50 protein-coding genes and 2 riboswitches (2 of these 52 only partly in view) are annotated in these 55,897 nt (G+C 72.4%); of the genes, 30 read left to right on the top strand and 20 right to left on the bottom strand.

Going from position 1 to position 55,897, the window contains the following annotated elements:
* Positions 1–328: the beginning of a TetR/AcrR family transcriptional regulator gene (locus tag BX283_RS34315; RefSeq protein WP_101391295.1), read on the bottom strand. Its footprint begins 386 nt before the window's first position; 328 of the gene's 714 nt are visible here — the first part of the coding sequence; the start codon lies at positions 326–328; its stop codon lies off the left edge, out of view.
* 237 nt (positions 329–565) lie between these two features.
* Here BX283_RS34315 and BX283_RS34320 point away from each other — a divergent pair, with 237 nt between their 5' ends.
* Entirely contained in the window at positions 566–2,035 is a 1,470-nt protein-coding gene (locus BX283_RS34320; protein ID WP_373979323.1) for an MFS transporter, read from the top strand.
* Positions 2,036–2,047: 12 nt separating this feature from the next.
* Here BX283_RS34320 and BX283_RS34325 read toward each other — a convergent pair whose 3' ends face one another.
* Positions 2,048–3,049, bottom strand: coding sequence for a hypothetical protein (locus BX283_RS34325; protein ID WP_101391296.1), 1,002 nt, complete (start codon positions 3,047–3,049; stop codon positions 2,048–2,050).
* A gap of 110 nt (positions 3,050–3,159) precedes the next feature.
* Here BX283_RS34325 and BX283_RS34330 point away from each other — a divergent pair, with 110 nt between their 5' ends.
* Together BX283_RS34330 and BX283_RS34335 are read left to right on the top strand one after the other, a co-directional pair.
* Positions 3,160–3,915, top strand: a complete 756-nt coding sequence (locus BX283_RS34330; protein WP_101392751.1) for a tyrosine-protein phosphatase — start codon at positions 3,160–3,162, stop codon at positions 3,913–3,915.
* A 95-nt stretch (positions 3,916–4,010) separates the two neighbouring features.
* A complete protein-coding gene (locus BX283_RS34335; protein ID WP_180357338.1) occupies positions 4,011–5,027 on the top strand; it encodes a serine protease in 1,017 nt (338 codons plus the stop codon).
* A gap of 21 nt (positions 5,028–5,048) precedes the next feature.
* Here the strand turns inward: BX283_RS34335 and BX283_RS34340 are convergent, their stop codons facing one another.
* Positions 5,049–5,342, bottom strand: a complete 294-nt coding sequence (locus BX283_RS34340) for a hypothetical protein (RefSeq protein WP_180357339.1) — start codon at positions 5,340–5,342, stop codon at positions 5,049–5,051.
* A 289-nt stretch (positions 5,343–5,631) separates the two neighbouring features.
* On the opposite strand from BX283_RS34340, the gene BX283_RS34345 reads away from it, so the two are divergent.
* Positions 5,632–7,092 (top strand): sigma-70 family RNA polymerase sigma factor, encoded by a 1,461-nt coding sequence (locus BX283_RS34345; protein WP_257584065.1) that lies wholly within the window; start codon positions 5,632–5,634, stop codon positions 7,090–7,092.
* Positions 7,093–7,119: 27 nt separating this feature from the next.
* On the opposite strand, the gene BX283_RS34350 is transcribed toward BX283_RS34345, so the two are convergent.
* From BX283_RS34350 to BX283_RS34360, 3 genes are all read right to left on the bottom strand, one after another.
* Positions 7,120–7,971: a CAP domain-containing protein gene (locus tag BX283_RS34350; RefSeq protein ID WP_101391299.1), complete on the bottom strand. Its 852-nt coding sequence runs from the start codon at positions 7,969–7,971 to the stop codon at positions 7,120–7,122.
* Between the two features lie 109 nt (positions 7,972–8,080).
* Complete coding sequence (locus BX283_RS34355; RefSeq protein WP_101392752.1) at positions 8,081–9,124, bottom strand: winged helix-turn-helix domain-containing protein; 1,044 nt, start codon at positions 9,122–9,124, stop codon at positions 8,081–8,083.
* A gap of 175 nt (positions 9,125–9,299) precedes the next feature.
* The gene (locus tag BX283_RS34360) at positions 9,300–10,754 is read right to left on the bottom strand and encodes a PLP-dependent aminotransferase family protein (RefSeq protein ID WP_101391300.1); all 1,455 of its coding nucleotides are present in this window, start codon (positions 10,752–10,754) and stop codon (positions 9,300–9,302) included.
* Positions 10,755–10,801: 47 nt separating this feature from the next.
* On the opposite strand from BX283_RS34360, the gene BX283_RS34365 reads away from it, so the two are divergent.
* A complete protein-coding gene (locus BX283_RS34365; protein WP_101391301.1) occupies positions 10,802–11,995 on the top strand; it encodes an MFS transporter in 1,194 nt (397 codons plus the stop codon).
* Here BX283_RS34365 and BX283_RS34370 read toward each other — a convergent pair.
* The gene (locus tag BX283_RS34370) at positions 11,979–12,872 is read right to left on the bottom strand and encodes a LysR family transcriptional regulator (protein WP_101391302.1); all 894 of its coding nucleotides are present in this window, start codon (positions 12,870–12,872) and stop codon (positions 11,979–11,981) included. The genes BX283_RS34365 and BX283_RS34370 overlap by 17 nt on opposite strands.
* 289 nt (positions 12,873–13,161) lie before the next feature.
* On the opposite strand from BX283_RS34370, the gene BX283_RS34375 reads away from it, so the two are divergent.
* The 9 genes from BX283_RS34375 to BX283_RS34415 all read left to right on the top strand — a co-directional run bounded on the left by BX283_RS34375 (position 13,162) and on the right by BX283_RS34415 (position 26,708).
* Positions 13,162–15,498 (top strand): molybdopterin cofactor-binding domain-containing protein, encoded by a 2,337-nt coding sequence (locus BX283_RS34375; RefSeq protein WP_101391303.1) that lies wholly within the window; start codon positions 13,162–13,164, stop codon positions 15,496–15,498.
* Between the two features lie 8 nt (positions 15,499–15,506).
* On the top strand, positions 15,507–15,983 hold the full coding sequence (locus BX283_RS34380; RefSeq protein WP_101391304.1) for a (2Fe-2S)-binding protein: 477 nt from the start codon (positions 15,507–15,509) through the stop codon (positions 15,981–15,983).
* A 100-nt stretch (positions 15,984–16,083) separates the two neighbouring features.
* A complete protein-coding gene (locus tag BX283_RS34385; protein WP_180357340.1) occupies positions 16,084–19,344 on the top strand; it encodes a tetratricopeptide repeat protein in 3,261 nt (1,086 codons plus the stop codon).
* Positions 19,345–19,580: 236 nt separating this feature from the next.
* Positions 19,581–20,690, top strand: coding sequence for an esterase family protein (locus BX283_RS34390; protein WP_101391306.1), 1,110 nt, complete (start codon positions 19,581–19,583; stop codon positions 20,688–20,690).
* A gap of 146 nt (positions 20,691–20,836) precedes the next feature.
* The gene (locus BX283_RS34395; RefSeq protein WP_143676531.1) at positions 20,837–21,295 is read left to right on the top strand and encodes a hypothetical protein; all 459 of its coding nucleotides are present in this window, start codon (positions 20,837–20,839) and stop codon (positions 21,293–21,295) included.
* A gap of 258 nt (positions 21,296–21,553) precedes the next feature.
* On the top strand, positions 21,554–22,108 hold the full coding sequence (locus BX283_RS34400; RefSeq protein WP_101391308.1) for a potassium channel family protein: 555 nt from the start codon (positions 21,554–21,556) through the stop codon (positions 22,106–22,108).
* Positions 22,109–22,386: 278 nt separating this feature from the next.
* A complete protein-coding gene (locus tag BX283_RS34405) occupies positions 22,387–22,740 on the top strand; it encodes a peptidoglycan-binding protein (protein ID WP_101391309.1) in 354 nt (117 codons plus the stop codon).
* 221 nt (positions 22,741–22,961) lie between these two features.
* The gene (locus tag BX283_RS34410; RefSeq protein WP_101391310.1) at positions 22,962–25,451 is read left to right on the top strand and encodes a penicillin acylase family protein; all 2,490 of its coding nucleotides are present in this window, start codon (positions 22,962–22,964) and stop codon (positions 25,449–25,451) included.
* Positions 25,452–25,643: 192 nt separating this feature from the next.
* Positions 25,644–26,708 (top strand): radical SAM protein, encoded by a 1,065-nt coding sequence (locus BX283_RS34415; protein WP_101391311.1) that lies wholly within the window; start codon positions 25,644–25,646, stop codon positions 26,706–26,708.
* Between the two features lie 62 nt (positions 26,709–26,770).
* On the opposite strand, the gene BX283_RS34420 is transcribed toward BX283_RS34415, so the two are convergent.
* Positions 26,771–27,037 (bottom strand): hypothetical protein, encoded by a 267-nt coding sequence (locus BX283_RS34420; RefSeq protein ID WP_143676532.1) that lies wholly within the window; start codon positions 27,035–27,037, stop codon positions 26,771–26,773.
* A gap of 404 nt (positions 27,038–27,441) precedes the next feature.
* A riboswitch (cobalamin riboswitch) is annotated at positions 27,442–27,649 on the top strand.
* On the opposite strand from BX283_RS34420, the gene BX283_RS34430 reads away from it, so the two are divergent.
* Positions 27,647–28,816 carry a HoxN/HupN/NixA family nickel/cobalt transporter gene (locus BX283_RS34430; protein WP_101391314.1) on the top strand — a complete coding sequence of 390 codons (1,170 nt, stop codon included), beginning with the start codon at positions 27,647–27,649 and terminating at the stop codon, positions 28,814–28,816. Its footprint overlaps the riboswitch before it by 3 nt.
* 24 nt (positions 28,817–28,840) lie before the next feature.
* On the opposite strand, the gene BX283_RS34435 is transcribed toward BX283_RS34430, so the two are convergent.
* Positions 28,841–29,680 (bottom strand): NAD(P)H-binding protein, encoded by an 840-nt coding sequence (locus BX283_RS34435; RefSeq protein WP_101391315.1) that lies wholly within the window; start codon positions 29,678–29,680, stop codon positions 28,841–28,843.
* Between the two features lie 117 nt (positions 29,681–29,797).
* Between BX283_RS34435 and BX283_RS34440 the strand changes: the two genes are divergently transcribed.
* Positions 29,798–30,784: a YafY family protein gene (locus tag BX283_RS34440; protein WP_101392753.1), complete on the top strand. Its 987-nt coding sequence runs from the start codon at positions 29,798–29,800 to the stop codon at positions 30,782–30,784.
* A 52-nt stretch (positions 30,785–30,836) separates the two neighbouring features.
* Here BX283_RS34440 and BX283_RS34445 read toward each other — a convergent pair whose 3' ends face one another.
* Positions 30,837–32,147 (bottom strand): aldehyde dehydrogenase family protein, encoded by a 1,311-nt coding sequence (locus tag BX283_RS34445; RefSeq protein ID WP_101391316.1) that lies wholly within the window; start codon positions 32,145–32,147, stop codon positions 30,837–30,839.
* Positions 32,148–32,568: 421 nt separating this feature from the next.
* Here BX283_RS34445 and BX283_RS34450 point away from each other — a divergent pair, with 421 nt between their 5' ends.
* On the top strand, positions 32,569–33,228 hold the full coding sequence (locus BX283_RS34450) for an HAD family acid phosphatase (RefSeq protein WP_101391317.1): 660 nt from the start codon (positions 32,569–32,571) through the stop codon (positions 33,226–33,228).
* Positions 33,229–33,296: 68 nt separating this feature from the next.
* On the opposite strand, the gene BX283_RS34455 is transcribed toward BX283_RS34450, so the two are convergent.
* From BX283_RS34455 to BX283_RS34470, 3 genes are all read right to left on the bottom strand, one after another.
* Positions 33,297–34,613 (bottom strand): FAD-binding oxidoreductase, encoded by a 1,317-nt coding sequence (locus BX283_RS34455; RefSeq protein ID WP_101391318.1) that lies wholly within the window; start codon positions 34,611–34,613, stop codon positions 33,297–33,299.
* A gap of 344 nt (positions 34,614–34,957) precedes the next feature.
* The gene (locus BX283_RS34465; RefSeq protein WP_101391320.1) at positions 34,958–35,254 is read right to left on the bottom strand and encodes a hypothetical protein; all 297 of its coding nucleotides are present in this window, start codon (positions 35,252–35,254) and stop codon (positions 34,958–34,960) included.
* A gap of 15 nt (positions 35,255–35,269) precedes the next feature.
* Positions 35,270–36,940, bottom strand: coding sequence for a sodium:solute symporter family protein (locus BX283_RS34470; protein ID WP_101391321.1), 1,671 nt, complete (start codon positions 36,938–36,940; stop codon positions 35,270–35,272).
* A 377-nt stretch (positions 36,941–37,317) separates the two neighbouring features.
* On the opposite strand from BX283_RS34470, the gene BX283_RS34475 reads away from it, so the two are divergent.
* Entirely contained in the window at positions 37,318–38,442 is a 1,125-nt protein-coding gene (locus BX283_RS34475; protein WP_101391322.1) for a hypothetical protein, read from the top strand.
* A gap of 6 nt (positions 38,443–38,448) precedes the next feature.
* Here the strand turns inward: BX283_RS34475 and BX283_RS34480 are convergent, their stop codons facing one another.
* Together BX283_RS34480 and BX283_RS34485 are read right to left on the bottom strand one after the other, a co-directional pair.
* Positions 38,449–39,129, bottom strand: coding sequence for an NUDIX domain-containing protein (locus BX283_RS34480; RefSeq protein ID WP_101391323.1), 681 nt, complete (start codon positions 39,127–39,129; stop codon positions 38,449–38,451).
* On the bottom strand, positions 39,126–39,914 hold the full coding sequence (locus BX283_RS34485) for a DeoR/GlpR family DNA-binding transcription regulator (RefSeq protein WP_101391324.1): 789 nt from the start codon (positions 39,912–39,914) through the stop codon (positions 39,126–39,128). Before BX283_RS34485 ends, BX283_RS34480 begins: the two co-directional genes overlap by 4 nt.
* 202 nt (positions 39,915–40,116) lie before the next feature.
* Between BX283_RS34485 and BX283_RS34490 the strand changes: the two genes are divergently transcribed.
* The 8 genes from BX283_RS34490 (at position 40,117) to BX283_RS34525 (ending at position 47,280) form a co-directional block, all read left to right on the top strand.
* Positions 40,117–40,491: a hypothetical protein gene (locus BX283_RS34490; protein WP_101391325.1), complete on the top strand. Its 375-nt coding sequence runs from the start codon at positions 40,117–40,119 to the stop codon at positions 40,489–40,491.
* Positions 40,492–40,683: 192 nt separating this feature from the next.
* Positions 40,684–41,571, top strand: a complete 888-nt coding sequence (locus BX283_RS34495; protein WP_373979324.1) for an AraC family transcriptional regulator — start codon at positions 40,684–40,686, stop codon at positions 41,569–41,571.
* 48 nt (positions 41,572–41,619) lie between these two features.
* Positions 41,620–42,459: a carbohydrate-binding protein gene (locus BX283_RS34500; RefSeq protein ID WP_101391326.1), complete on the top strand. Its 840-nt coding sequence runs from the start codon at positions 41,620–41,622 to the stop codon at positions 42,457–42,459.
* 296 nt (positions 42,460–42,755) lie between these two features.
* Positions 42,756–43,655, top strand: a complete 900-nt coding sequence (locus BX283_RS34505) for an oxidoreductase (RefSeq protein WP_180357341.1) — start codon at positions 42,756–42,758, stop codon at positions 43,653–43,655.
* Between the two features lie 317 nt (positions 43,656–43,972).
* Positions 43,973–44,157: riboswitch (cyclic di-AMP (ydaO/yuaA leader) on the top strand.
* Positions 44,158–44,161: 4 nt separating this feature from the next.
* A complete protein-coding gene (locus BX283_RS34510) occupies positions 44,162–44,986 on the top strand; it encodes a transglycosylase SLT domain-containing protein (RefSeq protein WP_101391328.1) in 825 nt (274 codons plus the stop codon).
* Between the two features lie 137 nt (positions 44,987–45,123).
* Complete coding sequence (locus BX283_RS41085) at positions 45,124–45,717, top strand: TetR/AcrR family transcriptional regulator (protein WP_218976538.1); 594 nt, start codon at positions 45,124–45,126, stop codon at positions 45,715–45,717.
* Positions 45,711–46,445: a DUF2993 domain-containing protein gene (locus BX283_RS34520; protein ID WP_101391329.1), complete on the top strand. Its 735-nt coding sequence runs from the start codon at positions 45,711–45,713 to the stop codon at positions 46,443–46,445. The genes BX283_RS41085 and BX283_RS34520 overlap by 7 nt, the downstream gene beginning before the upstream one ends.
* A 151-nt stretch (positions 46,446–46,596) precedes the next feature.
* A complete protein-coding gene (locus BX283_RS34525) occupies positions 46,597–47,280 on the top strand; it encodes an epimerase (RefSeq protein WP_101391330.1) in 684 nt (227 codons plus the stop codon).
* Positions 47,281–47,287: 7 nt separating this feature from the next.
* On the opposite strand, the gene BX283_RS34530 is transcribed toward BX283_RS34525, so the two are convergent.
* The gene (locus tag BX283_RS34530) at positions 47,288–47,959 is read right to left on the bottom strand and encodes a beta-glucanase (RefSeq protein ID WP_101392755.1); all 672 of its coding nucleotides are present in this window, start codon (positions 47,957–47,959) and stop codon (positions 47,288–47,290) included.
* Positions 47,960–48,345: 386 nt separating this feature from the next.
* On the opposite strand from BX283_RS34530, the gene BX283_RS34535 reads away from it, so the two are divergent.
* Positions 48,346–48,549, top strand: a complete 204-nt coding sequence (locus BX283_RS34535) for a cold-shock protein (protein WP_101391331.1) — start codon at positions 48,346–48,348, stop codon at positions 48,547–48,549.
* Between the two features lie 348 nt (positions 48,550–48,897).
* A complete protein-coding gene (locus BX283_RS34540; RefSeq protein WP_101391332.1) occupies positions 48,898–50,421 on the top strand; it encodes a DEAD/DEAH box helicase in 1,524 nt (507 codons plus the stop codon).
* 55 nt (positions 50,422–50,476) lie between these two features.
* Here the strand turns inward: BX283_RS34540 and BX283_RS34545 are convergent, their stop codons facing one another.
* The 4 genes from BX283_RS34545 to BX283_RS34560 all read right to left on the bottom strand — a co-directional run bounded on the left by BX283_RS34545 (position 50,477) and on the right by BX283_RS34560 (position 54,087).
* Entirely contained in the window at positions 50,477–50,887 is a 411-nt protein-coding gene (locus BX283_RS34545; RefSeq protein WP_101391333.1) for a GntR family transcriptional regulator, read from the bottom strand.
* A 131-nt stretch (positions 50,888–51,018) separates the two neighbouring features.
* Positions 51,019–52,005 carry an ABC transporter permease gene (locus BX283_RS34550; RefSeq protein ID WP_101391334.1) on the bottom strand — a complete coding sequence of 329 codons (987 nt, stop codon included), beginning with the start codon at positions 52,003–52,005 and terminating at the stop codon, positions 51,019–51,021.
* Positions 52,002–52,937, bottom strand: a complete 936-nt coding sequence (locus tag BX283_RS34555) for an ABC transporter ATP-binding protein (protein ID WP_101392756.1) — start codon at positions 52,935–52,937, stop codon at positions 52,002–52,004. Before BX283_RS34555 ends, BX283_RS34550 begins: the two co-directional genes overlap by 4 nt.
* Before the next feature lie 103 nt (positions 52,938–53,040).
* A complete protein-coding gene (locus BX283_RS34560; RefSeq protein WP_101391335.1) occupies positions 53,041–54,087 on the bottom strand; it encodes a nitronate monooxygenase family protein in 1,047 nt (348 codons plus the stop codon).
* Positions 54,088–54,482: 395 nt separating this feature from the next.
* Here BX283_RS34560 and BX283_RS34565 point away from each other — a divergent pair, with 395 nt between their 5' ends.
* Both BX283_RS34565 and BX283_RS34570 read left to right on the top strand, forming a co-directional pair.
* Positions 54,483–55,382 carry a hypothetical protein gene (locus tag BX283_RS34565; protein ID WP_257584068.1) on the top strand — a complete coding sequence of 300 codons (900 nt, stop codon included), beginning with the start codon at positions 54,483–54,485 and terminating at the stop codon, positions 55,380–55,382.
* A gap of 101 nt (positions 55,383–55,483) precedes the next feature.
* On the top strand, positions 55,484–55,897 hold the 5' portion of the coding sequence (locus tag BX283_RS34570) for a DUF4232 domain-containing protein (RefSeq protein ID WP_101391336.1). It continues 249 nt past the right edge of the window; the window shows 414 of its 663 coding nt (coding positions 1–414); its start codon is at positions 55,484–55,486; the stop codon falls past the right edge of the window.

A 55,897-nucleotide genomic window follows, 5' to 3' on the forward strand; every position in this document is an offset into this window, starting at 1 on the left:
GGTGCGGCTGCGCGGTGGCCCAGTCCAGGAAGGCGTCGGCCAGCGCGTGCAGCGCGGTACGGGCGTCGGTGGCGCCGCTGCCCCCGGCGTGCGCGACGGCGTGCGCCAGATCGTCGTAGGCGTCGCGCATCAGATCGCCGAGCAGCTCGTCGCGGCTGGCGAAGTAGCGGTAGAGCGCGGGTCCGGAGAGCCCCATGTCCTTGGCGATCCGGGTCAGCGCCACAGCCTGGGCGCCTCCCTCGGCGAGCTGTTCCAGCGCCGCCGCCTTGATGTCGGCGCGGGTCTGCTCCCGGTAGCGGGCCCGGGGACTCTTCACGTCGGCGGTCATGGGTCCTCCTGCGTGCACCGGTGTTCCCGTGCGGCGCGGCGGCCGGACGCGGTGCCCTTGCGGCGGTCCCCTCCTCCCATGATCACTCCCGTGAGTGCGGATCGCAATGGCTACGGGCCGTAACAAGGCCCAACCATGGCGGCGCGGGAGGGCGCGGGCGGTGTGCGCGCTGGGCCATCATTCGGATGCGTACCGTCCGTATGAGCGAGCGCGCGAGCGTGAGAAAGAAGGCCGCCGGTGGCTCCGCATTCCGAAAGCGGTCGCGACAGCGCGCCGGGCCGCGCCGCCGCGACCGCCGCCGAGCCCCTGTCCGACCGCGGCCGCTGGCGGGCGCTCGCGGTGTGTCTGGTGGCGGGCTTCATGACGCTGCTCGACGTGTCGATCGTCAATGTGGCCCTGCCGTCGATCCGCGTGGCGCTGGACGCCCCGGAGGCCGATCTGCAGTGGGTGCTCTCCGGGTACGCGCTCGCCTTCGGTCTGTTCCTGGTCCCGGCCGGGCGGATCGGCGACGCCCGGGGCCGACGCGCGGTGTTCATGACCGGGCTCGCCCTGTTCGTCGTCGCCTCGGCGGCCTGCGGGGCGGCGCAGTCCAGCCTGTGGCTGGTGGCGGCCCGCGCCGTCCAGGGCCTGGCCGGAGGGCTGATCTCGCCCCAGATCTCGGCCCTGATCCAGCAGATGTTCTCCGGCGCCGAACGCGGCCGCGCCTTCGGGATGCTCGGCAGCGTCATCGGCATCTCCACGGCCGTGGGCCCGCTCCTCGGCGGGCTGCTCATCCACGCGGCGGGCCCGCACGAGGGCTGGCGCTGGGTGTTCTACGTCAACGTGCCCATCGGCATCGCCTGTCTGGTGCTGGCCCGGCGCCTCCTCCCCGACACCCCGTCCGCCCGCCGCATCCCGCTGCGCGCCCTCGATCCGGTCGGTGTGCTGCTGCTCGGCGCCGGGGTCCTGGCGCTGCTCCTGCCGTTCGTCCAGGCACAGCAGTGGCACGGCCCGGAGAAGTGGCTGCTCCTGGTCGTCTCCGCCGCGCTGCTCACGGCGTTCGTGGCGTGGGAGCGGCGTCAGCGCGCGCGTGGTGCGTCCCCGGTCGTCGACCTGGCCCTGTTCCGTGAGCGCAGCTACTGGCTGGGCTGCGCCCTGATCCTGCTCTACTTCGGCGGATTCACCTCGATCTTCTTCATCACCGCGCTCTACCTCCAGGCCGGGCTGCACCTGAGCGCGCTGCTCGCGGGCCTCGCCATCACCCCGTTCGCGGTGGGCTCCGGCGTCGCCGCCACCATCGGCGGCCGCCTGGTCGCCCGCTTCGGCCGCCGGCTGGTCGCGGTGGGCCTGGTCATGGTCGCCACCGGCCTCGGCGCCACGGCGCTCGCCGTCCATCTGGCACCGGGCAGGTCGGCGGCGTGGGCGATGACGGCCCCGCTGCTGCTCGCCGGACTCGGCAGCGGCCTGGTCATCGCCCCCAACCAGACGCTGACGCTCTCCCAGGTCCCGGTCCGCTCGGCGGGCAGCGCGGGCGGCACCCTCCAGACCGGCCAGCGCGTCGGCTCGGCCGTCGGGATCGCGGCCGTCGGCGCGGTCTTCTTCGCCCAACTGGGGCGCGACGGCTGGGCCACGGCGTACGACCACGGGCTGCTGGTGTCGATCGCGTTCGTGCTCGGCGCGCTGCTGCTCGCGCTCGGTGACCTGAAGGCCGGTATCGGGGAGAGGTGACCGGCCCCCCGCTCAGGCCGTCCCCTTCGCCACCCGAACGGCCCGGCGCCAGGCCGAGTCGACCGAGAGCAGGGCCGCCGGGGCGAGATCGGCCGGTACGTCGGGCAGGAATCCGGTGCCGAGGAGGGCGCCGGAGCCGTCCGCCGCGACGGGCCGCGCGAGGCCGCGCGCCGCCGCACCCCGTCGGCCCGTCCAGTGCTCGCGGGCCTCGTCCCGTACGTCGACCAGGGCCTGGAGGCGGTCGACCGGGGGCGGGGCGAAGAGGCCGCCCGCCGCACGTGTCTGCTCCTGCCACCGGTCCTGCCAGAACTCGACCGTCCAGCCCGGCCAGCGCGACGCCATCTCGTACGCCCCGGCCTGCGCGTCGAGCAGCCACCAGCCCACCCGGCGCCGCGCCGGGTCGACATGCAGCCCGGACAGCACGGCGAGCTCGCAACGGCCGTGTTCCGGCGCCGAGTCGAGGCGCTCCAGCAGGGCGGGGCCCTCGGCGACGGGGTGGTCCCCGGTGGCGGCCAGGAGGTGGCAGCGGCCGGTGCCCACGGTGACGACCGTGGCGAGCGGATCGTCCTCGGCCAGCTCCTCGTCGCCCGGCGCGAGCGTCACGCCCGTGTGCACCTCGCCCAGCGGATCGCGTACCACGCCCGGGTCCAGGCCCAGGTAGGCGCGGGGTTCCGCCGGGCCGTCGTAGGTCCAGCGCACCTGCCAGCCGGGCCAGGCGTGGCGCAACAGGTCCAGGGCCGCGGCCCGGTGGCGCAGACAGGTGGTCGGCCCGTCCGAGACGAAGACGAGCAGCACCCGGCGGTGCGGATCGACCAGGACCGCGCCCTCGCAGTGGACGTCGTCGCGCCAGCCGTGCCGCGCCGGGTCGTGGGCGCGCAGGAACGGCAGGACGACGTCGGGGCCCGCCAGCAGGTCGAGATCGAGCCCGGCCGCGCCGAGCCGGGACTCGTACAGCTCGTACCGTTCGTGGTCGCCGTCCTCGGGAACGACGGCGAAGGTTGCCCAGTCGGCCATGGCGAGAGGATCTCAACCCGGTGCGGCCCCCCACCAGTCCATACTTGGCTGTGCGCGCAGTGATCCACACCACGGCCCGCACCGCCGCGACGGCCGTAGGGTGCGGTCCCGTGAACAGACACATCGAGTTCGAGCGGCTGCACAACTTCCGTGACCTGGGCGGCTATCGCACCGAGGACGGCCTGGCGGTGCGATGGGGGCGGCTGTACCGCTCCGACTCGCTCGGCAAGCTCGCGGGCGAGGACTGGGAACGGTTCCTGGGCCTGGGCGTCCGCACCGTCATCGACCTGCGCTACCCGTGGGAGATCGAGGGCAAGGGCCGCGTCCCCGAGCACGCCTCGCTGGCGTACCGCAACCTCAGCATCGAGCATCGCCCGTACGACCAGGCGAGCCTCGGCGCGGACGTGGAGACCGGCCGGTTCCTCGCCGACCGCTTCCTGGAAGTCGCCCACGACGGGGTCGAGGAGCTGCGCGAGGCGCTGCGGACGATCGCGGCGCCCGACAGCGGGCCGCTCGTCTTCCACTGCGCCTCCGGCAAGGACCGCACGGGTCTGCTGGCGGCGCTCGTGCTGGCGCTGCTCGGGGTCCCCGAGGGCGTCATCGTCGAGGACTTCACCCTCACCGAGCTCGCCACGGACCGCCTGATCGCCGACTGGCGGGCCGCCAACCCCGGCCGCGAGATCACCTGGCCGGGCTACGGCCGCGCCCCCGCCGCCATCATGCGGCTCTTCCTCGCCGACCTGAGTGCGCGGCACGGGTCGGTGCGCGGGTACGCGACCGAACTGCTCGGAGTGGACGAGGAGTTGGTGGCCGCCCTGCGTGCCGGACTGCTGGAACCGGCGGTCGAGCCCGCCCCCGCCCCGTAACCGAGGCGCGGGGACGCGGCCACGGGGAGCACTTCTGTCCGCAACGCGCCACGCCTATGGTGGGTCGTCACCCGTGTCCGGCCAGAGGGGAACTGATGGTGCGTAGGACCAGGATCATCCGGCACACCGCCGCGTTCGCGGCCGCCCTGCTGTTCGGCGCGGGGTTCGCCCCGGCCGCCGCCGCTGCCGAGGGCGGCCCGGCCGGGGCGAACCCGGCCGCCGCCCTCGACGCCTACTGGAGCCCCGCCCGGATGGCGGCCGCGCTCCCCGGTGACGCGGGCAAGGGCGCCGGGGCCGGGCCGTCGGCGCGGGCCGTGTCGCCCAGGCAGTCCACGGAGTCCACGCAGTCCACGGATCCCACCGAGGACGGGCCCCGGCCCGGCGAGTACATCCCGCCCAGCAGGAGCTTCGACGGCATCCCGCAGGCGGGCACCTTCTTCTGGACCGACGCCAACGGCACCGGGCGCACCTGCAGCGGCTCGGTGGTCCGCAGCCCCGGCCACGACCTGGTGCTGAGCGCCGGGCACTGCCTGAAGGGCTACGCGGGGCCCTCGCCCCGGCGCCATCTCGCCTTCGTGCCGCAGTACCACGACGGGCTCAAGCCGTTCGGTGTCTTCCCCGTGGCGGCCGACGGGGTCTACGTGCCACAGGAGTACTACGACCTGGGCGAGCACGCCGGAGCCGCGTACGACTTCGGCTTCGCGGTCACCCAGCCCAACCAGGACGGCACCCGGCTCCAGGACGCGGTGGGCGGCGTGCGCCTGCTCACCGGCACGGGCTACTACCACCTTCCGGTGCGCATGATCGGCTATCCGGGCAACGCGCAGAAGCCGCTGGAGTGCTGGAGCTGGACCACCAAGTGGGTCAGCGACGACCCGGCCGACCCGGGCACCTTCCCGCGCATCGCCTGCGACGCCTTCGTCGGCGGGACCAGCGGCGGCCCGATGCTGGTGCCGCGGCCGGACGGCTGGGCGGTGATCGGGGTCATCGGCGGCTACCACACCGGCGGCAACACCCCCCAGGTCTCCTACAGCGCCTACTTCGGCGCCGCCACCCGGGACCTCTACCGCGCCGCGGTCACCGGCGCCCCGCCGACGGGTCCGGCAGCCTGATCCCCGTCGGACACCCGACGGTCAGCGTCCGAGAGCCGACAGGCCCTTGCGCAGATCGTCCCGGTCCATGACCGGTGTGTAGGAGACCTTGGCGCCGAGTTCCAGGAAGAACGGCTCCGAGAACTTCGGCATGCTCGACGAATCCGTCATGTCGAACACGATGAACGCCGTACGGCAGCCGTTCTGGGAGGTGAAGTAGGCAGCTTCGGGGTGGAGCGCCTCCAGCGCGGATTCCATGGTCTTCTGGAGCGTGCCGTTCCTGATGGCCTCGTTGGCCTTCTCCGTGTCCATTTCGACCTTCAACAGTGTGCGCACGAAACTCACCCCTTCCCGACCGGGTGGGTGCTCGCTCTTCGGCGCACCGGTCACTCCCGGCCGCATCCACCTCAAGCGTCTCGCTTAACCGCCGGTACCACAACGCGAGGGATCCCGCACGGCGGCCGGAAGGCTCATTCGGACGGGTGCATTCCGGGGTGCGCGGGCCGTCGTACAAAATGAGGGCCGAGTTCCCGTTATCCCCGTGTCCGCCAGGGGTCTCCGAACGACGGGAGCGTACGGACGACGCCAGCGGGTGAGGGAGCAGATGCACAGGGACAGTACGTCCATGCCGGAGCTGGTGGGCGCCGCGCGGACCGGCGACGCACGGGCCCAGGAGCGGCTGGTCTCCGACTACCTCCCGCTCGTCTACAACGTGGTCGGCCGCGCCATGGACGGGCACGCCGACGTCGACGACGTCGTGCAGGAGACCATGTTCCACGCCCTGGAGGGGCTCGACGGGCTGCGCGAGCCGTCCCGGTTCCGGTCCTGGCTGATCGCCATCGCGATGAACCAGATACGCCACCGCTGGCGGGCCCAGCAGTACACGACCGCGACGCCCCCCGAGCAGCTGGCCGAGGCGGCCGAGCCGGAACCGGACTTCGTGGACCTCACCATCCTGCGCCTGGGACTGTCCGGGCAGCGCCGCGAGGTGGCCGAGGCGACCCGCTGGCTCGACGAGAGCGACCGCGAACTGCTCGCCCTGTGGTGGCAGGAGGCGGCGGGCGAGCTCACCCGCGCCGAGCTCGCCGAGGCGATGGCCCTCACCCCGCAGCACGCCGCCGTACGCGTCCAGCGCATGAAGGCCCAGCTGGAGGTCGGCCGGATCGTGGTGCGGGCGCTCGCCGCCCGGCCGCTCTGCGACGAGCTGGCCCGGACCGTCGCCGGGTGGGACGGCCGCCCCGCCCCCGTGTGGCGCAAGCGGATCGCCCGCCACACCCGCGACTGCCGTACCTGCTCGGGCCGGGGCGCGGGCCTGGTGCCCGCCGAGGGCCTGCTCGCCGGTCTCGCCCTGCTCGTGCCGTTGTACGGGGCCGCCCGCTTCGTCCCAGGCGCCCGCCTCGCCCCGGTCGCGTCCACGGCGCCGCTGCCGGGGAGCCCCGCCCCGGGCCCGGCCACCCCGGCGAAGCCGCGCGCGTACGTGGTCGGGGGCGCCCTCGCCGTCGCCGTCGTCCTCGGGATCCTGGCCGTCCTGCTGTGGCCCGACCCGCGTCCCGAGGCGAAGCCCGCCGCACCCGTGGTGCCGCGGGCCACCGTGACGTCCGCCGCGCCGACCCCCTCCGCCACTCCCGTACCGCAGCCGACGAAGGCGAGCCCGTCGCCCAAGGCGACCCCCAAGCCCGTCCGGCCCACGCCGACCGCCGCCACCCCCGAGCAGCGGCTGCTGCGGCTGGTCAACAGCCGCCGTGGCGCGGCCGGTTGCGCACCGCTGCGCATGGACCCCCGGCTGACGACGGCGGCGGTCCGGCACGCCCGGGACATGGTGGCCCGCCACTACTACGACCACGCGAGCCCCGAGGGGCAGCACGCCGACGCCCGGATGCGGGCCACCGGGTACGCCGTGGGGGCCTGGGCGGAGAACCTGGACCGGGGGACGGCCGACCCGGCCGCGATCGTCGACGACTGGACGGACGGCGCGATCCACCAGCAGAACATGCTCGACTGCTCATACCGGGACACGGGCGTGGCCGCGGTGCCCGGCCCCGACGGCACGGTGTGGGTGCAGGACTTCGCGGGTTCGCCGTCCTGAGTCGGCCCACACCGCGCCGGGCTCGGCTCAGCTGCCGAAGTTCTGCACCCACCACGGGCCGTTGCCGCTCAGGTTCACGCCCACGCCGATGTCCTTGAAGCCGCAGTCCAGGAGGTTGGCGCGGTGGCCCGGGCTCTTCATCCAGTCGCGCATCGCGTCGGCCGGGCTCTTCGGACCCCGGTGGATGTTCTCGCCCCACTTGTGCCAGTCGTATCCGGCGGCGCTCATACGGTCGCCCGCGTTGCGCCCCTCCGGGCTGTTGTGCTCGTAGTAGTTGCGCGCCGCCATGTCGTCGGCGTGCGCCTGGGCCGACGCGTTGAGGCGGCGGTCGGCCTTGAAGGGCGAGCAACCCGCCTTGGCGCGCTCGGCGTTGGCGAGATCCACGACCTGCTGGACGTACGCGGCGGCGGTGCCGGTCGGGGCGTTGTCGGTACGCGGCGGCGCGGTCCTGCGGGGCGCCTGGCCACCACCCGCGTGCCCCTTGGTCGTCGTGGTGCCCGTGCCCGTCCCCGCGCCGGTGCCCGGGTGCGTGGAGCCGGACGCGGGGGCGGTCCGGGTGGGCTTCGGCTTGGGGGACGCGGTCTTCGTGGGGGCGTCGGAGCGTATCGGCGAGGGCGAGGCGGACGGGGTGGCGGCGGCCGGGCCGGCGCCGGTGTCCAGGGGGTGCCCGGCGGGCGGGGCCGCCTGGGTGCGGACGGCCTCGGCGGGGTCGTCGGAGTGCGGCCACAGAAGCGCTCCGGCGACGGCGGCGACCGCCACGGTCCCGGCCACCGCGGTGCCGACGGCCTGCCGGGACCGCTGCCGGTGAGCGCGTCGGCGCCCGGCCCGGCCCTCGCTCGCCGCGGGCCGTACGTGGGGGTGGTCGTCGTGGTGCTGCATGGTGCTCCGCTCTCTGTCCGGTGCTGCCGGGGTGTCCGGCACCTGGGAGAGCCGGGGGCGGCGGAGCCATAACAGTTTCTCCGGGCGTGACCTGGGCCACAAGCAACCGTCAGGCGCGCAGGACCGCGGGTTCCGGCCCGGCGGTGTCGGCGGTCGACGCGTTGAGCAGGCCGATCCCGGCCGCGGTGGGGGTGTGCAGGACGGCGTTGCGGTCCCGGGCCGTGCTCACCAGTCCCGCCGACCGCAGCACCGTGGCGTGTTCGCTCGCGCTCGCCGGCGAGATGCCCGCGCGGGAGGCGAGCTGACTGGTCGTCAGGCCGGGGTGCTCGGCGATCGCGCACAGCACGGTCGCCCGGGTACGGCCGAGAAGTGCCGCCAGGGAGCGCGGTGTCCCGGTCAGGGCGCCCGCGGTCACCGTCGCGGGCAGGGGGAACCACGGTGTGCGGTCGTGGCCGATGGGGAAGCTGATCCAGGGCTGCGGCCCGGCGTCTTCGAAGACGGGGAACGCCGAGCCGAAGAGCGTGGGGATGAGCAGCAGGCCCCGCCCTTCGAGATACAGATCGCCCTCGTGGCCGGAGGCCATGGTCAGTTCGAGCACCGGTGGGTTCCAGCGCACCCGGCGCGGGTTGAGCCCCTGGAGCAGCCGCTCCACCCCGCCCTCGGCGAGCTGGCGCATCCGCATCGCCCGGTCGGTGTCCGCGAGTTGTCCGATCCGGGGCCAGTACGGCGCGACGAGCTGCTCGTAGGTGTCCTCGAAGACGTCGACCAGCTCCCGTACGAAGAGCGGGTCCTCGGCGAGGCGGCCCGCCCACGGGGGAATCCGCCGGACCCGGCCCGCCCACTGGTCGACCTGTTCGCGTATCCGCGGCGCCGGGGTGGCGCGCACCCTCTCCCACAACTCCTGGGCGCTGCCGGGCTCCGCCGGCAGGAGGAACTCCAGCGACCAGCCCTTGACGGGCACCGCCTCGAAGGCGAGCCGGGCCCGGGGCGCCAGCCGGGCGAACGACTCGCGCCGCCACGCGTCGAAGCGCACCGGGTGCGCGGACTCCCGCAACACCCGCAGGGCGACGTCCAGTTCGAGCAGCGGACGCGGTCCCTCCGCCAGCCGGGTGCGGGCGAGGTCGTCGGCCGTGAAGTGTATGCGCAGCGTCACGCGCCCGAGCATCGCCCTCCGCCGTGTTTCGGACCAGCCCGAAACACGTCACCTCCGCGCCGAGGGGGCTGTCACGGTGGAGGTGCGCAACAACGGGGGAGTGCCGGCTGGTCCACACCGGAAGTACGGGGGGCGGTGGACCGGCCGGCACTTGCGTGACCGCGCGGCATCCTCGTCATACCGAACGGCTCGGCGGCGCCGCGCCCCTGGACAGGTGCGCCGCCTCACCGTCCCACCAGCAGTCCCCCACCGCCGCCACCCCCGCCCGGATCGCCCGCTCGCCCACGTTGCCGAACCCCAGCACCAGCCGGGGCGGGGCCGTCGCGCCCGTCGAGCGGCACGGGCTCATGCCGTACAGGCCGACGGACCGCTCGCGCGCGGCGGCGATCACGGCGCCCTCCTCGGCCGCGCCGTCGAGGTGCGCGACCGCGTGGAAGCCCGCCGCGAGGCCGCTCACCTCGACCCCGGGCGCGTGCTCGGCGAGGGCGTCGAGCAGGGCGGTGCGACGCGCCGCGTACGTGGTGCGCATCCGGCGCAGATGCCGGTCGAAGCGGCCGGACTCGATCAGCCGCGCGAGGGCGAGCTGGTCCAGGGTGGGGGAGCCGCGGTCGCTCAGCCGCTTGTGCTCGACGATGTCCTCGGCGAGCGCGGGCGGGCAGAGCAGCCAGCCGATGCGCAGCGCGGGCGCCAGGGACTTGCTGACCGTGCCGATGGAGACCACCCGGTCCGCGGCGAGCCCCTGCACCGCCCCCACCGGCTCGCGGTCGTAGCGGAACTCCGCGTCGTAGTCGTCCTCGACGACATATGCGTCCCGGCGCACCGCCCAGGCGATGAGCTCGCGCCGCCGCCCGGGGGAGAGCACCACCCCGGTCGGCCACTGGTGGGCGGGGGTGAGCACCACCGCGCGGGCGTCCGTCGCGGCCAATGCCCGCACGTCGACGCCGTGGGCGTCGACCGGCACCGGGACCGCCGCGAGCCCGGCCGAGGCCGCCGCCGCGGACACCGTGGCGGGTGAACCCGGGTCCTCGTACGCCACGGTGCGCACCCCCGCGCGGGCGAGGGCCCGCAGCGTCAGGCCCAGGCCCTGCGCGTAGCCGGAGCAGACGACCATGCGCTCCGGGTCGGCCGCCGCGGCCCGCACCCGGCGCGCGTATCCGGCCAGCACCTCGCGCAGGACGGAACTGCCGCGCGGGTCCCCGTAGTCGAGCGCCGCCGTCGGCATGGCGCGCCCGGCCTCCCGCAGCGCCCACAGCCAGTCGTCGAGGGGGAAGGTGCCCAGGTCGGGCACGCCCCAGCGGAAGTCGGCCAGCAGGCCGGGACCGGTCCCGGACGGCGGGGCGGGCGCCGGTGGGGTGTGCGCGCCGGCCGCGACCCGAGTCGCGGCGCCGACCCGGGTCACCAGGTATCCCTCGGCCTGGAGCTGGGCGTAGCACTCCTGCACCAGGCCCCGCGACACCCCGAGCCCCAGGGCGAGTTCACGCGAGGACGGCAGCCGCTCGCCGACCCGGAGCCGCCCCGAGCGGATCGCCTCGCGCACCTGCCGCTCCACCTGCGCGCGCAGTTGCTCGCCGCTCTCGCGGTCGAGCGAGAGCAGCAGACCGGGGGTGCGACCGGACCACTGGACAGTCATGGAATTGGAGCTTACCGGTGCTCCGGTCGGCCCCTAGCGTCGCTCCCATGACGACCTCCTCGCCCTCCCGCACACCGGCCGCCCCCACTCGACCGCCGCTTCTGACCCGGGCGTTGGCCCTCCGCTTCGTCAGCATGGTCGGCGCCTCGGCCAGCCTCTTCCTGCTGCTGTCCGCCGTACCGCTGTACGCGCGCGAGTCCGGCGCGGGCGGTGACACGGCGGGCCTGGCCACCGGCGCGCTGATGCTGGCCACGGTGCTCGGCGAGCTGGGCGCGCCCCGGCTCGTCGCCCGCTTCGGCTACCGGGCGGCGCTGGCGGCGGGACTGTTCCTGCTGGGTGCGCCCGCCCTGGTGCTGACCGCCTCCGGGACCATGGCGTGGATCGTGGCGGTGTGCTTCCTGCGCGGCCTCGGTTTCGCGCTCACCCTGGTCGCCGGCGGTGCGCTGACCGCCTCGCTGATCCCGGCCGAGCGCCGGGGCGAGGGGCTCGCGCTGGTCGGTGTGGTGGGCGGGGTGCCGAACCTGGTGGCGCTGCCGCTGGGCGTCTGGCTCGGCGCGCACGTCGGATACGGGACGGTCTCGGTCATCGCCGGGGCCGTCGCGCTGGTCGCGATCGCGTCCGTACCGGGGCTGCCCGACCGGGAGTTGATGTGCGGCGAGTCGGTGGGCGTGCTCGCGGGGCTGCGCACCGGCGCCCTGGTCCGGCCCGGCACGGTCTTCGCCGCGACGGCCGTGGCGGCGGGCATCGTCGTCACCTTCGTCCCGCTCGCCGTTCCGTCGTCGATGGGCGCGGTGGCGACGGCGGCCCTGTTCGTGCAGCCCGCCGTGTCGACGGCGGGCCGCTGGTGGGCTGGCCGCCTCGGCGACCGGCACGGCGCCGCGCGGCTCGTCCTGCCCGGTCTGCTCCTGTCGGCCGCCGGGGTGCTGATGACCGCGCTGATCCGCACGCCCGTCGCCGTGCTGGGCGGGGTGGCCCTGTTCGGCGCGGGCTTCGGCATCGCCCAGAACGCCACCCTCACGCTGATGTACGCACGGGTCTCCACGGCGAGTTACGGCACGGTCAGCGCGCTGTGGAACCTGGCGTACGACGGCGGGATGGGCGTCGGCGCGGTGGGGTTCGGGGTGCTCGCCGACCGTACCGGCTACTCCTCGGCGTTCGTGCTCACCGCCGCGCTGATGCTGGTCGCGGCCGTCCCGGCGGTGCGTGACCGCCGTACCGACCCTGCTACGCGCCGCCCGTGAGGCTGTCCACGACCGTGCCCGCGAACTCCTGGGCGAGCGGGCCCAGCGCGTCCCACTGGCGCACCGCCCAGCCCGCCGCCAGCGGGGGCAGCATCGGCAGGGGCACGAAGCGCAGGGCGCCCTGGCCGGACGTGGTCCAGCCGGGCAGCGCCGGCACCACGGCGTGGCCGAGCCCGAGCTCGGCCAGCAGGATGGCGGTGTCCCAGTCGGTCACGCTGGTGGTCGACGCCAACGTGATGTCAAGACCGGCCAGTTGGACGTCCAGGTGGTGCCGGGACCTGGAGTTGGCGGGCAGCTGGATATGGCGGATCTCGACCAGGTCCGCCACCTCGATGCTGCTCTTTCGGGCCAGGGGGTCGTCCGCGTGGACGGCCAGGACCCAGGGCAGCTCGATGACCGGGCGCTGCTCGATGCCCCGCGCGGGGGTGCCGGTGGTGATCCAGGCGAGGTCGGACTCGCCCGCGGCGAGGGCGTTGAAGCAGCCCCGGCTGGAGTTCTCGGTACGGAACTCCAGCTTGACGTGGGGGTGGGCGCGCCGGAAGCGCACCACCGCGTCGGACATGAAGTGGCGCACGGTGGTGGCTCCGGTGGTGATCCGGACGGTCCCGCCGTCGCCCTCCCTCAGCTCGCGGAGCTGACGCAGCGCCAGTTCTATGTGGCCGATGCCCTGGGCCGCGGCCTGTTGCAGGATGCGCCCGGCCTGGGTGGGGGCGACGCCCCGGGGCCGCCGCTCCAGAAGGGGCAGGCCGAGCTCGGCCTCCAGGCGCTTGACGTGCTGGCTGACCGCCGACTGCGTACGGGACAGATCGCGTGCCACGGCGCTGAGATTGCCGCTCTCACAGGCGGCGACGAAGACACGGAGGTCGTCGAGAGTCATGAACCCCAAGGTATTGCTTGGATCTTTGAAAGAAAACCAGAGGATTGACTTGGGTAGGCGTCGTCACAAGGATTTGTGTCCGGGGCGGCAACCCGTCCGTGGGCGCCGCCGGGGATCCGGACCCGGGCGGCGTGGTCCACGGCGGGTGCCGACCCCTCCGCTGTCCCGAGTGAACTGACGGCCCACCAGATCACGTCACACCAGGCCTGTTTCACGCCTGGTGTTACTCATGAGAAATGTGTGACCCTCTGACACGGCGCAGACGGCGCAGGTGACGAAGGGACAGTCGATGGCAGGCTCGGGTCGTCCGGAGCAGCAGGACGGGGCCGTCGCCCCCGAGCCGGGACGGCGGCGGTTCCTGGGATATGTGCTCGCGGCCTCGACGCTGACGGTGGCCGCGCAGCTCGGCGAGGCGGTGGTCGCACCCGCCCGGGCCGAGGCGGCGATCCCTTCGCTGCCCGGTCCGTCCGAGATCTACGACCTCAACGACATGCTCACGGACGCCGCCCTGGCGACGTCCGGCCTGATCACGATCGAGGTCCACGACGACGGCACGGCCTCCTTCGTGCTGCCGCGCGCCGAGGTGGGCCAGGGTGTCACCACGTCCTCCGCGATGCTGATCGCGGAGGAGCTGGACCTGCCGCTCGACCGGGTCCGGGTGAGTCTGGCCGACGCCCGGCCGGAGCTGGTCTTCAACCAGATGACCGGTGCGTCGAACACCACCATCTCCACCTACACCCCGATCCGGGTGGCCGCCGCGACCGCCCGGGCGCGGCTCGTGGAGGCGGCCGCCGCCGAGTTCGGCGAGGCCGCCTCGACGCTGACCACCCGGGCCGGGGTCGTCACCTCCCCGCGCGGGAGGAGCGCCACGTACGGCGAACTGGCGGTGAAGGCCGCGAGCCGCGCCACCGTCCGCATCCCGGTCACGCTGAAGAAGCCCGCGCAGTTCGGCGTCATCGGCACCCCGCGCAGCCGCATCGACGCGCTCGCCGCGGTCACCGGGCGCAAGCAGTTCGCCATGGACGTCAGCGTGCCGGGCGCGCTGCCCACGATGGTGTGCCGCCCGCCGACGATCAACGGGACGGTACGGTCGGTGGAGAACCGGGCGGACGTCCTCGCGATGCCCGGCGTCACCGACGTCGTCACCGTTCCGACCGGAGTCGCCGTGCGCGGGCGGACGTTCGGCCAGTGCATCGACGCCGTACGGGCGCTGCGTGTGTCCTGGGGGCCCGGCACCGAGGAGGGCGCGTCCGACGCCACCGTCCTCAAGGAGCTGCGCGCGGCCGAACTGCCGCTGGTGGTCCCGGCCCTCGACCCCCTGGTCCACTCCGTGGACGCGCGGTTCACCTTCCACTTCGCCAGCAACAGCGCCCTGGAACCCAACTGCGCGGTGGCGGACGTCAGAAGCGACCGCGCCGAGATCTGGGCGTCGCTGAAGACCCCGATCACCGCGCAGGAGACCATCGCGCTCAAGCTCGGCCTGCCGCTGTCCGCCGTCAAGGTGCACGTCACCGAGGGCGGCGGTTCCTTCGGCCGCAAGCTGTTCTTCGACGCGGCACTGGAGGCGGCCCAGATATCGAAGGCGATGGGCAAGCCCGTCAAACTGATGTGGCACCGCACGGACGACTTCCGCCAGGGCCGCACCCACCCGATGTCCACCTCCCGGGTCCGGGCTACGTACGCACTGGGCGAGGTCCTCTCGTACGAGCAGCGGCACACCTCGGTGGCCACCGACTTCGGGCACGGGCTCGGCGAGATCATCACGTCCATGGCGGCCAAGCTGCCCGTCGGCGATCTCGCCTTCTCGGAGACGATCTTCGAGCTCACCACGCAGAGTCCCTACCACTTCGGCGTCACCACCCAGCTGCTCAGCGAGGTCGACAAGGGCTTCAACACCGGCAGCATGCGCAACATCTACTCGCCCAACGTGCGCTGCGCCCAGGAACTCGTCGTCGACCAGCTGGCGGCCAGGATGGGCAAGGACGCCTACCGGTTCCGCCGCCAGTTCCTCAAGGCGGACCGCGCCAGGGCCGTCCTGGACAAGGTCGCGGAGGTGGGCGAGTGGGGCCGGAGCATGCCCTCGGGCACCGCGCAGGGCATCGCCCTCCACCCCGAATACCACGGGTTCGTCGCCGTCCTCGCCGAGATCGACTGCCGCCCGGAGACGACCGGGCGCCAGATCCCCGACGCGTACACCGGTCCGAGGGTCACCCGGGTCGTGTGCGCCGTCGACGTGGGCCTGGCCGTCAACCCGCGCGGCCTGGAGGCCCAGATGATGGGCGGCATCATGGACGGCATCGCCATCACGCTCAGCTCCGGCCTCCATCTGAAGGACGGGCACTTCCTCGAAGGCAGCTGGGACAACTACTTCTACACCCGGCAGTGGAACACCCCGCCCGAGCTGGAGATCATCGTGATGCCGCCCACCGGCGACAAGCCGGGCGGCGCGGGGGAACTGGCCGTGGCGGGCGCGATGGCGGCGGTCGCCTGCGCCTACGGCCGGGCCACCGGCACCATGCCCACCACCTTCCCCCTCAACCACGACGGCCCGCTCGGCTTCGAACCCCTGCCGACCGTCCCCCCGATCCCCGCGTCCCCCACCGACGGCCTCAGCCGCGCCTACTAGGAGCATCCGTGCCTCAGCACACCTTCATCCTCAACGGCAAGCCGGTGTCGGTGGACGTCGAGGACGACGTCCGGCTGCTCTGGGTGCTGCGCGACGTCCTCGGCGTGACCGGGCCGAAGTACGGCTGCGGCCTCGGCGTCTGCCAGGCCTGCACCAGCCACATCAACGGCAAGGCGTTCAACCCCTGTTCGGTGCGGGTCAAGGACGTCCGGCCGACCGACGAGGTCACCACCATCGAGGGCCTGCCCGCCACCGTCGGCAAGGACCTGCACCCCATGCAGGAGGCCTGGCTGGAGTACGACGTGGCCCAGTGCGGCTACTGCCAGCCCGGCCAGATCATGGCCGCCGTCGCCAAGGTCCACCAGGCCCGCGCCGCCGGCCACGAGATGGGCGACGCGGACTTCGACGAGATCCGCAACATCTGCCGCTGCGGTACGTACCACCGTATCCGCGAGGCCATCAGGGCGGGTGCGAAGAACTTCTGAGGCGCGGCGCGGCGCGAGAGCTCTGACATGTTCAGCGCAGGTGGGCGCTACGATCAGCGCCACGAGGGCCCGGCCAGGCCCGGAATGCGCGGGAGAACACGTGAAGTTCGGGCTGCTCGGTCCGCTGTCCGTCCAGGACGACCAGGGAGTCGAGCGGACACCCGCGTCGCCCAAGGGGCGGGCCCTGCTGACCGCACTGCTGCTCACGCCGGGCCGTGCGGTCTCGCCGGCCCGGCTGGAGAACGCGCTGTGGGGCGAGCACCCGCCGGCCACCGCCCGCGCCTCGCTCCACAACCACCTGCTGCGGCTGCGCCGTTCGCTGGGCGAGGAGACCCGGATCCGGGCGGTGCCCGGCGGGATGCTCCTGGACGTCGAGGACGGCGAGCTGGACACCAGCGTCTTCACCGAGCGCCTCGACGCGGCCCGCGCCGCGCGCTCCAAGGAGGACTGGGACGCCGTCGTACGGGAGGCGGACGCCGCGCTCGCGCTGTGGCGCGGCACCCCGCTCGACGAGTTCCCCGAGCTCGCCGAGGACGAGGGGGCCCGGATCAGGCAGTGGCAGGAGGCCCGGACGCAGGTCCTGGAGTGGCGCTGCGACGCGGAGCTGCGGCGCGGCCGCCACGAGGGACTGCTGCCCGAACTGTCCCGTCTGGTGGTCGAGTTCCCGCTGCGCGAGGCCTTCCACGTACAGCTCATGCGGGTGCTGCACCGCAGCGGACGGCGGGCCGAGGCGCTGGCCGCCTACCACCGGCTGCGCCGCACCCTGATCGACGAGATGGGCGTCGAGCCGGGCCCCGACGCGGCCGCCGCCTACCAGGACATCCTGGTGGACGACGCCCCGGCGCCGACCGGGGCCCCGCAGGCCGACGCCGTACCGACGTCCCTGCCCCGCGACGTCGCCGCCTTCACCGGCCGCGAGCGCGAGGTCGAGGACCTGGTCGCGGCGGTACGCGCCGGAACCGCCGGGGGCGTGGTCGGGATCCACGCCGTCGACGGCATGCCGGGAGTGGGCAAGACCGCGTTCGCCGTCCACGTCGCCCACCGCCTCGCGGCCGACTTCCCTGACGGCAGCCTGTTCCTGTCGCTGCACGCGCACACGCACGGAACGCCGCCCGTCGACCTCGGCACCGCGCTGACCAGCCTGCTGCTCGCCCTGGGGACCCCTCCCCAGCGCATCCCGGCCGACCTGTCCGCGCGCGCCGGACTGTGGCGCGCCACGCTCGCGGGAGGGCGCTACCTCGTCCTCCTCGACGACGCCAGCGGCAGCGCACAGGTAGAGCCGCTGCTGCCGGGGACGCCCGGGTCGCTGGTCCTGATCACCAGCAGGCGGCGGCTGGTCGCGCTCGCGGACGCGGTGCCGGTCACCCTGGACGTCCTGCCCGAGGACCGGGCCGTACGGCTCCTCGTGGCCACGGCCGGGCGCGCGGACCTGACGGCCGAGAGCCCCGGCTGCGCCGAACTGGCCCGGCTCTGCGGACACCTGCCGCTCGCCCTGCACCTCACCGCCGCGCGGCTGCGCCACCACCGCGCGTGGAGCGCCGAGGACGTGATCGCCGACCTGGCCGCCGCGAGCGGCCGCCTCACGGCGCTCAGCTCCGAGAACGTCTCCGTACGGGCCGCCTTCGAGCTCTCCTGCCGCGACCTCTCCCCGGACCAGCTACTCCTCTTCCGCCGCCTCGGACGGCAGCCGGGGCTCGACTTCGACGCGTACGCGGTCGCCGCGCTCCACGGCACGGACCTGCCGACGGCCCGCCGCCTCCTGGAGGAGCTGGAGGACCACCACCTCGTCGAGGAACCGTCGCGCGGCCGCTACCGGATGCACGACCTGGTACGTGACTACGCGCGCGCCCTCACCGACGCCGATCACGACACCGGATGCCGCGCCGACGCGGAGCGGGCCGTGGCACGCCAGCTGGGCTACTACCTGCACGCGGCCCTCGCCGCCAGCCGCTCCTTCGCCCGCTACGACACCCCGGCCCTCCTTCCCCGCACTCCCGCCCCGGCGGCCCTGCCACCGGTCGCTGACGAGGAGCGGGCGCTCGCCTGGATGCGGGCCGAACACGCCAATCTGAGCGCGGCGGTCGCCCACGCGGCCCGCCACGGCCACGGCGAGCACGCCGTGCACCTCCCGGCCGCCATGGCGGAGTTCATGCGCACCCAGGGCTACTGGGGCGACGCCCTCGTGCTGCACCGGACGGCCCTCGGCGCGGCCCTCCTGACCGAGGACCCGCTCGGCCGTGCCGTCGCGCTGCGCAACACCGCGGTCATCGAGACGCTCCAGGCGGAGTTCGCCCAGGCCGAGAGCGACCTGCTGGCCGCCCTCGACCTCTTCCGCGGCCTGCGCGACCGGGGCCGTGAGGCCATCGCGCTCCACGACCTCTCCTCCGTCCTGCGCCGCACCGGACGCTACGAGGAGGCGGAGAGCTCCCTGCGCCACTGCCTGCGCCTGTTCGGGGAGGTCCGGGACGCGCGCGGCCAGGCCCAGGTGCTCATCGAGCTGGGCCACGTCCAGCAGCTCACCGGACGCTTCACGGAGGCGGCCGACAGCATGGGACGCGCACTCGAACTGCACCGCGCCCTCGACAATCGCCTAGGCCAGGCCAACGCGCTCACCGCGCTCGGCGACGTACGCAAGTCGACCGGCGCGTACGCGGAGGCCGTCTCCTGCCACCGCCGGGCCCTGGCGCTCTTCCGGGACCTGGGCAACGAACTGGGCGAGGCGAACGTGCTGAGCGACCTCGGTGACGTCCTGCGCCTGACCGGGGCGTACGAAGAGGCGCTGGAGAGCGTCGGGCGGGCGTCGCGCCTCTACCGCAGCCTCGGCGCCCGCCTGGGCGCGGCCAACGCGCTCGCGCACCTGGGCAGGATCAAACAGCGCACGGGCCGCCTGACGGAGGCGGAGAAGGACCTCCAGGAGGCGCTCGACACCGTCCGCTCCCTCAACAGCCGCATGGGGCAGGCCTATGTGCTGATGTATCTGGCCGAGGGCCGGATCCTGAGCGGCTGCCACACCTATGCCCTGGAGAACGCCACCGCGAGCGTGGAGCTGTGCCGTGAGCTCGGGGACCTGGGCGGCGAGGCCGAGGCGCTCAACACCCTCGGCGCGGCCCAGCGGGCGGTCGCGGCCCCCGCCGACGCACTCGACTCCCACCGGCGCGCCCTCGATCTGGCCCGCGAGGTCCGGTCCCCGTACGAGGAGGCCCGCGCCCTCGAAGGCCTCGGCGAGAGCCTGTACGAAGTGGACCGACCTGACGAGGCCGCCGCCCGTCTGACCCAGGCCCTGGAACTCACCCGCACCCTCCAAGTCCCGGACGCCCAGCGCATCGAGGCCCGGCTGGCGCGGGGGCGGCGCCCGCTCTGAGCGGCGTTGCCCCGTCTCGCGCGTTCGGCTGCGTCGACCGCGGTGGGCGCCCCGGCCAGGGGCGCGGCGGTCCCGGCGGTGATCTTGTCTGTTCGATCTCGCTCGGGTCGGTCCGCTCCTCGTCAAGCGTTGATCACGATTTGGCAAATTTGGAACCCTTGCATCGGCTTTGTCCATCCCCGGAGGCGGAACACGACCGTCGTGCCCCGAGGGGCAGAAGCAAGCCGGAGCCACAGATGTCGCACGCGTCCACCAAGACCAGGAACGGGGCCGAGACCTATGAGTCCCGGGGCCGCCGCCGCGCCTCCAAGGCCCGGCGATGGCTCGTCGCCGTGGTCTGCGTGGGGCTGCTCGGGGCGATTGCCTGGCCGGTCATGAGCTACTTCGAGATACCGCCGTTCACGGACAAGGGCGACCCCATCTCGTACGGCAAGATCGACAACAAGCCCGGCGCCCAGCAGAAGCCCGCGGACTCCAAGACGCTGATGCCGACCGGACCGGCCGCCGACTTCAAGATCTCCAGCACCCTTGGCAACGGCACGCACGTGGGCGTCGTGAAGATCACCGGCAAGAAGTCCGGCTTCACGGGCAAGGTGTGGGTCTGGGCGCCGAAGGAGTACGACGACCCGAAGTACGAGAAGAGCGGCTTCCCCGTCCTGATCGCGCTCCCGGGCGGCCCCGGCTTCCCCAACAACTACTGGATGGACAACAACCTCAAGCTGGAGTCGTCCATCTCCAAGTGGGCCGAGGAGGGCAAGGGAAAACCGTTCCTGCTGGCCATGCCGGTGCTGAACCCCAAGCCCGACGACGGCGGGCTCTACTGGGACGGCAGCGACATCCCCGGCCAGCCCAAGATGGGCACCTGGCTGACCGAGGACGTGCCCGACCTCATGCGGCAGAACTTCCGCACGATCAAGTCGCGCGACGGCTGGGCCTTCATGGGCTCCTCCTCCGGCGGCTTCGCCGGTCTGAAGGCCGTGCTGAAGCACCCCGACAAGTTCAAGGCCGTCATCGCCTCCGGTCCCGACATCGTCCCGGACTCGCGCTTGTGGAACGGCCACCCCAAGGAGAAGGCGGAGAACAACCCCGAGGTGCTCTCCAAGCAGCTGATCGCCGCCAAGGGGCCGGATGTGTACCTCGCCTTCCAGTACGGCACGAAGGAGACGTCCGTCATCCCCAAGGTGAACAAGTACATCGCCACCTACGGGAACAAGGGGCCGATCCACACCCACCTCGAAGTCATCCAGGGCGGGCGGCACAACGCCGTGACGTATGTGAAGGGGATGGACGCGAGCAGCATGCAGTGGATCAGCGAACAGATCGAGGGGCCGACGCCGTCGCCGTAGGGGGCGGGTTTCGCTGTGGGGGTCCCTGCCTTCGCCGTAGCGGTCCGGCCCCATTGAGGGTCTGTTAGGTAAGCCTAACCTTATGTATAATGATCTCGTATCGCCGCACGTCACAGCACGTCGTGCACGTCCGTGAAAGGGATCCGATGTCGTTACGCATGCTCGCATCCGGCGCCGCCGCTCTGGCGGTCGCCGCGTCGACGGTCGCGCTCGCCCAGCCGTCCGCCCAGGCCGCCGCAGTCCCGCAGGGCACCCCGATCACCAAGGTTCTCGACTGGCGGGCCGGTCACGGGGACGCCACGGCCGCCGGGACCAGATGGCTGGAGCAGGGGACCGCGCCGTACGACCGCCCGCTCGTGGTCAAGGGCGAGCTCCGCAACACGGGGACCGGCTGCTCCTCGGTGTGGATCGCATGGCAGCGCGACTTCGTGAGCTACCCGCCGGAGAAGCAGGCCACCCAGTGCGGCCCCGGTGCCGCGCCCATCGCGTACCGCAAGAGCGCACCGGGCACGCTCTCCAGTGCCACCCTCTTCGTGTGCAGGGGCGAGCGGGACACCCAGGACTGCGGCGACCGGGTTCTGATGACCAACTGGGGCCTGGGCTGACGCTCCGGCCGCCCTGCGGACGTACTGCTGGAACGCGTCGTCCTGTGTTTCCTTCCTGCCTTCGGCAGGAGGAGGACGCATGCCGGAGGGGCGCCCGGTCGAAGCCGGTATGCGGGAGGGGGTCCCGCAAAGGGGCTCCCTCCGCAATGCTGTCTCCGGTGGCGGGTACCGTCCGTCCCTGTCTCTCCTGGAGCCGAGGGCGGATCGGCCCCGGGCGCGCCGGCGCCCGACAACACCCCGCGCACACCGGAGCGGCCCATGGAACGCGCAGGCCCGGAAGAGCGGCGCCGTCGCCGTGCCCTCGCCGGTCATCTGCTGCGGTCGGCGGCCTCGGTGGTCCTGCTGACGTCGCTGTACTACCTGGCCCCGCTGGACCGGGGAGTCGGCGTCGGCACCGCCGTGGCGCTCGCGCTGGGCCTTGTCCTCTTCGGCTGCCTCACGGTCTGGCAGATCGCCGCCATCACCCATGCGGAGTATCCGCGGCTGCGGGCGATCGAGGCGCTGGCCACCGGCGTGCCGCTCTTCCTCGTGCTGTTCTCCGCCACGTACTTCCTGCTCGCCGACGACCGGCCGGCGTCGTTCTCGGAGCCGCTGAGCCGGACCGGCGCCCTGTACTTCACGGTCACGGTCTTCGCGACCGTCGGCTTCGGCGACATCGCACCCGCCACCGACACCAGCCGTGCGCTCACCACCGCGCAGATGATCCTGGACCTGATCGTGGTGGGCGTCATCGCCAAGGCCCTCTTCGGCGCGGTCCAGGTCGGGCTGCGCCGCAGGGACGCGGGCCCCGAGGACCCGGAGGAGGAGCCGTGAGTGTCTCCGGACGTACGGGTCGCTGACGAGGACGGCTGCCCAACTCGCCCGGCACGCAAGCCGTCTGCTCATCCGATGGGCAAGTCGTCTGCCGCATCGGGTGGAGAGCCGTTCCGCCTACCGCTCTGGTTGCAGGGGAGATCTCAACCCCCTGTGTGACGCCGCACGGCAACCCCGCTCCCTATGTTGGCCTTCCGGCGGCGGCGAACCGGCACGCCGCCGGAGTACGGCGACACGCGTCGCGCCACGCGCGGTCGCCCCCATCCACGGGAGACCCCATGAAACAGGTACGGATCCTCGTCGTCGCGCTGCTCAGCGCCGGAGTGCTGGGCGGCGCGGGCATGCTCGCCCCGGCCGATGCGGCCACGTCCGCCACCCGGGCGACGAGCGCCGCCGGATGTGCCCAGACCCGGCCGTTCCTCTCGCAGGGCGACCGGGGCACCTGTGTCAGGTACCTCCAGCAGAAGCTCACCGACCAGGGCATCAGCACCCGCGTCGACGGTGTCTTCGGCAGCGGGACGACCAAGTCGGTGAAGAGCTTCCAGTACCTCTGCGGCTACCGCGGCCACGAGGTGGACGGACTGGTCGGGCCCCGCACCTGGGCGGGTCTGCTGGACCACGCCTGCGTGTGAGGATCGGTCCCTGCGTGTGAGGATCGACCCCTGCGGATGAGGATCGGCCCGACATCGCAGGTCAGCGCTGCCCCGCCCACCCCAGGGTGTACATCCATGGGGCCACTGCCCAGCGCGAAGTTCGGTCGAGGGGTTGATGTGGTGACGTCCGGGCTTCCGGCACTCTTACGGACATGCTGAGCGACCGACATCACCTGACGGTACGTCAAAAATCCAGAAGCATGCGGAGACTGGGGTCCGTGGTGGCCGCTCTCTGCCTGACCTCCGGCACCGCCGCGCTGTTACCGGCGCCCGCGTCCGCCGCGCCGGCACCGGACGGCAAATGGGTGGACAGCAAACGGGTGGACGACCACGGCTACACCGCGCAGATCCGCCGCACCGAGTACGGCATCCCGCACGTCCTGGCCCACGACTACGGCGGCTTGGGGTACGGATACGGCTACGCGTTCGCGCAGGACAACCTGTGCCAACTCGCCGACCAGGTCATGACGTTGCGGGGCGACCGCTCCAGATACCTCGGCCCGACGGGGACGACCGCCGACGACACGCCCAACCTGGCGAGCGACACCTACCACCAGGGACTGCGGCAGGCAGGTACGGTCCGGCGGCTGCTCGACCGCCCGGCGCCGCTCGGCCCGACGCCCGAGCTGCGCCGGATGGTCGAGGGGTACGCCGCCGGGTACAACCGGTATCTGCGCGACACCGGCGCCGCTCACCTGCCGGACCCGACGTGCAAGGGCCAGCCCTGGGTCGGCCCGATCAACGCCATGGACATCTGGAACCTCGTCTACGACGTCAACGGCGCCTTCGGCGCGACGGCGCTCAAGCAGGCCATCGCCACCGCGACCCCGCCGACAGGGGCCGGGGGCAAGGCCGCCCCGAAGCCACGACGGGCAGCAACGGCAGCAACAGCAGCAGCGGCAGCCACAGGAGCGCCCAGCGTCGCCGCGAGCGGTTCGGCCTCGGTGCCCGCGCGGGAAATTCCCTCACCCCCGTCCACCCGCAAGGGCCCCCGCCGCGACGACCTCGGCAGCAACGGCTGGGCGCTCGGCCGTGACGCGACCCGTGGCCGCGACGGCATGCTGCTGGCCAACCCGCACCTGGCCTGGATCGGCGGGTACCGCTTCTACCAGGTGCAGTTGACGATCCCGGGCGTCATCGACGTCGCGGGCGCGAGCATCTACGGCACCCCGCTCGTCGAGATCGGCCACAACCGCACCCTGGCCTGGACGCACACCACGAGCAACGCCGACCACGCCTCGCTCTACCGCCTCGCCCTCGCACCCGGCGACCCGACGAGCTACCTGGTCGACGGCAAGGCCGTGCCGATGACCCGCAGGACCGTTCCGGTCACGGTCCGGGGCGCCGACGGCAAGGTGTCCACCGTCTCCAGCACCCTCCACACCTCCCGGTACGGCCCGGTCCTCGCCGAGGGCTGGACGCGCACCGAGGCGTACGCACTGAGGGACGCCAACGCGGACAACCTGCGCTCGATGAACGAGTGGCTGGCGATCGGCAGGGCGCGGTCCGTGGCCCAGCTCAAGCAGGCCCACCAGACGTACCAGGGCATCCCGTGGACGTACACGATCGCCACGGACACCGCCGGTACCGCGTACTTCAACGACTCCTCCGCCGTGCCCCACGTCGCCGACGACCAGCTCAAGCGGTGTGCCCTGCCGGGCGGGGGCGGCGAGGATCTGGTCGGTGTGCTCGACGGTTCGACCTCGGCCTGCGACTGGGGCAGCGACCCCGACGCGGTGGTGCCGGGCATCTTCGGCCCCGGCCACCAGCCCCGGCTGACCCGGACCGACTATGTGGCCAACTCCAACAACGACTCGACGCTGACCAACCCCGCCGAGCCGCTGGCCGGTTACCCGCGGATGTACCGCGCCGGAGTTCCCCTCGGGCCGCGCGCCCAGCTCGGGCTCCAGATGATCGCGGGCCGGCGCGACGGCTCCGACGGACTCGGCGCTCCCGGCTTCACCCTGTCCACGTTGCAGGCGAGCATGCTCGGCGACCGCAACTACACGGCGGAGCTGGGCCGCGACGACGCGGTCGCGATGTGCCGCGCGCACCCCGTCCTGACCGCCACCGACGGCACCGAGGTGGATGTGCGCGCCGCCTGTGACGTCCTGGCGGCCTGGGACACCCGCGACGACCCCGACAGCCGCGGCGCCGTGTTGTGGAAGGCGTTCCGCACCCGAGTGGACGGCCCGCACGCCTGGTGGCGCGTTCCGTACGACCCGGCCCAGCCGCTCACCACCCCGCGCGGGCTCAACGGCGACGAGCCGCAGGTGCGGCGCGCGCTGGCCGACGCCGTCCGCCAGCTGGCCGCCGACCAGGTGCCGCTGGACGCGCCGATAGGCAGTGTGCAGCGCTGGGCGGGGATTCCGCTGCCCGGCTGCTCCGGAGGCGAGGGCTGCTTCAACGTCGTGGACGCGTCACCCACGTCGGGCAGCGGCGGCGCCACACGCCCGAGCTCCCCGGACGACTACGCGTCGGGCTCCAGCTTCATCATGGCCACGGAGCTGACGGCCCAGGGGCCGCGCACCCGGACGATCCTCACCTACGGGCAGTCCGTCAACCCCGAATCGCCGCACTACACCGACCAGACCGTCCTCTTCTCGCACAAGCGCTGGGTCACGGAACGGTTCACCGAGGCGGAGATAGCGTCCGACCCCCAGCTGCGGACCATAACCCTGCGGGGCTGACCGGGGCTGACCGGGGCGGTGGGCGCCGGTGCCATGAACGCGTCGGGGCGACCCGTACGGCCCACGCCATCCCCAGAGTTGGGGATACCGGGGCCGGGGGACGCCTCCTAGTCTGAGCGAGGCGGGAACGTCCCCCGCCCGAACGGGGGACGTTCCGGCGTCGAGGCCGCGAGCGGACACGGGGAGCATGCGATGGAGCGCGCGAACAACGTTGCCGATGGTCCCCAGTCCGTCATCTGGGACATCACGTACGCCTGTCCGCTGCGCTGCACCCACTGCTACTCGGAGTCGGGCAGGCGGCCGACGCGCCAGGTCGGCCACGACGACATGCTCCGCATCGCCGACGCGATCATCTCCCTGGGCCCCCTCCAGGTCACCCTCGCCGGGGGTGAACCGCTCCTGGTCAAGGGGGTGTTCGAAGTCGCGGAGCGGCTGACGCGGGCCGGTATCTCGGTGCTCGTGTACACCGGCGGCTGGAACTTCCAGCCGTGGATGACCGAAGAGCTGGCGCGCGTGTGCGGGCGGGTCGTGGTGAGTGTCGACGGCCCCGCGCCCGAGGTGCACGACCGGATCCGCGGCAGGGCGGGTTCGTTCGAGCGGGCGATGCGGGCGCTGGCACTGCTGGAGGCCGCAGCGCGGGAGCGGGACGGGCGCGGTGAGCGCCCGCTCCCGTTCGCCATCGACTGTGTGGTCGTACGGAGCAACGTCGACCGGCTGGAGGAGTTCTGCACGGACGTCGTCCCCCGGTTCCCGCACCTGAGCTCGCTCGACTTCGGGGCCGCCGTGCCGTCCGGGCTCGGCAGCCGCACCGGATACGCCGAGCACGAACTTCTCTCGGACGAACAGCTCGTCGAGCTGGGCGGTGAGGAGCGGCGCGCGCGGCTTCAGGCGCTCGCCCCGGCCACCGTCCGGGTCGGCACGTCGACCAACTTCTCGTTGCAGATGAACCCCGAACAGGTGGCGCGCGGGCTCGACTTCCAGTCGGTGCAGATCGAGCCCGACGGGCAGGTCCGGGCCATGCTCATCTACGAGGGCACGGTCGGCAGTCTGCTGGAGGAGCCGCCCGCCGAGCTGTGGCGGCGTGCGGTGGAGCGGTGGACCGACCCGTTCGTGACCGAGGCGCTCTCCGGCGCGGGCGCGGGCACCATGCGCGGCTGGGCCGAGGCCGTGCGGCGTATCGACTACCACTTCGGCTCCGACGAGGTCCGCGCCCGCATCGACCGCCGCCCGGTGTTCACCGCGCCGACCGCAGGCTGAGAGGCGTCCTCGGCGATGATCACGGCTGGGAGGGTTTGCCCGCGATCGCGTCGTAGACCTTCTCACGCAGCCGACGGCGCCAGCCCTCGCGTTCCCCACACAGCCGCCCCCAGGACGACGCTGTCGACGGAGAGCCTGCCCTCCTCGGACCAGTAGACGTCGCGCAGATGCGGGATGAGGGCGAACTCGTCCAGGACGAGGGCCGTGCCGATCCCGCAGACGGCGGCCTCGATCTCGGCCCGGATCATCCGCACGCCGAACCGGATGAAGAGGAACGCCCCGAGGAACCCGAGCAGCAGGAACAGCAGGGGCTGCTTGCCCGGGTCCATGATCTCCCGCCGGTACCAGTCGCCCAGGACAGCCAGCGCTCGCGGTCGGTGAAGAACGAGAACACGGCGGCGGGGCTCGCGGCGATGTGCCGCTCGACCGCGACCGTGTTCCTGCTGGCGGCGTCGCCCATGCGTCGGCCCTTCCTCGTGCCCGTCGCGCCGGGCCGGGAGAAGCGATTGGTCCCGTCCGGCGCAGCGTAACCAGGCCCGCGTGCGTCAGCACCTTGAGCCGTGGCGGTGGGTGCCCCTTCGGCGCACGCCCGGCCGACCTCGCGGTGCGTCAGGCCCGGCTCTGCTTCGTCCGGACCCGGCCGAGCCGTTTCGCTCCCTCGTCGAGTCCGGCGTGGAATGTGATCTGTAATACCCCTGTCCACGACCAGACTTGCAGGTGGGGCGGGTCGCACCTACGGTTGGCGAGCCGTGGTGTTCGGGAAGACCGGTGCAAGACCGGAGCGGCCCTCGCCACTGTGATCGGGCCCCATGTCGTTCAGGCCATGAACGGCTTCGGGTAGCCCGCCCCGTAGTGCCACTGGTGGCCGTGAGGCCGCTGGGAAGGCAGGGGCGGCGCGACACCCGGAAGCCAGGAGACCGGCCACGGCATCTCGCGTAATGATCCACGAGGTGCTGGAGCGTGAACGAATGACCCTGCCCACCCCTGCCGCCACATTCCACTGGCGGCGCGAGGACACCGTGCGCACCGCCTGGCTGCTGGCGGTGATCGCCGCCCTGCACGTGGTGGCGTTCGGCATCCTCTTCCTGCTCGTCGTGCCCGAGCACTACGAGGTCGGCTCGAAGACGTTCGGCCTGGGCCTCGGCGTCACCGCCTACACCCTCGGCATGCGGCACGCCTTCGACGCCGACCACATCGCGGCGATTGACAACACCACCCGCAAGCTGATGGCCGACGGCAAACGCCCGGTGTCGGTCGGCTTCTGGTTCGCGCTCGGGCACTCCAGCGTCGTGGTCGTCATGGCGGCCCTGGTCGCCGGGGGCGCGCAGCTCGCGGGCACCCTGATGAACGACGACTCACAGACCCACCAGACGCTCGGCATCGTCGGCACGACCGTCTCCGGATCGTTCCTGTACCTCATCGCCGCGCTCAACCTCCTCGCCCTCGCCGGCATCCTGCGGGTCTTCCGGGCCATGCGCGCGGGCACGTACGACGAGGCCGAGCTGGAACAGCACCTGGACTCACGGGGGTTCATGAACCGCCTCCTGGGCCGCTTCACCAAGTCGATCACCCGGCCCGGCCAGATGTACCCGCTGGGCTTCCTCTTCGGGCTCGGCTTCGACACCGCCACCGAGGTCACCCTGATGGTGATGGCCGGCTCGGGCGCGGCCGCCGGGCTGCCCTGGTACGCGGTGCTGTGCCTGCCGCTGCTCTTCGCGGCGGGAATGAGCCTGTTCGACACCATCGACGGCACCTTCATGAACTTCGCCTACCAGTGGGCCTTCTCCAACCCGGTGCGCAAGGTGTTCTACAACCTCACCATCACCGGGCTCTCCATCGCGGTGGCCTTCCTGATCGGCACGATCGAGCTGGTGGGGGTCCTGCACGACAAGCTCGACCTGCGCGACGGCGCGACCGGCTGGATCGCGGGCCTCGACCTGGACAACGTGGGCTTCATCATCGTCGGCCTGTTCGTCGCGGTGTGGGCCGCGGCCCTGGCGTACTGGCGGCTGGCCAAGGTCGAGCAGCGGTGGGCGGGGCGCGTCCCCCCGCGGCCCGCCGAAGTGCCCGGCCAGGCCGCATCCGAGCCGGTCCCGGACGTCACCTGAAGGCCGCGTCACCTGAAGGCCGCGTCACCTGAAGGCCGCCACGTTGTCCGCCGCCCAGGCGCTGAACGGACGCGGCGCCCGGCCCAGGACCCGCTCCACGTCCGGGCTCACCCGCCGCTCCTCGGGCGTGGGTTCGCCGAGGATGCCGAGCGTGGCCTCGACCACCGGCTCCGGCATGAAGCGGGTGAGCAGCTCCCGTGCCTCGGCCGGGCTCTGCTCGACGAAGCGCACCGGCGCCCCCAGCGCCTCCCCGATCGCGCGGGTCTGCTCGCGCGGCGAGAGCGGGGCCGGTCCGGTGAGTTCGTACGTCCGGCCCGTGTGGCTCCCGTCGCGCAGGGCCGCGGCGGCGACCGCGGCGATGTCGGCCGGGTCGATGACGGGCAGGGCGACATCGCCGAAGGGCGCCGTGACCGTCCGCTCGGAGCGGATCGAGGCCGCCCACATATAGGCGTTGGAGGCGAATCCGCTGGGCCGCAGGACCGTCCACGTCAGGCCCGACTCCCGTACGGCGTCCTCGAAGGCGCGCAGCCGGGTGTGTGCGGGGGAGTGCGGGCGGGTGGCGGTGGCCTGCGACGACTGGAGGACGACCCGGCGCACCCCGGCGGCCCGCGCCGTGTCGAGGATGGCGTACGGGTCGAGGCCCTCGCCGTCGCCGGGGACGAGGAGGTACAGCGCGTCGGCCCCGTCGAGGGCGGGCTTGAGGCTCTCGGGCCGGGCCGGATCGGCCTGCTGGAACTCCACGTTGCCCGGCATCAACCCGGCCGGGACGCGACGGGAGACCGCTGTCACCCACTCGCCCGACGAGGCGAGGGTCCGAACAAGGTGCCGTCCGACGTTCCCGGTTGCTCCGGTCACCACGATCATGATCTCTCCCTGAGGGTGTCTGAGGCGCGGCACGTGATCCGTCCGCGCTCGATCTGCACTCATCCTGGAAGCCAAACTGGCCATCTCTTGTCCAGTTTCAGAAAGAGAATGATCGGCATGAGAGCCGATCGTCTGGTGGCGACCCTGTTGTTCCTGCAGACACGCGGACGCGTGACCGCGCGCGAGGTGGCGGCGGAGCTGGAGGTGTCCGAGCGCACCGCGCGCCGCGACCTGGAGGCGCTGGCGGCCGCCGGCATCCCGGTGTACTCCCAGCACGGGCGGGGCGGCGGCTGGTCCCTGGTCGGCGGGGCCCGTACCGACCTCACCGGTCTGACGGCCGCCGAGATCCGTGCGATGTTCCTGGTCGCGGGGCCGTCGGCGGCCACGCCCGAACTGCGCACGGCGCTGCGCAAGTTGGTCCGGGCGCTGCCCGCGCCGCTCCGGCCCGACGCCGAGGCCGCGTCGAAGGCCGGTGTCACGGACGGCACGGACTGGTGGCGCCTGCCCGTCACCGCGGGCACGCCCCAGCTGGACGCGCTGCAAGGGGCGGTGGTGGACGGCCTGCGGATCCGCCTCGGATACGCCCGCCCCGGCAGCCCGGCCGGTATGCGCACGGTCGACCCCCTGGGCCTGGTCACCAAGGCGGGAGTCCCGTATCTCGTGGCCGGTACGGACAAGGGGGGAGGCGAGCAGCCGGTGGCCGGATCCGGCCACGACGGTCTGCGTATCTTCCGGCTCGACCGGATCACCTCGGTCGAGGTGACCGCGGACCCCGTCGTGCGGCCGGAGGGCTTCGATCTGGCCTCGGCCTGGCGGGCCCTGGCCGCGCCGATGGAGGAGCGGATGCGCGGCGCGACCGTACGGGGGCGGGCCGATCCCACGGCCGGGCGCGTCCTGGCGGTCCTGTTCGGCGGCCGACTGCGCCTGGGCGGCGAACGGGCCGACGGATGGCTGGAGATGGAGATCGACGGCCCGTCCCCGGAGGTCGTGGCCGCGCAACTGGCCGGTCTCGGGGCGCGGGTGGAGGTCCTGGAACCGCCGGAGGCCCGCGAGCGGCTCGCGGAACTGGGGGCCGAACTCGCCGGGCTCTACGGCGAGGGGTAGCGGGTGCGGCGACGGGCCGGAACGGAGATCCGCTCCGGCCCGTCGCCGTCGGTCACCCGGCGGCCAGCACCGCCTTGCGGTGGCTGAACGTCTCGATGGAGTAGCGGCCGTGGTAGTTGCCCATGCCGCTCTCGCCGACGCCGCCGAACGGCAGGTCGGAGACGGTGAGATGGGCCAGCGGCAGACCGAGGCCGAGGCCGCCCGACGAGGTCTCGGCGGCCAGGCGCTCGCGGGTGGTCGTGGACTCGGTGAAGGCGTACAGGGCCAGCGGCTTGTCGCGGTCGTTGATGAAGCCGATGGCCTCGTCCAGGTCCGCCACCGTGACGATGGGCAGGATCGGCCCGAAGATCTCCTCCCGCATCACCGGCGACTTGGGGTCGACGTCGGCGAGGACGGTCGGCGCGAGGTACTTGGTGGCGCGGTCGCCCCGGCCACCGGTGACGACCCGGCCCGAGTCGAGCAGCGCGCTCAGCCGGTCGAAGTGGCGCTCGTTGACGATGCGGCCGTACTCGGCGGAGGCCTGCGGGTCGGCTCCGTACAGGGCCTCCACGGCCCGGGCCAGCGCCGGTTCGAGGGCGCGGGCGGTCTCCGGGTCGGTGAGGACGTAGTCGGGCGCGACACAGGTCTGGCCCGCGTTGAGGAACTTGCCCGCGGCCAGCCGGGCCGCGACCGTGTCGAGGTCGGCGTCCCGGTCGACGAACACCGGGGACTTGCCGCCCAGTTCGAGGGTGACCGGGGTGAGGTGCTGGACGGCGGCGGCCATGACGATACGGCCGACGGTGCCGTTGCCGGTGTAGAAGATGTGGTCGAACCGCTCGGCCAGCAGCGCCGTGGTCTCCGGGATGCCGCCTTCCACCACGGCCACCGCGTCCGGGTCGAGATACTCGGGCAGCAGCCGCGCCAGCACGGCGGAGGTGGCCGGAGCCAGCTCGCTGGGCTTGACCACGACCGCGTTCCCCGCGGCCAGGGCGCCGATCATCGGGGTGAGCAGCAGCTGCGCCGGATAGTTCCAGGGCGCGATGACCAGGACCACGCCCAGCGGGTCGTACTGCGTCCAGGCCGTCGCCCCGCCCAGGTGCTCCGGGACGGGCGCGGGCTCGGGGCGCAGCCACTGCGCGAGGTGGTCCAGGGTGTGGTCGATCTCCCGGACGGTGAAGCCGATCTCGGTGCGCTGGACCTCGGCCGGGCTCTTGCCGAGGTCCGCGCGGAGCGACTCCACCAGGTCCGCACCGCGCTCGGTGAGCATCTCGCGCAGGCGTCGCAGCTGGGTGGTGCGCCACTCGACGGGCTTGGTGCGGCCGGTGCGGAAGGTGGCGCGCAGCCGGGCCACGGTGTCGGCGGGCTGCTCCTGGATGGGGTTCATGGTGCCTCGCTGCTGGGGGGCGGACCCGTCGGTCCGCGCTGTCGTCGGGGTCGAGCCTCGATCAGCTCGATGCATATGCCAACAGTTGAGGTTGGAAAATAAATTCCCGGGGGCGCGCGATTTCCTCGCGGGAGTTTCGTGGCTGCGCGGAGCGACGAGCCGGGACGGTGCGTGGCGACCGGAGGGGCGGGTGTGCAGCGGATCCGGCGGCTCATCTTCCGTATGGGGCGGGCTCGTGCGGCACTTCCGTGGATTCACCTCGCATATACGAGAAGTTTCCTACCGACCAGTAGACATCGGGTCACCGGCTGATCATTCTTGGCCGTGCGCATGCCAATCCCGTGCCGAACGGGCCGATCGCCACGGCCCGACGGATCCCCCACGGGCTCCCACCATCGCGACAGAGGAGCACCAACCCCCCATGCACCGCACTGCTTGGACGACGCGCACGGCCGTCACGGTGGCCGCAGCGGCGACCGCCCTCATCGCCGCGCCGACCGCCTCCCAGGCGGCCCCCGCCGCGGCCCCGCACTCCGTCGTGGCCCAGGCCTCCGCCTCCGGCGGGATCGCCGCGCTCAAGGGCGTCGACTACGGGACCTGGCAGCGTGACGTCCAGTCCGTCGTGGACACCGCCCGCCCGTACCTCAAGGCGCGCATCGCCGCCTCGCCCGCGGGCGAGAAGCCGGCGATCGTCCTGGACATCGACAACACCACGCTGGAGACGGACTTCCACCACTTCTGGACGTTCCCGACCCCGGCCATCCAGTCCATGCGGGACATGGTGCGCGAGGCGAGCGCCCAGGGCGTCGCCGTCTTCTTCGTGACGGCCCGCCCCGGCATCATCGAGTCCCTCACCGCGTACAACCTCAAGGCGGTCGGCTACCCCGTCACCGGTCTCTACGTACGGGATCTGCCGGACCTGTTCCACGAGGTCAGCACGTACAAGACGGAGAAGCGGGCCGAGATCGAGGCGCGCGGCTACACGGTCGTCGCCAACTTCGGCAACAACACGACCGACCTGGTCGGCGGTCACGCCGAGCGCACCTTCAAGCTCCCGGACTACGACGGCAAGCTGTCCTGACCGGTCGGTGACACGGCGACGGCGCCCCGCGGCCACTGCCGCGGGGCGCCGTCCTGCGTATCAGGCCGTCAGCCGAGCACCGGGAAGTTGCTGCGGAAGACGCCGCGCGGGTCACGGTCGCGCTTGACCTGCTGGAGCCTGGCCAGCGCCTCGGGCTTGAAGGCAGCGGCGGCGGTGTCGCCGGGGGAGAGGTACGTGTAGGGCTTGCGGCCGCTGATGTACGGGGCGACCGACTGGACCAGCGCCTCCTGGCGGGCGGCGATCTCGGCGCCGCGCTCCGGCGTGAACGGCAGCCCGAACATGGACAGCGTGTACGGCTCGGTCAGCGGGCCCTGCGGGTTCTCCGTCGGCGCGGCGAAGGCGCCGCCCAGGTGCCGGATGTGCACACCGAAGAGCGGGTCGACCGGCTCCGCGAGCAGCGCGGCCGCGACCTTGTCGTCCAGGTCGGTGAGCAGTTCGGCGCGGGTCGCGCTGGGCCCCGGCTCGGTCGGCTCGCCGGTGATCTCGCCCAGCTCGGCCACCGGCAGCACGGCCCGGGTGTCGGTGTTCGCGCCCTCGATCGCGTCGAGCGCACCGAGCAGCGCCCGGCCCTCGGCCTCCTCGCCGAGGAAGGTGCTGTCGACGGTGACCAGCGAGGGGCCGTTGGGGATCTGGAGGAGGTTGATCCACGCGGTCAGCTCGTCCGGGGCGTTGGAGGTGATCTCGCGGAAGGCCTCCAGGACGCGGGGCGCCTGGCTGCCGTGCCAGACCACCCGGCCGCCGAACAGGGCGGGCGCGGGGTGCAGGTCGTACTCGATGGCCGTGACCAGGGCGTAGTCGCCGCCGCCGCCGCGCAGCGCCCAGAAGAGCTCGGCGTCGGAGTCGGCGGTCACCCGGGTCTGGGTGCCGTCGGCGGTGACCACCTCGAAGGCGGTGACGCTGTCGGCGGCCCAGCCGTACTTGCGCCCGAACCAGCTGAGCCCGCCGCCGAGCGTGTAGCCGACCACGCTGACCAGCGGGGAGCTGCCCGGCAGCCCGGTCAGACCGAGCGGCCCGGCCACGGCCTGGACCTGGCCGCCCAGGACGCCCGCGCCGACGCGCGCGCTGCGGGCGGCGGCGTCGACGTGCAGCTCGTCGAGCTTGCCGGTGCGGAGCAGGATCACTCCCTCCACGTCACCGCTGGCGCCCCGGCCGCCGGGCTGGGGCGCGACGACGAGTCCGGCGGCCGCCGCGTAGCGCACCACGGCCGAGACGTCGTCGGCGTCGGCGGCCTCGACGACCGCCGATACGGGCTGCTGGACCGAGAGGTTCCACGGCTGTCGTGCCTGGTCGAAGTCGTCGTCGCCGGTCAGCAGGACACGTCCGCGCATCTGGGAACGCAGTTCGGCGAGAGCGCTCGTGGTCATGGTTCTTCCCTACTTCCTCGTTCTGCGTGTGCCCCCGGAACCGCACCGGCCGGCTTTCGCGATCACTTCCCTGACGGAATCGAACAGGGAAATGTGACGAGAGGAGCGAGGGAATGTGGCGCGCGGGACCGGCGGAGGTGGTCCCGCGCGCTGGTCCTAGGGCCTGTCCGGTGGGTCCGGTCGGCACGTGGGGGTCTGGCACGCCCATCTGCGGCGTTGTCGTCAATCGCCGACGCTCCGCGTCGACTCAATCCTCCGCCTTGCAGCTGGACGCACCAGACCCCCACTCACCAGCGCCGAAAACGCCCCCCGCGCCGAGGCCGACCGGACCCACCGGACAGGCCCTAGACCCCCTCGAGCCCGGCCGCGTCGTCCTCCGGGGCGGGCGGCGCGAGCGGCCGCAGCCACAGCCAGACCAGGAAGAACAGCCCCAGGGCCAGCATCCCGAGCCCCGTCCAGAGGTTGATGTTGACGCCCTCGGCCTTCTTCAGATCGGCGTCGGAGGCGTTGATCCCGGCTATGGTGACGATCACTCCGTACAGGGTGAAGAGACCGCCGATGATCCGGCGGATGTCGAAGAGCCGGGCCGCGGTGGCGGACTTCTTCTCCAGCTCGGAGACTTCGCGTTGCAGTTCAGACATGGTCCGGGCCTCCGATCAGAGCGAGTAGGGCAGGTAGCAGAGCGCGGCGAGGACCACCGCTCCCCAGCCGAGCAGGGCGGGCCTGCGGTACCAGGCGCCGTCGCCCTCGGCGGGCGGCTCCTCAAGGCCGGGCGAGACCGTCCCGTACACCAGACCGGCGAGCTCGGCCTCGGGCTTGGGGGCGGTGAAGAGCGTCACCACGACCATGACGATCGCGCCCGCGGCGAAGCCGACGATCGCGGAGACGAAGTTGGCGCCCTGGTCGGTGGGGATGGAGACGACGCCCTGCTTGTAGATCCAGAAGTAGTTGACCATCGCGGCCGTGGTGCCCGCGAGCAGCCCCCAGACACCGGACTTCATGGACGCCCGCTTCCAGAACATCCCGATGACGAAGACCACGAACATCGGCACGTTGAAGAAGGAGAACAGCGTCTGGAGGTACCCCATGATGTTGGAGAAGGACGAGGCGATGAACGCCGTCCCGATGGAGGCGAGCACACCGATCGCCGTGATGACCCGCCCGAAGCGCAGGTAGTACGCGTCCGGCTGCCCCTTCTTCACGTACTTGGACCATATGTCGTACGTGAAGACGGTGTTGAACGACGACACATTGGCCGCCATGCCCGCCATGAAGGCGGCGAGCAGCCCGGTGACGGCGATGCCGAGCACGCCGTTGGGCAGCAGCTCCTGCATCAGATACGGGATGGCGTCGTTGTACGTGAGGTCGGAGCCCGGGGTGCCGATCTTCGGCACCAGGGCGGCGGCGACCAGTCCCGGGATCATCACCAGGAAGACGATGAACATCTTCGGGAAGGCGGCGATCAGCGGGGTGCGCTGGGCCGCGCTGAGGTTCTTGGCCGAGAGGGCGCGCTGGACCTCGGCGAAGTTGGTGGTCCAGTAGCCGAAGGAGAGCACGAACCCGAGACCCAGGATGATCGTCAGCCAGTTGGCGCCGAGCGGGTTGCTCTGCCCGATGCCGGTGCCGCCCCAGGCGGTGAGGTAGTTGTGGCCGTGCGCCGCCTCCAGGTCGTCGCTGAGCGCGCCCCAGCCGCCGACCCGCTTGAGGCCGAGGACGACCAGCGGGATGAGCGCGGCGAGGATCACGAAGAACTGGAGCACCTCGTTGTAGATGGCCGAGGAGAGCCCGCCGACGGTGATGTACGCGAGCACGAAGAGCCCGGCGACGACGATGGCCACCCACTGCGGCCAGCCGAGCAGCGCCTCCACCACGATCGACAGGGCGTAGAGGTTGACGCCCGCGATCAGGATCGCGGCGAAGGCGAACAGCGCGGAGCTGAGCAGGTGCGCGGAGGCGTCGAACCGCTGGAGCAGGAACTCCGGCACCGAGCGGACCTTCGAGCGGTAGTAGAACGGCATCATCACCAGGCCGAGGAAGACCATGGCCGGGATGGCGCCGATCCAGTACCAGTGGACGACCGCGACGCCGTACTGGGCGCCGGTCGCGGCCATCCCGAGGATCTCGGTCGCGCCCAGGTTGGCCGCGACGAACGCGAGCCCGGTCACCCAGGCGGGCAGGGACCGCCCGGAGAGGAAGAAGTCGAGGCTGGTCCTCACGCTCGCGCGGGCGGCGAAGCCGATCCCCAGAACGACGACGAAGTAGATCGCCAGAATCGTGTAGTCGAGCCCGTTGGTGGGGAGCCGGAGCCCTTCGGCCAGAGATTGCATACGTACCCGCTTCGTCGCGCGAACTGATCCGAACCGGAACCTACGCCTCGACGAGCAGAAACTGAACAGTTTTGTTGGAAGTTTTTGTTTGATTGTGGTGGAGGGTGAGAGGGGTGGCGGCCGTCGGCCCGGTGCCCGCCCGGCGGCCTGTCCGGAACGAGCCCGTGGAGGGGTGGGGTCCGGGCCCTGCCGGTGACAGCGAGGGGATGCGGTGCCAGAGTGTCCGCCACGGAACTGTTCGGGACTCCGGCCGGAACCCCGTCCCTGTCCCGGCGCGCGCCCACGGCGGCGCCGGACCCCTTGGAGCACATCTCACCTCGGCATGCCCTGACCTGCGCGCATCGCGCCGCGCCCTGGGGCCGGAGAAGGGGAACACGATGGGTTCATGGCAGTGGAACGACCAGCAGCGGCCCACCGCCGCGGTCGGCGTCCGAGCCACCGCGGGCGCCGTCACCATGAAGGACGACCCACAGGCCGCCCAGCGGCCGTACGTCTTCGTCCGCGGCTACGACTCGCGGCTGCACGTCAACTGGTGGGACGGCAAGGCCTGGCACTGGAGCGACCAGGGGACGCCGGCCGGGCGCACCGTCATCGAGAAGGTCGGCGCCGTCACGGTCAAGGACAGCCCGAACGCGCCCCAGCGGCCGTACGCCTTCGTGATCGGCGACGACTCGAAGCTGTACGTGAACTGGTGGGACGGCAGCAAGTGGAACTGGAGCGACCAGGGAGCGCCGGGCGGGCGCCGGGTCCGTGAGGGCGTCGGGGTCGTCAGCGTCCAGGACAACCCGAGCGCGCCGCAGCGGCCGTACGTCTTCGTCCTCACCGACGACTTCCGCCTCTGGGTCAACTGGTGGGACGGCAAGGCGTGGAACTGGAGCGACCAGGGCACCCCGCCGAGCCGCGTCATCTCGCGTCCGCTCGGCGTCACCACCATGCGCGACAACCCGAACGCCTTCACCCGGCCGTACGCGTTCGTCATCACCGACGACTCCCGTGTCTGGGTCAACTGGTGGGACGGGAGCAAGTGGAACTGGAGCGACCAGGGCGCGCCCAGCGGGCAGCCGGTGAAGAAGGGCGCGGGCGTCGTCACCGTCCAGGACAGCCCGCGGGCGGTCGAGCGGCCCTACGCCTTCGTCCAGGGCTACGACTCGAAGCTGTACGTCAACTGGTGGGACGGCGGCAAGTGGAACTGGAGCGACCAGGGCGCGCCCAGTGGTCGCCTCATCCTCGACTCCGTCGGCGTGGTCACGATGCGGGACGACCCCAACGCGTTCACCCGCCCGTACGCCTTCGTGATCGGCGACGACTCCAAGCTGTACGTGAACTGGTGGGACGGCGGCAAGTGGAACTGGGCCGCGCAGGGCACCCCGCCCGGACGCGTCGGCGAGCGCCCCGGCGAGGCCCTCACGGTTCAGGACAACGCGAACGCCGCCGAGCGCCCGTACGCGTTCGTGGTCACCGACGACTCCGACCTGTGGGTCGACTGGTGGTCGCTGCCGTAGGGCGCGTCACGGTGCGGGACGCGGGTCCTCCCCAGGCCGGAACGGGCCGTCCAGGGTTGCCCATTGGAGCAGCATGACGGTCTTGGCGTCGGCGATCTCCCCGCCGCGGACCATGTCCAGGGCCTTGGCGAAGGGGAGTTCCACCACGGCGATGTCCTCGCCCTCGGCCGCCACCCCGCCTCCCTGGGCGGTGGCGGTGGCCGGGCCGTAGGGGGCGGCGAAGAAGTGCAGCCGTTCGGTGACCGAGCCGGGGCTCATGTAGACGGCGAAGACCGGCTCGGGGGTCCCGACGGTGTGGCCCGTCTCCTCGGCCGCCTCCCGCCGGATGGCCTCCTCGGGGCTGTCGCCGTCGAGCAGTCCGGCGGCGGTCTCCAGGAGCATGCCGTCGGGGTGCCCGTTGACGTACGCGGGCAGCCGGAACTGGCGTGTCAGCAGGACGGTCCGGCGCTCGGCGGAGTAGAGGAGGATCGTCGCGCCGTCGCCCCGGTCGTACGTCTCGCGCTGCTCGCGGCTCCAATGGCCGTCGCTGTGGCGGTAGTCGAAGGTGGTCTTGCGCAGGACGTACCAGTCGCAGGAGAGCACCTCGACGTCGGTGATCCGCACCTGCGGGTTGCCGGTCAGATCGCGGCCGTGCCGGTCCAGGCCGGTGCGGCCGCGGCGGTCGGGGGTGTCGATGCCGGCCGTCATCGGGCGAGCACCGTCTCGACGCCCGCGTCCCGCAGCGCCTTCAGCGTCGCCGGGCCGCCGGGGTGGGTGGCGGGGTCCTCGGCCGCGGCGTCGGTGACGAAGGTGTCCACCGCGTCGAGCGGGGCGACCTGTCCGAACGCGCGGACGCCGAGCTTGGTCGCGTCGGCCACCCCGACCGTGCGGGCGGCCTGGGCGAGCCCGGCCTGCTTGACCGCCGCGTCCTCCAGGGAGAACTCCGACCAGCCGTGCTCGGCGTGGACACCGCCGATCGACATCACGAAGCAGTCGAAGACGAGGGATTCCAGCGTGCGCAGGGCCAGTGGGCCCACCAGGGAGCGCTCGCCGGGCCGGGAGCGGCCTCCCACGACGAGCAGCTCGATCCCGGGCCGGTCCGCCAGGCGCACCGCCGCCTGGAGGCTGAGCACCGCGACCGTGAGCGGGGCCCGGGCGGCCAGGTGCTCCGCGACGTGCACGGTGGTGGTCCCGGCGTCCAGCAGCACGCGCGAGCCGGGCTCCACCAGCGCGGCCACCGCCACCCCGAGCCGGTCCTTGGTCGCGGCCTGCCACGCCTCCCGGGCGTCGAACCCGGCCCCCTCCTCCCGACGCGGCCCGGCAACCGCCCCACCGTGCACCCGCCGAAGCAGCCCCTGCCGCTCCAGCGCGTCCAGATCCCGCCGCACGGTCATCTCGGACACCCCCAGCCGCTGGGACAGTTCAGACACAGAGACCTGCCCGGAGCCCTGCACGAGCCGCAGGGTCAGATCGAGACGATTGGCTACACCCATGGCCCCTTTCTAACACATCTATGTTCGATCGAACATGAGAATGGGAGAGTGGAGGGGGTGCCGGTGGCCGCGAGTCGCGCGTACGGGCGCACTGACCCACGCTGAATCCATGAGCCAGCCATGGGGACCTGGTCCCGGTGAAGGAGCCCCCGGACAGTGGGGCCCGCGTCCGCGGCCGCGCAGGCGCAGACGGTGGCCCTGGGTGCTGCTCGTGATCGCTCTGCTGCTGGCCGGAGGCTGCGCGGCCGTGTTCGCACTGTTCGCCAACGAGGTGTCGAAGGAGAGCGAGAGGACGGCCACCATCCGGTACGAGGTCACCGGGCATGCCAGTGGTGTGGCGATCACCTACTCGACCTGGCACAGCGGTGACGAGTCCGCCAGCCAGGAAACCGGTCTGACGCTCCCCTGGTCCAAGCAGGAGAAGGCCAAGGGGTTTCTGAAAGGCGGCACGCTCAGCGTCACCCTCGGTCCCGACGGCGGGACCGCCACCTGTTCCGTGACGGTGGACGACGGGGCGCCGAAGACCGCTACCGCCTCGGGGGCGTTCGCGAGCGCCGTGTGCAGCGGGTTCTTCTGAGGTCGTGTGCGGCGCCCGGTGGCGGTGTTCCGCATCCTCCGTCCCCGTGGCATCGTGATGAGCGAGGCCAACTGGTCTGGACCATCTCGGCCGTGCGGCGGGTCCGTGCGGTGCCACAGGCGGGAGCCGGCGGATGCGTGGGGCGACGGTGTTACCGGGGAGGGCGGGAACGGGTGCGGTGTCGTCGGTGGGGTGCCGCCGTTGCACCGGCTGGAGGTGCCGATGCCCAACTCGCTGCCGTTCGCGATGGGCACCTTCGACACCATCGGCGCGATGGCGAGAGCCGACTTCCCGCACCGGCACACCTTCTACGAAATCGTGCATGTCACCGGCGGCACCGGCACCCACATCCTCGACCTCGCCCGGTTCTCGCTGCGGCCGCCGCACCTCTGTGTCATCGCGCCCGGGCAGGTCCACCAGTGGGAGTGTGCGGACGGGCCCGAGGGGTGGGTGGTCCTGTTCACGGAGGACTTTCTGCTCGATCACCCCGACGACCGCGCCCTGTTGCGCGGACTCGGTCCACGGCCCTGGCTTGAGCTCGACGAGGAGGCCGACGCCTGGACGTCGTCGCTTGTGGCGGAGATGTACGCGGAGTACCGGACGGGCGCCGAGGGCTTCCACGGGGTGATCCGCGCGTTGTTGCACGTGCTCCTCGTGCGCGCCGCCCGGTTGGCCGCGCCGCCCGTCAGCGAGGCCGTCGCCCGCGCGAGCGGCGTCGCGGGGGAGTTCACGGCCCTGGTCAGCCGCGCCGACGACCTGCCGTCTTCCGTACGGGCCTGCGCCGATCGGATCGGGGTGTCCGTGGGGTATCTGACCGAGGCCGTGAAGGAGGCCACCGGTCGTACGCCCGGCGAGCTCATCCGGCAGGCCCGCACTCACGAGGCCAAACGGCTGCTGCTGCACACTGAGTTGAGTGTGCGTCAGGTCGCCGGGCGCGTCGGGTTCGGCGATCCCGCCTACTTCTGCCGGTTCTTCCGCCGCGAGACCGGTACCAGCCCCGGTGACTTCCGGCGCGGCGGCGGAGATTTTCACCACGACCACCGCGTTGCGTCCATCGCCCGGCCCGGACCGCCCGCCTAGCGTCGTACCCATCCCCCACCTCCCCGAGGATCTCCCCGAGGAGCAGACATGGATGGCGAGAACGACGCGACAACCCGTGACGACAGCCGGCCGGGGCCCAGCCGCAAGACCGTGCTGCGAGCCGCCCTCGCGGCCGGCGTCGCCGTGCCCGTGTCGCTGGCCGCGGTGCCCGCCCTGGCGCGCGGTTCCGTCGGCACCGGCACCACCCCCGAGCTCACCCCGTCGTGCGACGACGGCGACCACCCCACCCCCGCACAGACCGAGGGGCCGTACTTCAAACCCAACTCCCCCCTGCGCACCTCACTCCTGGAACCGGGCACCCAGGGCACCCGCCTCACCGTCACCGGATACGTCTTCGGCCGGGCCTGTCTCCCCATTTCGGGCGTGCTGCTCGACTTCTGGCAGGCGGACACCAACGGCGCGTACGACAACACCGGCTTCACGCTCCGCGGCCACCAATTCACCGACGCGCGCGGGGCGTTCACCCTCACCACCGTCGTGCCCGGCCTCTACCCCGGCCGCACCCGGCACATCCACGTGAAGGCCCAGGCCCCCGGCCGCCCGGTGCTCACCACCCAGCTGTACTTCCCCGGCGAGCCGCGCAACAACACCGACTCGATCTTCGACGCCCGGCTGCTCATGACCGTACGGGACGCGGGCGGCGCGAAGGAGGCGGCGTTCGACTTCGTGCTCGACGTGGCCCAGTCGCCGACACCGACCGCCTCACCCACCACGGCACCCCCCGGTACCACGTGGGCCGTCGGCACCTCCTACCGCTCCGGCGACCGCGTCGACTACGGCGGCCGCCCGTACGTCTGCCTCCAGGCCCACACCGCCCAGCCGGGCTGGGAACCGCCGAACGTGCCCGCGCTGTGGCGGGCCGCGTGACCCGTGCCCTGACGCCGTCGGCTTTTGCCTCACGGTGACGGCAAGCAGCGAGTACTGGACCACCGTCAGCTCGATTCCGCCATAGGCTTCTTCGGCTCGGTCTCCGTATCTCGTGCATTAACCGTTCCCGCAGCGGCGGTCGTTTCGGCTTCGGATTTCCGCGCTTTCCCCGTCCCTTGCCTTTCCGGGAAATTCTGCGGGAAGGCGGCGGAGAGAGCTGAAACCCGACGGATTCCTTCGGCCGCCGTGGAGTTCGGGCGTTCTCCGCCTGCGGGCGCGGATGGCAGACTGCGATCATGACTACAACGATGATCGACGCGGCGGCAGCGGGCACCTGGAAACTCGGTGATCTGACGGTCAACCGCCTGGGATTCGGCGCGATGCGCCTCACCGGCAGCGCGGCATTCGACCCGAGCACGCCGAGCAGCGACCGTGAACGGTCCATCGGCGTGCTGCGGCGAGCCGTCGAACTCGGCGTCAACCACATCGACACCGCCGCGTTCTACTTCTCCCGGCTCCGCTCCGCCAACGAACTGATCAACCGGGCGCTGGCGCCCTACCCGGACGATCTGGTCATCGTCACCAAGGTCGGGCCGGGCCGCGACGCGTCGGGCGAGTGGCTCCCATGGGCCACGCCGGAGCAACTGCGCGGCCAGGTGGAGGAGAACCTGCGCCAGCTCGGCCGCGACCACCTCGATGTGGTCAACCTGCGCCTCAACGGGCCGGGTTCGCTCGCCGAGCACTTCGGCGCGCTGGCCGAGCTGCGCGACGCCGGGCTCATCCGTCACCTGGGCCTCTCCAACATCACCCCCGAGCACCTCGCGGAGGCCCAGGCGATCGCGCCGGTGGTCTGTGTGCAGAACCGGTACGGCCTGGACAGCCGGCGTACGGGCTCCGACGAGCTGCTGCGGCTCTGCGGCGAGCAGGGCATCGCGTTCGTCCCGTTCTTCGCGATCGCCGGGGAAGGGCGCGAGAGCGGTGCGGGGCAAGGGAGCGGCACGGAGAACGAGGCGGTCCTCGCGGTCGCCCGCGCGCATGGGGTGACATCCGCGCAGGTCCGCCTCGCGTGGACGCTCCAGCAGGGCGAGCACGTGCTGGCCATCCCCGGCACCGGCAACCCGGACCACCTGGTGGAGAACGTGGCCGCGGGCGCGCTGCGGCTCACGGACGAGGAGATGGAGCTGCTCCTCTCCTGATGTCCGAAATGGGCTACAGAGGGCACTTTCCCTCCTATGTCGCCAATCTCTTCATTGGGAATGATAAAGCGGCTTAGCCTTCGTTTGGGCACTGTCGGTGGAATTGCTTTCCCCGGCACGGGAAGTGAATTGGGTCACGCGGGCCCCTGATGGGCCGGGGTTCGTGACGTGCGCATTCCTTTGCGCGGAAGGGGAGTTGGGGGGACGGGGAGATGGGCGCCCGTATTCTCATCCCCCGGTGGATCTTTCTCGCGGATGCCGTCGTGAATTCAGGTCTTGTTTCGGCCGGTCCTATTCGCTTACGGTCACGCTCAAATCCGGATGGACCGCCGAATCCTGCCGCTGTCCGGAAACCTCCCACACACGAAATGGCAGGAGCGGGGGACCCAGGTAGGCCGCCGAATCCGGAGACGGAACGGCTCGGGGTGAAGCCGCGTGCGCCGCGGCCGGGCAGCTCTCGCCCGAACCCGACAGCTCACCTCGCAGGCGAAGGAGAGGAATGCGCCATGCCTGCAAAGGGTAAGCACCGCCGTCCCAAGTCCAGCTCCCTGACCCGGGGCATCGCCGCCGCGGGCACCGGCGGCGCCGCACTCATCATTCCGGTGATCGGCGCGACCAGCGCCGGTGCCGCACCTTCGACGGCGCACTCCGGCGCCCCCGCGAAGGCGGTGTCCGCCGTCACCAACGGCACGGTGGCCGCCAAGGCGATCGTGGCGAAGAAGGCCACCGCGACGACCTACTCCGTGGTCGCCGGGGACTCCCTCTCCAAGATCGCCCAGGACCTCGACGTCACCGGCGGCTGGAAGAAGCTGTACCAGGACAACCGCCAGGCCATCGGCGCCGACCCGGCCCTGATCCACCCCGGCCTCGAACTGGCGGTGGGCAAGAAGGCGAAGGCCCCGGCGGCGTCCGCCGACCGTACGGCCACCTCGGCCCGGGCCGACCGTTCCGCCCGTACGGCCACGCTGCCCCAGCAGGCCACCGCCGCCGTGGCGAAGACGGCGACGTACGCGAACAACCTGGACGGCTGGATCCGGCAGTCGCTGGACATCATGGCCCAGCACGGCATCCCCGGCTCCTACGACGGCATCTACCGCAATGTGATGCGCGAGTCCTCGGGCAACCCGTTCGCCATCAACAACTGGGACTCCAACGCGGTGGCCGGCACGCCCTCCAAGGGCCTCCTCCAGGTCATCGACCCCACCTTCCAGGCCTTCCACGTGCCCGGCACGTCGACGGACAGCTACGACCCCGTCGCCAACATCGTCGCCGCGTGCAACTACGCGGCCAAGACGTACGGCTCGATCGACAACGTGAACGGCGCGTACTGACGGAGGCCCTTGAGCAGCCGACGGCAGCCACCGGTCGACTACTGAGGAGGGGACGACCGGGGTAGCAGACCATCTGGTCCATCACGGACCAGGTGGTCTGTTACGGTGGGCGTGACCAGGCTCAGGGGAGGACCGTCATGCCACGCCCGACGCGCGCCGAGCTGGACGCCGAGATCGTCGAGGCCGCCGCCGAGCTCTTCACCGCACAGGGTTACCGCGGCACCTCGGTGCAGGAGATCGCGGACCGCGTCGGCTACTCGAAGACCGGGCTGCTGCACCGGTTTCCCTCCAAGGAGCGGCTGCTCGCGGCGACGCTGATCGGTCCGCTGACCGAGTTCGCCGCGCTGCGCGCCACCTGGGGCGCCCTGCCGGACGGCCCCGAGCGGCACCGGCGGGCCTCGGCTGATCTGGTCGACCTGGCGCTGCGCCACCGCTCCCGGCTCGCCCTGCTCTTCAACTCCGGCCTGCCGGTGCTGCCCGGCGCGCTCGCCGGAGTGGAGGGCATGGGGGACCTGGGCGACCACCGCACGGAGACCCTCGCCGCCTTCGCGGACGCGGACGACCTGGCGGGCACGATCCGGGCGCAGCTTGCCGTCACCGGGCTGGTCAGCACGGTCGCCGCGCGCCAGGACGTACCGGACGACGTGCTGCGTACGCCCCTGCTGGACGCCTTCCGCGCCGCGTGCGGGATCTCCGCGCACGCCGCATCGAACGGGGGATCCGCATGCTGAGGCCGCGTGCCGTGGCGGGCCGGGCGCTGCGCGGTTGGCGCAAGTACGCGGTCGGCGTGGTCGTCCTGGCCGGGCTGAGCGTGGCGGGCGACCGGGCCGCGGCGGTCTGGACGGAACACCGTACGGCCGACGCGTTCCAGAAGGCACAGGGGCTCAAGTCCGCGCCGCACGTGGAGGTGCACGGCTTTCCCGTACTGACCCAGCTGGCCGGCGGCACCCTCGACCGCGTCGACATCGAAGCCTCCGACATCCCGGCGGGCCGCGACGGCGGCAGGCTCCCGATCACCACGCTGAACGTCGAGCTCGACCGCCTGCGCCGCTCCTCGGACGCCTCCGAGGCCCACGCCGCCTCCGCCAAGGCCACGGCCTTCGTGTCCTACAAGGATCTGTCCGACGCGCTCGGCGTCGAGATCGGCTACAGCCCGGACAGTACGCAGTCCGAACCGCGCGTCGCGGCCAGCACCAGCCTGCCGCTGCTCGGCAGGGCCACGGCCAGCGCGCGGGTCGACGTGGCGGGCGACCACGCGCTCGCCTTCCGGTCTGTGAAGGTGGGCGACGGCCTGCCGAAGGCGATGCGGGCGATCGTGACCGGCATGCTGGAGCGTGAGCTGAAGCTCGACGGCATCCCGGCCGGTCTGGCGCTCAAGTCCCTCACGACGACTCCGGACGGCCTCACCGCGACGCTCTCCGGAAAGGACGTCACCTTCCGCACCGACGCCCGCGCCTGAGCACCCGCCGGGCAGGTGCAACACCGGGTTTCGCGGAGGGCAACGGCCGCGACGGGGCGCGGGGCGTGATACGCAGGCCCCAACGCTCGTCGAGGTCACGGAACTTCGCCGGTCGGTCACAGGAACAGCGGAACGGACGGGGAGTCGGCCCATGCCCATGAAGGTGATCCTCTTCGGCGCGACCGGCATGGTCGGCCAGGGTGTGCTGCGGGAGTGCCTGCGCGACGACAGGGTCGGGAGCGTCCTCGCCGTGGGCCGCACCGCGCTCGGCGTCACGCACCCGAAACTGAGCGAACTCGTCCACTCCGACCTGGCGGCGCTGATGGGCGAGCCCGGCACACAGGCCCAACTCACCGGATACGACGCCTGCTTCTTCTGCCTGGGCGTCTCCTCGGCGGGCATGGACGAGGCGGCCTACAGGCGCGTCACCCACGACCTCACCCTCGCGGTCGCCCGCCCCCTGTCCTCCTGGAACCCCGGCTCCACCTTCGTCTACGTCTCCGGCCAGGGCACCGACAGCACCGAGCAGGGCCGGATCAAGTGGGCCCGGATCAAGGGCAGGACGGAGAACGACCTGCTGGCGCTGGACCTGGACGCGTACATGTTCCGCCCCGGATACATCCAGCCCCTGCACGGCATCACCTCGAAAACCCGCCTCTACCGGGCCGCGTACGTGGTCACGAAGCCGCTCTACCCCGTCCTGAAGCGGCTGGCCCCGGACCGCGTCACCACGACGGAACAACTGGGCCGGGCGATGATCGCGGTCGCGGCGGAGGGCGCCCGGGTCCATGTGCTGGAGACGAAGGACATCAACCGGGCGGCATCCCGCCTTTGACGGTGTGTCAGTGCTCGCCCCGGTACACCCGCAGCGCCGGGACCTCGAACGACATCTCCGACACCTCCGGGGCGGGGGCCGGGTGGAAGCGGCCCGCGCTGACCGAGAGGTTGACGATGAGGTGGGCGTGCCAGGAGCGGCCCACTCCTCGGTGGTCGGCGAAGACATGGGTGCCGTTCACCCACCACGTGACCGAGCGGGCGCCGAACCTCACCCGCAGGTCGACCAGGCCGCCGGGCGTGATCGACGGATCGCGGTGGGTGTGGTGGGTGTCCCGGACGTGGTTGGTCAGTTCCAGGAGGTCGGGGTTGTCGGGGTGGTACTCGAACACGTCGACCTCCTGGCCGCCGTCCCGCCAAGTCCAGATCGCCGGCCAGGCCCCTTCGGCGCGCGGCAGCCGCACCCGGGCCTCCAGGACGTCGCCCGCCCGCACCATGAAGTCCTCGTCGCTGCCCTCGGTGGTCAGCAGTCCCGTGCTCCACGTGCCCTCGGGGCGGCGCCGCGCCCAGAACGTGCCGGAGCGGCTGTAGGCGGCGTCGGGGACCAGGTGGTCGAGCTTGTCGTCGCCGGGGTTGACCGGGCCGCCGTCCGGATACGCCCAGGAGTGGCCCGCGACCCACTGCGCGGGGGAGGTGAAGTCGGCAGTGAAGAAGGGGAGTCGCGGGGCCTCGGTGAGCACGGGCACACTCTGGCACAGGCAGGGGCCGCACCCCCGGAGCCTCCCGCGCGTCGCCCCGCCTCTCCTCCCCGTATGCCGAAAGTATGCTTTACGTAAGCAAATATGGGTTGCCGCAGGTCGGGGGCGGGTTCGGGGATTTTTCCAATGGGGGTTGGGGATTCCCGGGGGCGCGGCTCGCAAAGTCGGCATTTGCTGTACGGGACGGCCGCACCGTGCTACGGTTGATCCAGTTGCAGTTGTGGTTCCCAAAGACTTCAAGTGCCTGGACGGTCTACCGTCGGGCACTTTTGTATTTCCGGTGCTTTATCCGGACGGGGCAATCATCACGGCGACGCCGGGGTTCGCACAGTGTGGACCCCAGGGCAATGCCCCGAAGGAGATATGACATGGCTACTGGCACCGTGAAGTGGTTCAACTCGGAAAAGGGCTTCGGCTTCATCGAGCAGGAGGGTGGCGGCCCGGACGTCTTCGCCCACTACTCGAACATCGCCACCCAGGGCTTCCGTGAGCTTCAGGAAGGCCAGAAGGTGACCTTCGACGTCACGCAGGGCCAGAAGGGCCCCCAGGCGGAGAACATCCTCCCCGCCTGACGTCGCTGAAGCGCAGGTATGACGCAGCTGGGGCCCGCACCTTGTGTACGGGCCCCAGCTCGTTGCTGTCTCCAGGCACGCGCCCCTCGTGGAGCGCGTGCCCGCCGCGCCGTGGACGGCACTCCACGCCGCGCGTGACACCGGGTACCGCCGTACGCGCCACCGCCCCGCCGGGATCATCTCCCCGGGCCGACGCGCGCCAGGTATTCCGAGGCCCGACGACCGCCCGCAGTGACGCGGCCGGACCGGGCTCGTTCTCGTCTTTTCTTTCGGCTCGTTCTTGCGATTCCCCGGCAGTCATTTCTGCCGCGAATTCCTCGATACGTGCCATATCGAGGAAGGTTCTGCATGAACCGATCAGCTCGCACGAATGACCGCTCGTTCGGCGCCCGCAAGGGATCCGGCTCCGGCGGCGCCCGCTACCGCGCGCAGGCGCAGGCCCAGGCGCAGGGCCGCTCCGGCGGCCGCCCCCGGCGCCCCGCCGCCCCGCAGGGCGAGTTCGCGCTCCCCACCACCGTCACCCCGGCACTGCCCCCGGCCGAGGCGTTCGCCGACCTGGACATGCCCGCCCCGCTGCTCGCGGCGCTCGCCGCCGAGGACGTGACGGTGCCGTTCCCGATCCAGGCGGCCACCCTGCCGAACTCGCTCGCGGGCCGCGACGTCCTGGGCCGGGGCCGCACCGGCTCGGGCAAGACCCTCGCCTTCGGCCTCGCGCTCCTGGCCCGTACCGCGGGCAAGCGCGCCGACTCCAAGCAGCCGCTGGCCCTGGTCCTCGTCCCCACCCGTGAGCTGGCGCAGCAGGTCACCGACGCGCTCACCCCGTACGCCCGGTCGCTGCGGCTGCGCCTGGCCACCGTCGTCGGCGGGATGTCGATCGGACGGCAGGCCGGGGCGCTGCGCTCCGGCGCCGAGGTCGTCGTGGCGACGCCCGGCCGCCTGAAGGACCTCGTCGAGCGCCGCGACTGCCGTCTGGACCGGGTGGACATCACCGTCCTGGACGAGGCCGACCAGATGGCCGACATGGGCTTCATGCCGCAGGTCACCGAGCTGCTCGACCTGGTGCGCCCCGGCGGGCAGCGGATGCTGTTCTCGGCCACCCTGGACCGCAACGTGGACCTGCTGGTGCGCCAGTACCTGACCGACCCGGTGGTCCACTCCGTCGACCCGTCGGCGGCCGCGGTCACCACGATGGAACACCACCTGCTGCACGTGCACGGCGCCGACAAGTACGCCACCGCCACGGAGATCGCCGCCCGCGAGGGCCGGGTGATCATGTTCCTGGACACCAAGCACGCCGTCGACCAGTTCACCAAGCACCTGATGAGCAGCGGTGTACGGGCGGCCGCGCTGCACGGCGGCAAGTCGCAGCCGCAGCGCACCCGCACCCTGGCCCAGTTCAAGGACGGGCAGGTCACCACGCTGGTGGCGACCAACGTGGCGGCGCGCGGCATCCACGTCGACGACCTCGACCTGGTCGTCAACGTCGACCCGCCGGCCGACCATAAGGACTATCTGCACCGCGGCGGCCGTACCGCCCGCGCGGGTGAGTCCGGCAGCGTCGTCACCCTGGTGACGCCCAACCAGCGCCGCGACATGAGCCGACTGATGGCGGACGCCGGGATCCGGCCGCAGATCACCCAGGTCCGCTCCGGCGAGGCCGAGCTGGCCCGTATCACCGGCGCGAAGACCCCGTCGGGCGTGCCGATCGGCAACGCGCCGGCGGCCGAGCGCCCCAAGCGCGGCGGGGCCCCGTTCCGGGGCATCGGCACCACCCCCGGGCGGCCCGGCCGCTCCGGCGGCAGCCGCCGGACCACCGAGGCGCAGCAACTCGCCGAGGCGCGCAAGGCGGCCCGGGTGCGCCGCTCCGCGTAGGCGCAGGTGAACAGAGACGGGTGCGCCGCTCGGCCTCTGGGGCCGAGCGGCGCTCTCAGTGTGCGGGGGTGTGCGTCGGCGTCGCCGCCGGAAATGTCTCGCCGAGCAGGGCGTCGAACAGCGTCGTGACGTCGTGTTCGGTCATGCCCTGCGCCCGCGCCTCGCGCAGCCACTCGCCGAGCCGGGCGCGCAGCGGTGACTCCGGAGCGGTCTGCGGGGTGGCGAGCGAGCGAGTGATGAACGTCCCCGCCCCCTGGCGCACTTCGACGAGGCCGGAGCGCTCCAGCTCCCGGTAGGCCTTGAGGGTGGTGTTGGGGTTCACCTTCGTGGTGGCGGCCACCTGCGCCGCCGTCGGCAGTTTGTCGCCCTCGGCCAACGCCCCCATGCGCAGCGCCTGCTCCACCTGGTGGACGATCTGGAGATAGGCGGGCAGGCCGCTGCGGCGGTCCACGCGGAACACGACCATCGCACCTGCCTCCTTCACTTCGCATCTGCCGGTCGGCTGCGCCCACGGGTTCGAGTCCCGGGGGCGCAAACCCCTTCGTACGGTGGCGTACAGCCTAAGCGCAGCGGTTTCGCGCGCCGCGCCGGAGCGGGCTAGAACGCCTGGCGGCGGGTCCGCCACACGGCCAGCGCGAGCAGGACCGCGCTCGCCACGGCCAGCAGAGCGGCCGCCGTCCACTGAAGGGTGGCCATCTGGTCGTAACCGAAGTAGTCCCACACCGAGTTGACGATGCCCTTACGGACCCGGCAGGCGTCGGCGTCGGCCTCGTTGACGCAGGTGCCCCACCCGTAGAGCTTGCCGGAGGCGGTGCCGACCCACTGGTCCACCTGGACCGAGCCGTTGAGCACCGCCGGGTGGTCACCGTTGAGGGGGAACGCGACCCGGCGGGGTGTCGCGAGGTGCGGCTTGAGGTAGTCGAAGGCCACCGAGAAGGCGAACGTGCCGAAGGCCGTGAGCGTCATCGCGGTCACCGCACGGCGCACCAGCGCGCCGATGACGATGCCGAGGGACGTGGTGAACAGAGCCATGGTGAGCAGCACGGGGCCCGTGTTCTCGAAGATCGACGCGTCGAGCCAGTCGCGGGAGACGAGCGGTCGTGCGCTGTGCCAGTACCAGGTCAGCAGCGTGCCCAGGACCGCCGTGGTCACCGCGACGAGCACCAGGGCGAAGCCGAGTTTCCACCGCAGCCAGCGCGCGCGGGGCACCGACTGGGTGGTGACCAGCCGCGCCGTGCCGTTCTCCTGGTCCGCGGCGAGCAGCGGGGCGCCGAGGAAGATGCCGAAGAGCATCGGGAGATACCCCACGTACGAGGCGATCTCGTTGAACCGGTTCTCCAGCCGCACGCGCAGTGCGCCGTCGATCTCGTCGGCACCCGTGCCGGGCCAGCCGGCGGCGTGCGCGTCGTGCAGGAAGGTGTGGCGCTGATAGATGATCCAGGCAGAGCCGATCACGACGGCCGCGGTGCAGGCGATCAGGACGGCCCGGTGCTGGCGCGCCACCAGCCAGAGCAGTCCGCGCAGCCTCCTGGGCGCGGTGCGGGTCGGCTCGTCGGCGATGGCGGGGCGGGTGAGCGTGCTCATACGGCGTACTCCTCTTGGTGGCCGGGAGCGGCGGCCGGGGAAAGCAGCGCGGGCGCCTCGGGGTTGCGGAGGTAGGCGAGCAGCACTTCTTCCATGCTGGGCTCGGCGAGCTGCCAGTCGCCGGTCAGCGGGCCCTCGGTGCGCACCATCGCGGTGAACTGCCGTCCCGCGGTGCGGGACTCGATCACCGTGTGGGTGGCCAGCTCGGCGGGCAGGCCCCGGTCGGTGGCGACCCCGGTGACCAGGGTGTGCATCGGCACCAGCTCGTCGGTCTCACCGGCCATCCGGACCCGGCCGTCGGCGAGCACGAGGAGGTAGTCGCACATGTGCTCAAGCTCGCTGAGCATGTGGGAGGACATCAGGACCGTGGTGCCGCGCTCGACGGCCTCGGACATCAGCAGCGAGCTCAGCTCGTCGCGGGCGACCGGGTCGAGATCGGCCATCGGCTCGTCCAGGAGCAGCAGTTCGGGCCGCTTGCCGAAGGCGAGCGCGAAGGCCACGCGGGTGCGCTGGCCGCCGGAGAGACTGCCGATCCGGGCGCCCAGCGGGATCCGCCCGGCGCGCACGATGCGCTCGGCCGCCGCCTGGTCCCAGCCCGGGTTCAGCTCCTGGCCGAGCCGCAGCGACTCGGCCACGGTGAACCGCTTGAACATCGGCTTGTCCTGGGCGAGATACGCGTACCGGGGCAGCGCGGCGGGCGAGCCGGCCGGGGTGCCGAAGAGCAGCAGCTCCCCGGCGCTCGGCGCGACGAGCCCGGCCGCCAGGTTCAGCAGGGTGCTCTTTCCGGCGCCGTTGGGGCCCACCAGGCCGCAGATGCGCCCGGCCGGAATCCGGAAGGTGCAGTCCCGCAGGGCCCAGCCCCGACGGTATTTCCTCCCCAGCCCACGCGCTTCCAGGGCCCACCGGGTGTCGGCCGCGCCAGGAGCGGTCATGTCGCGCACGCCTCCCCCCTTTCCATGATTCCACTAGTTGACTAGTGGAATCATGGTGTCCGCGACGAAGACCTGTCAAACGCGCGCGGACCCTGGGGGCGGATCACCCGGCGGCCGCCCGGGTCTCCTCCCACAGGTCGCGGGTGAGGACGGTGGCCGGTACGGCCCGGGCCAGGCGGTGGCGGCTGCCCGCCCACAGATGGAGCCGCTCGGCGTCCCCGCTCTTGGCCGCGGCGGCGCGCAGCCCCTTGGTCAGGTGGTGGACCTGCGGATACGCATCGGGGGCGGTCGCGTCGTGGGCGTCGATGAACCGGTTGCGCAGGCCCCGCGCGGGCCGTCCGGAGAACGCGCGCGTGACCACGGTCTCGGTGAAGCGCGGGTCGACGAGCGCGTCCTGGTGCGTCCGCGAGGCCCCCGACTCATGGGTGCGCAGATAGACGGTACCGAGCTGCGCGGCGACGGCACCGGCCGCCAGCACGGCGGCGATGTCCTCGCCGGTGCCGAGGCCGCCCGCCGCGATCAGGGGGATCCGCACCCGCTCGCGGGCGGCCGCCAGCAGGTCGGGCAGCGGCAGGTCCGACGGCTCGGCCGCGGCGTCGTGGGTGGCCCGGTGGCCGCCCGCGTCCGGGCCCTGGAGGCAGAGCGCGTCCACCCCGAGGGCCTCGGCCGCCTCGGCCTCGGCGACCGTGGTGGCGGTCCCGATCAGATGGCTGCCCGCCCGGTGCAGCGCCTCGACGACGGATGCGCCGGGCAGGCCGAAGGTGAAGGACACCACCGGCACGGGCTCGCGCACCAGGACGTCGAGCTTCTCGTCCCACCCGTCGTCGTCGCCCTCCTCGGCGGGTACGGGCAGGGTGACGCCGAACTCGGCGGCGTCGGCGAGGAGCTCCTCGCGGTAGGCGGCCACCGCCTCGGCGCTCGACGCGGCCACAGGACCCGGTACGAAGAGGTTGACCCCGAACGGGCCGCCCGTCAGCTCCCGGATCCGGACGATCTGCTCCCGCATGCCCTGCGCGGTGCGGTATCCGGCGGCCAGGAAGCCGAGTCCGCCCACTTCGCTCACGGCCGCGGCCAGTTCGGGGGTGGAGGCGCCGCCCGCCATCGGCGCCTGGACGAGCGGAACGGAGAGTCGGTCGGGCTGGAACGGCATGGTCGTCCTCCGGGTGAGGGTGGGTGTGTCGTCACTCCCGATCATGCCGGGGCCCGGTGCGGGCGGGCCAAGGGCGGGTGCCGCCGGTCCCGGTTCCTGGGCCGCGACGCCGCTCAACGGGCGGCGGGGCGTGGCTGATTGATCCATATCGACGGCGGCCGCGCTCGGCGTACGATCCGGCCGCTACGATCCGGCCGCCCGGCGGTCAAATCCGGCCGGGGCCACGAAGGCGGCGACCGGGACCACCACGGCCCAGTGGGGTGCGGGGTGGCGGCCTTCCGCTGACGCGGACGCCCGCCCTGGCGGATTCGCGCCCTTCCCCGCCGCCCGCGCGGCACGTTACGTATGACTTCGCACGCGACGGCGGCGCGCACGAGGCGGGGAAGGGCGGCGGCATGACCGAGGCACAGCCGAGGGGCCACGCCCCCGCGGAGGAGTCCCGCTCCGACGCCCAGGGGATGACGCGCTTCGATGACGCCTACGACCAGCCCGACCCGCGCGCCTACTTCCGCGCGCTGCGCCCCTGGGGATACCAGACACCCCACCACGCCCAGCGCGTGTTCCGGCGCCTGCTCGCCGCACGTACGGCCGCCGGGCGCGAGCAGGGCCCGGCGACCGTGCTCGACCTCTGCTGCTCGTACGGCATCAACGCCGCCCTCCTGCGCCACGATCTGACCCTGGAGGAGCTGTACGAGCACTACGCCGCGGCGGACGCCGCCGCACTCACCACCGCCGAGCTCGTGGAGCGCGACCGCGCGCTCTACGCGGCCCGCCGCCGCCCCGACGCGGTGCGCGTGATCGGGCTCGACATGGCCGCGCACGCCATCGCCTACGCGCGGGCGGTGGGTCTGCTCGACGAGGGCTTCGCCGAGAACCTGGAGGCGGCGCCGCCGAGCCGGGCGCTGCTCCGGGCCGTACGGCACACGCGTCTGATCACCGTCACCGGCGGAGCCAGCTTCCTGTCCGCCCGCACCTTCACCCCGCTCCTCGCGAGCGTCGAGGGCCCCGTGTGGGTGGCGGCGTTCGTCCTGCGCACCGGCTCCTACCGGGCCGTCGCCGACAGCCTGGCCGCCCACGGCCTGGTCACCGAGAAGCTGACCGCGCCCACCTTCCCGCAGCGCCGCTTCACCGGTGAGCGGGAGCGGCGCTACGCCGTCGACGCGGTGACCGCGGCCGGTGAGGACCCCAGGGGCAAGGAGGCCGACGGCGCTTTCCACACCGCGCTGTATCTGTCGCGTCCCGCCGCCGAGGTCGCGGATGCGCCGCTTTCGGCGCTGTTGGGTGATGGTTTGTAACTGTCGTGCCACACGGGTGCGTACGTGTGAACCATTGCGGCCGCGGCGGTGTGTTGTACGACGAGTGCCGGGGTGTGCCGGCCATACCCTCGGGGGAAGTCATGGACTACTCGAACCTGCGACGTGCGATGACGGTTGCGGCGACGGCCGTGGTGGCCGGTGTGCTGGTGGTCGGCTGTGAGCCGGGCGGCGGCAAGGGACCCGACACCGGGGCCGCGTCCCCGGTCATCCCGACCGCCAAGGCCACGCCCCACACCACCGAGCCCACCACCGAGGCCCCCACGGTCCCGGCGGGAACCGCCAAGCCCAAGCACGCCGCCCCCAAGTGCGGGATCAGCGACCTGAAGGTCACCCCCGGCCACCAGCCCGCCAAGCACCCGGAGGGCACGGGCACAGGCGCGGCGGTCGTCGGCTTCGCCAACACCTCAGCGCACCCCTGCACGGTGAAGGGGTTCGTCACGGTGGGCGGCGCGGGCAACGGCTCCCCGGACCACAACGTCCCCTTCACCGCCACC

This window comes from Streptomyces sp. TLI_146 (assembly GCF_002846415.1).
Taxonomy (GTDB): Bacteria; Actinomycetota; Actinomycetes; order Streptomycetales; family Streptomycetaceae; genus Streptomyces.

What these genes read in the sequence shown, in the direction of transcription:
- BX283_RS34325 (WP_101391296.1), bottom strand. Translation starts at nt 3,049, where the DNA reads ATGGCCGACTGGGCAACCTTCGCCGTCGTTCCCGAGGACGGCGACCAC.
- BX283_RS34335 (WP_180357338.1), top strand. Translation starts at nt 4,011, where the DNA reads ATGGTGCGTAGGACCAGGATCATCCGGCACACCGCCGCGTTCGCGGCC.
- BX283_RS34345 (WP_257584065.1), top strand. Translation starts at nt 5,632, where the DNA reads ATGCCGGAGCTGGTGGGCGCCGCGCGGACCGGCGACGCACGGGCCCAG.
- BX283_RS34350 (WP_101391299.1), bottom strand. Translation starts at nt 7,971, where the DNA reads ATGCAGCACCACGACGACCACCCCCACGTACGGCCCGCGGCGAGCGAG.
- BX283_RS34360 (WP_101391300.1), bottom strand. Translation starts at nt 10,754, where the DNA reads ATGACTGTCCAGTGGTCCGGTCGCACCCCCGGTCTGCTGCTCTCGCTC.
- BX283_RS34365 (WP_101391301.1), top strand. Translation starts at nt 10,802, where the DNA reads ATGACGACCTCCTCGCCCTCCCGCACACCGGCCGCCCCCACTCGACCG.
- BX283_RS34370 (WP_101391302.1), bottom strand. Translation starts at nt 12,872, where the DNA reads ATGACTCTCGACGACCTCCGTGTCTTCGTCGCCGCCTGTGAGAGCGGC.
- BX283_RS34375 (WP_101391303.1), top strand. Translation starts at nt 13,162, where the DNA reads ATGGCAGGCTCGGGTCGTCCGGAGCAGCAGGACGGGGCCGTCGCCCCC.
- BX283_RS34390 (WP_101391306.1), top strand. Translation starts at nt 19,581, where the DNA reads ATGTCGCACGCGTCCACCAAGACCAGGAACGGGGCCGAGACCTATGAG.
- BX283_RS34395 (WP_143676531.1), top strand. Translation starts at nt 20,837, where the DNA reads ATGTCGTTACGCATGCTCGCATCCGGCGCCGCCGCTCTGGCGGTCGCC.
- BX283_RS34400 (WP_101391308.1), top strand. Translation starts at nt 21,554, where the DNA reads ATGGAACGCGCAGGCCCGGAAGAGCGGCGCCGTCGCCGTGCCCTCGCC.
- BX283_RS34405 (WP_101391309.1), top strand. Translation starts at nt 22,387, where the DNA reads ATGAAACAGGTACGGATCCTCGTCGTCGCGCTGCTCAGCGCCGGAGTG.
- BX283_RS34410 (WP_101391310.1), top strand. Translation starts at nt 22,962, where the DNA reads ATGCGGAGACTGGGGTCCGTGGTGGCCGCTCTCTGCCTGACCTCCGGC.
- BX283_RS34415 (WP_101391311.1), top strand. Translation starts at nt 25,644, where the DNA reads ATGGAGCGCGCGAACAACGTTGCCGATGGTCCCCAGTCCGTCATCTGG.
- BX283_RS34420 (WP_143676532.1), bottom strand. Translation starts at nt 27,037, where the DNA reads ATGGACCCGGGCAAGCAGCCCCTGCTGTTCCTGCTGCTCGGGTTCCTC.
- BX283_RS34430 (WP_101391314.1), top strand. Translation starts at nt 27,647, where the DNA reads ATGATCCACGAGGTGCTGGAGCGTGAACGAATGACCCTGCCCACCCCT.
- BX283_RS34435 (WP_101391315.1), bottom strand. Translation starts at nt 29,680, where the DNA reads ATGATCGTGGTGACCGGAGCAACCGGGAACGTCGGACGGCACCTTGTT.
- BX283_RS34440 (WP_101392753.1), top strand. Translation starts at nt 29,798, where the DNA reads ATGAGAGCCGATCGTCTGGTGGCGACCCTGTTGTTCCTGCAGACACGC.
- BX283_RS34445 (WP_101391316.1), bottom strand. Translation starts at nt 32,147, where the DNA reads ATGAACCCCATCCAGGAGCAGCCCGCCGACACCGTGGCCCGGCTGCGC.
- BX283_RS34450 (WP_101391317.1), top strand. Translation starts at nt 32,569, where the DNA reads ATGCACCGCACTGCTTGGACGACGCGCACGGCCGTCACGGTGGCCGCA.
- BX283_RS34455 (WP_101391318.1), bottom strand. Translation starts at nt 34,613, where the DNA reads ATGACCACGAGCGCTCTCGCCGAACTGCGTTCCCAGATGCGCGGACGT.
- BX283_RS34465 (WP_101391320.1), bottom strand. Translation starts at nt 35,254, where the DNA reads ATGTCTGAACTGCAACGCGAAGTCTCCGAGCTGGAGAAGAAGTCCGCC.
- BX283_RS34470 (WP_101391321.1), bottom strand. Translation starts at nt 36,940, where the DNA reads ATGCAATCTCTGGCCGAAGGGCTCCGGCTCCCCACCAACGGGCTCGAC.
- BX283_RS34475 (WP_101391322.1), top strand. Translation starts at nt 37,318, where the DNA reads ATGGGTTCATGGCAGTGGAACGACCAGCAGCGGCCCACCGCCGCGGTC.
- BX283_RS34480 (WP_101391323.1), bottom strand. Translation starts at nt 39,129, where the DNA reads ATGACGGCCGGCATCGACACCCCCGACCGCCGCGGCCGCACCGGCCTG.
- BX283_RS34485 (WP_101391324.1), bottom strand. Translation starts at nt 39,914, where the DNA reads ATGGGTGTAGCCAATCGTCTCGATCTGACCCTGCGGCTCGTGCAGGGC.
- BX283_RS34500 (WP_101391326.1), top strand. Translation starts at nt 41,620, where the DNA reads ATGGATGGCGAGAACGACGCGACAACCCGTGACGACAGCCGGCCGGGG.
- BX283_RS34505 (WP_180357341.1), top strand. Translation starts at nt 42,756, where the DNA reads ATGACTACAACGATGATCGACGCGGCGGCAGCGGGCACCTGGAAACTC.
- BX283_RS34510 (WP_101391328.1), top strand. Translation starts at nt 44,162, where the DNA reads ATGCCTGCAAAGGGTAAGCACCGCCGTCCCAAGTCCAGCTCCCTGACC.
- BX283_RS41085 (WP_218976538.1), top strand. Translation starts at nt 45,124, where the DNA reads ATGCCACGCCCGACGCGCGCCGAGCTGGACGCCGAGATCGTCGAGGCC.
- BX283_RS34520 (WP_101391329.1), top strand. Translation starts at nt 45,711, where the DNA reads ATGCTGAGGCCGCGTGCCGTGGCGGGCCGGGCGCTGCGCGGTTGGCGC.
- BX283_RS34525 (WP_101391330.1), top strand. Translation starts at nt 46,597, where the DNA reads ATGCCCATGAAGGTGATCCTCTTCGGCGCGACCGGCATGGTCGGCCAG.
- BX283_RS34535 (WP_101391331.1), top strand. Translation starts at nt 48,346, where the DNA reads ATGGCTACTGGCACCGTGAAGTGGTTCAACTCGGAAAAGGGCTTCGGC.
- BX283_RS34540 (WP_101391332.1), top strand. Translation starts at nt 48,898, where the DNA reads ATGAACCGATCAGCTCGCACGAATGACCGCTCGTTCGGCGCCCGCAAG.
- BX283_RS34545 (WP_101391333.1), bottom strand. Translation starts at nt 50,887, where the DNA reads ATGGTCGTGTTCCGCGTGGACCGCCGCAGCGGCCTGCCCGCCTATCTC.
- BX283_RS34550 (WP_101391334.1), bottom strand. Translation starts at nt 52,005, where the DNA reads ATGAGCACGCTCACCCGCCCCGCCATCGCCGACGAGCCGACCCGCACC.
- BX283_RS34555 (WP_101392756.1), bottom strand. Translation starts at nt 52,937, where the DNA reads ATGACCGCTCCTGGCGCGGCCGACACCCGGTGGGCCCTGGAAGCGCGT.
- BX283_RS34560 (WP_101391335.1), bottom strand. Translation starts at nt 54,087, where the DNA reads ATGCCGTTCCAGCCCGACCGACTCTCCGTTCCGCTCGTCCAGGCGCCG.
- BX283_RS34565 (WP_257584068.1), top strand. Translation starts at nt 54,483, where the DNA reads ATGACCGAGGCACAGCCGAGGGGCCACGCCCCCGCGGAGGAGTCCCGC.